We start from the raw sequence: 57,671 nt of genomic DNA, 5'->3' as shown, positions 1-57,671 counted from the left end.
CTAATCGAAACGAACCACCAAAATAACCAGAAAGTAAATCGGCATCGGTTAATGAAAAGCTTGTATTGTCATTTGCTAAATAACCATCTTGAGTAATGGTTGATGTATAGTAATTTGTTGTAGACACACTTAGTGCAGTATCTGCTGAAAATCCTATTCCCCCAGGGTTATAAAAAACACCAGCAGGACCTGTACCTATGCCTGTATAGGCTCCTCCCATTCCAGCTGGTTTTCCTCCCATAAGAAAACTCTGATTATGCCACCAATCGCCATAACTTTGGAAAGAAAATAGAGAAACAAAACTAAATAAAATTATCTTAATATTGTTATATAAGAATATTTTATTTTGTTTTTTTCTTAAATTTATTTTCATAATCCTTTTCTTTAAAAATTAATAATCTTTCTTTTATTTTCCTTTAAATAACTTTTCTAAAATATTTGTTGTTTCATCTAGGGTTTTACTTTGTTCTACTAATTTGAGCGAAGATTCTTCTGTTAATTGAACAATGCCTTTGCTATTTTGAGTTGATTTTTCAATTTCAACCATAGAATTTGAAATAAGTTTAATTCCAGTTTCTTGTTCTTTTGTTGCATCTGATATTTGTTCAATAACTGAGGTAACTGTAACAATATTTTCCGATATTGCTTTAAATACCTCATGAGCATCTAAAGTAACATTTTTGCCATCTATAACTCTGGCTTTTGTCGTGTCGATAATTGTGTTTACTTGAGTTTGACTCGATTGTAATAATAGTTGAATTTCATTTGCTGCTTTTCCACTTATTTTAGCTAAATTACCAACTTCTTCAGCAACAACGGCAAATCCTTTTCCGTGTTCTCCCGCTCGAGCGGATTCAATTGAGGCGTTTAAAGAAAGCAATTCTGTTTTTGCTACTATGTCATTGATAACCGCTGTTTTCGTATTGATTTGTGTTATAATGACTGCAATGTTTTGTAATTGAGTGCTCGACTCTTCAATTGTTTCCATTGCTTTTTCAAGGTGATTCATTATTTTTTCACCTTCTTTTGCTTTGTCTGAAGCATTTTTTGAAACAAGTAATGTGGAAGTTGCATTTTCTGCTGTTCTATTTATCATACTTGATATTTGGTCTATAGCAGCACTTGTTTTATGGACGGAGTTTGTTTGTAATTCAGTAGATTTAGAAAGATCATTTGAGCTTTGTTTTAAACTATTTCCTATTGTGCTTGTTGAATTGCTATGTGTTTTTAAATTGTCAATTTCTTTAATCATACTTTTAGTACTTTTTTTAACTAAGAGAATGATTGCCATAATTATAAATAAGGAAGAAACCATAATAAATAACATGCTTAAATTTGTTAAGTTTGTTAAATACTCTCCATTTTGGGTTGACTTAATAGACCCTTTGTAATTTAACTGGCTTATTTTCTCTAATAGATCTTGTGAATTTTGAAGAGGTTTGTCTAAATTAATTATTAAATAGTTATGAGCTTCTGCTATTCTATTAGATTTTATTAAGTCAACGAATTTTTGCCTGTTTTTTAAATAATTATTGAAGTTATCATTAAACTCATCGAATATCTTTTTTTCTTCAGCAAGTGTAATAAGTTTCTGATATTTATTTATAGACATTTGCATGCTAATTAATCTTTCATCTATAACTTGTAAGTTTTCCTCTATTTCTTTTTTAGATAATGGATACGATATAATTAATTCTCTTCTTCTTATTTGGGCTATCGTGTACTTCATATCCTGCGATGTGTCCACGCTTGGTAGCCAAAATAAAGCTGTTTCATTAGAATAATTTTGAGTTTTATTTATAACCATAATCGTATAAAATGAATTTAATAAAATAATTACCATTAATATCAAAATTGAAAAATATATTTTTTTTGCAAAACTAATATTTCTCACATTTTCACCGTAAACATAAAATTTTATATTTTGACAATAAATTTATTATTCTCTTTTATAGTTTAACAATTTATCTTTTATTTAAATGGCATATATTTTTCTATTGAATTTATATAATGACACTGTAAGCAAATATTACTTAGTATATTTAATTTTATTGAAGTATTTTAAGAAGCACCCTTAATTAGAATTTCAATTCCAGTTGCGGTAGAATCTAATTTTTCACTTTGTTCAACTAAATTTGTTGAAGATTCTTGAGTGCTTGTAACAGCAACTTGGCTTTTTTGTGTTGCTTTATCTATATTGGACATTGCAGATGATATTTGCCTAACGCCAATTTCTTGTTCACGGGTAGCATCCGATATTTGTTGGATAACACTTGCCATAGTTGAAATATCTTCAGAAATTTGATGGAAAGATTCCTGTGCTTCCGCTGTTACTTTTTTCCCTTCGTCTACACGCTCTTTTGTCAAGCCTAAAATTTTGTTAACTTGTTCTTGGCTTGAAGTAATGAGTGCTTGTATTTCTTGTGCCGATTTACCACTAATTTTGGCCAAATTTCCTACTTCTTCTGCAACCACAGCAAATCCTTTTCCGTATTCACCTGCTCTGGCCGATTCAATTGATGCATTTAAAGATAATAACTCTGTTTTTGAAACAATGTCATTAATAACTGCTGTTTTTGCATTAATTTGATTGATTATCTCAGCAATATTTTGAAGTTGATTGTTGGATTCTTGAATGGTTTCCATCGCATTTACGAGTCTTTCCATTGTCTTTTGTCCAGACTCTGTTTTTTGAGATGCTCCTGTCGCCACATTTGTCGATTCTTTTGCATTTTCTGCCGTTCTATTTACCATACTAGTAATTTCATTTATTGCGGCACTTGTTTCATGAATTGAAGCAGCTTGTTCCGTTACCGAATCCGATAAAATATGCGATCCATTTTTTAAGCTATTTGCAATTTCATTTGTAGAAACACTTTGATTTTTTAAATTATCAATAGCCGCATTAAGAGACTTTGTTGTATTCCTAATTAAATTAAAAATAAATAAGGCTATTAAAATAGAAGCGGCAATAATAGTCGTCATTGTCATTACAGTTAAACTAGTTAAACTTGCGCCTTTTTCTGTAGAAGCCACCCCGTTATTGTAATTATATGTCGCAAGTTTTTGAACAGCTTCTTCTAATTCTGCAGCTGCTTTTCTAGCTTTAGTTAATATTAATTTTATGGCTTCTTCTTTTTGTCCTTTTTTATTTATTTCAATGGCTTCACGGCTTGCATTGTCGTAGGTTTTCCATTTTTGAATGATATCATCTAACAAAACTTTTTCTTCAGGACCACTTAAAAGTTTTTTATGATTTTCAATATATTCGTCAATATTTTTCGCATATTTGTCTAATGCTTTAATGTCTTCGGCAAGGCCTTTTTTATTTTCTTCTTCATTTGTGTTAATTAGAGAAGTTGATAATAATCCTAATATACGTCTTGCGTATTTACCAACTCCTTCACTCATTTTGCTTGTGGATAAAACGCTTGGCATCCAGCTTTTTCCCGTTTCTTGTGCAAAGGATTGTGTTTTATTTATCATGTAAATTGTATAAAGACCTGAAAAAATAATTAAAGAAAGTAAAATTATTATGGATACATTTAATTTAAATGATAGGCTCTTTTTTTTCATAAACTTTCCTTAACTAAAGTAGTTGTTTATTTAGCTACTCCAGTAATTAAAATTTCTACATCTTTTGTTGTTTTGTCTAGCAAATCACTTTCTTTAACAAGTATTTTTGCAGACTCAGAAGATGTATTCACTGCTGCTTGGCTGTTTTGCGTAGCTCTGTCAATATTTGTCATTGCCGTTGCAATTTGCCTTACACCAATTTCCTGTTCCCTTGTAGCATCGGAAATTTGTAAAATAACCGAAGACATATTTGAAATATCTTCCGATATTTTTAAAAAAGACTCTTGAGCTTCGGCTGTTACCTTTTTTCCTTCATCTACTCTTTCTTTCGTGAGTCCTAGTATGGTGTTTACTTGTTCTTGGCTTGAAGTAATTAATTCTTGAATTTCATTAGCCGATTTACCGCTAATTTTAGCAAGATTTCCAACTTCCTCGGCAACGACGGCAAATCCTTTTCCATATTCACCCGCGCGCGCCGATTCAATAGAAGCATTTAAAGATAAAAGTTCTGTTTTAGAAACAATGTCATTAATAACTGCCGTTTTAGAATTAATTTGGTTAATAATAACTGCAATATTTTGAAGTTGTGAGTTGGATTCTTGAATAGTTTCCATTGCAGAAACAAGTTTTGTCATAGTAACTTGTCCTTCTTCTGCTTTTTCAGACGCTCCTTTTGCGACTTCAGTCGACTCTTTTGCATTTTCTGCTGTTCTATTCACCATACTTGTAATTTCATTTATTGCTGCTGTGGTTTCATGAACAGAAGCTGCTTGTTCTGAAACTGAATTAGATAATGTCTGGGAGTCATTTTTTAAATTAGTTGCAATTTCATGTGTAGTCACGGATTGTTCTTTTAAATTAGATACAGATTTTTTAATAGATTTGGTGGTTTTACTGATAATTTGAATTATAATAAAAGATAAAATTACAGAAAAAATAATAATAGAAATCATAACTATATTTGTTAAGCTTGTAAAATATTCTCCATTTTTAGTAGAATTAATAGCACCGAGTGAATTTAATTTACTTAATTTTATAAGACTATCATTTACTTTTAAAAAAATAAGTAATGTCTTATTTATATATTGCTCATAAGCTTCTTTTGAATTTTTAGTTTCAGCAATCTTTAAATCGGATTGAATGCTTTCATTATTTTCTTTCCAATTTTGAATAAGTTCTTCTAAAATTGCTTTTTCTTCATTATTAGCAACTAATCCTTTGTAACTTTCTAGCTTTTCATTGAAGTCTTTAATGAATTCATTTAATTTATTTCTATCTTCGCCAATTTGTTCTGTGGATTTATTTGTTGCATAATCACCTATAATTAAAACATGTCTTCTTGAAATATTACCAAAATTATCGGACATTCTTGAAATTGCTTTTACACTTGGAAGCCAATTTGTACCAGTTATTTGTGCGTATTCTTGTGATTTATTGATCATAATAATCGCATAAATTCCGGCAATTAAAATTAAAATTAATAATATGCTAGTGGAAAAGTTTAATTTTAATGCGAGACTTTTTGATTTCATAAATAAAGCCTTATTCAGTTGAACCCATAATCAATATACTAACATCATGTGCTGTTTTATCTAATTTATCACTTTGCTCTACTAAATTAGAGGAAGACTCTGCTGTAGAATTTACAGCTGCTTGACTGTTTTGTGTTGCTTTATCAATAGATGAAACAGCTGCTGAAATTTGTCTAACACCAATTTCTTGTTCCTTTGTAGCTTCAAAAATTTGTTGAATTACTCCAGACATTTTAATAATATCTTCTGAAATTTTTATGAATGAATCTTGTGCTTCTGCTGTTACTTTTTTACCACCTTCTACACGTTCTTTTGTTAGCTCAAGTATTTTGTTTACTTGTTCTTGGCTTGTGGTAATTAATTCTTGAATTTCGTTAGCAGATTTACCACTTATTTTTGCAAGATTTCCAACTTCTTCTGCAACGACAGCAAAACCTTTCCCATATTCTCCTGCCCGTGCCGATTCAATAGATGCATTTAATGACAATAATTCAGTCTTTGAAACAATATCATTAATCACAGCTGTTTTTGTGTTAATTTGATTAATAATACCAGCGATATTTTGCAACTGAACATTGGATTCTTGTATTGTTTCCATTGCTTTTACAAGCTTGTTCATTGTATTTTGACCTATTTCAGATTTTTCTGAGGCACTTTTTGCAACATCAGTAGATTCACGAGCATTTTCAGCTGTTCTGTTCACCATACTTGTAATTTCATTTATAGCAGCACTTGTTTCATGAATAGAAGATGCTTGTTCTGATACAGAACTTGCTAATAGTTTAGAACTAGCTTTTAAATTATTTGCAATTTTATTTGTTTCAACACTTTGTTTCTTTAAATTATGTATTGCTTTTTCAATTAATTTTGTTGATGAAATAATTATTTTAAAAATTAAAATTCCAATAATGATTGAAACTAAAATTGTAATAGTCATAGTAATATTTGTTAAATAAGTTAAATAGGCACCTTGTTTAGTAGATTCAAGGCCGCCATTGTAATTAAAATCGCTTAGTTCTATCAATGACTCACGTAATTTTAATACAAGTGGTAATGTTTTTTCACGATATAAAGTAAATGCAGCTAAACCACTTCCACTTTCTGCTATTGTTTGAACTTCTTTCATTTGAGCTTGAAGAATATTCCAATTTTCCAAACATTTGTCATAAAATACTTTTTCTGCAGGTCCACTCACAAGTGGGCTATAAGCTTTTAAATGTTCATCAAATGATTTAATATAGTTACTTAATGATTCAGCACTTTTTGTTTTTGTTTCTTTAGGTTGGTCATAAAACCAGTCTAATGTGTAAGTAATTAGTCTTCTTGGTGCCATAGTTAGATCTCTATTTAACTCACCAACAGAAACAATACTAGGTAACCAATTTTTTCCTGTATCTTCAGCATAAAAGTGAGTTTTATTGATCATAAACATAGAGTAAAAAGAAACACCAATGATTAAAATTAAAAGTGTTAGCGTAGATGCATTTAATTTAAAATCGAGACTTCTTGAACTCATAAAATAAGGACTCCAGTTTACAGATCTTTCTAATAAACTAGTCACCTATCGGAATTGAATAAACTTTCTTAATAAAGTCATTTTTTTAACTACTCTGTAGTTACCATAATTAAAAAATTTCCTACTCATTTTAACAAATCATTTATATAATTATCAAATTAGGAACATTATTGAAGGTATCTTGGTTTTGAACATTTTGCATTTGAAAAGTATTTAAGTTATGAACTGAAATGCTTTTCGTATTTATTTTTAGGAGACACTCTTCATGCCATATAGTATTTCAAATCCTTTAACATTATTAAAAGATGATGAATCTTTATTTTACAACTCGGTTTTAGATTTTGCTAAAAAGGAAATCGCTCCTCTTGTTTCCCAAATGGATGAATCCGAAACCCTAAATGCTTCTTTAATTTCTAAAATATTTGATATGGGACTTATGGCAATTGAAGTTCCTGAAAAATACGGGGGTTCAGGCGGTTCTTTTTTCCAAGCAATACTTGCTATAGAGGCTCTTGCACAAGTCGATCCTAGTATAAGTGTATTTGTTGACGTACAAAACACGTTAATCGCAAATGCACTAATAAAATGGGCTCCAGAAAATATCAAAGCAAAATACTTTCCTCAAATGGCTAAAAATAGAGTTAGTAGTTATTGTTTGACTGAAGCAAATAGTGGTTCCGATGCTTTTGCATTAAAAACTTCAGCTGTTGATAAAGGAACACACTATGAGTTAAATGGAAAAAAAATATTTATAACAAATGCAAAAGAAGCAAGTTTATTTTTGGTTTTTGCAAATATCAATCCCGATTTGGGCTATAAAGGAATAACTGCTTTTTTTGTAGATAAAGAATTAGGAGGTGTTTCTTTAGGCCGTAAAGAAAGTAAACTTGGGATAAGAGCAAGTAGTACTTGTGAAGTTATTTTTGAAAATGTAAAAGTACCTAAAGAAAACGTAATTGGCGAAGTTGGAAAAGGTTACAAAATTGCAATTGAAACTTTAAATGAAGGGCGTATCGGAATTGCGGCTCAAATGTTGGGTTTAGCAGAAGGAGCTCTTGCTGCTGCTGTAAATTATGCAAAACAGAGAGAACAGTTTGGAAAGCCAATTGCTCAATTTCAGGGCGTTCAATTTCAAATTGCAGATATGGCAATACGTATTGAAGCATCTAAACTTATGGTTTACAATGCAGCTCGACTTAAGGATGCAAATTTGAACTTTGTAAAAGAAGCGGCAATGGCAAAGAGATTTACCAGTGAAGTAGCTGAATTTGTAGCAAGTACGGCTCTTGAAATTTTTGGCGGATATGGTTTTGTGAAAGATTTTCCCGCAGAAAAGTTTTATCGTGATGCGAAGATTGGCAAAATTTACGAAGGGACAACAAACATGCAGTTGCAAACTATCGCAAAGATGATACTAGATTAATCGTGTTGTTCTTTAGCTTTTATTGGAGTGATTCGATCAATGAAATTAAAATCTGTATTTTCAAATATAAGTAAAATCGTTCTTTCCTCTCTTTTTGTTACACAAGTTTTTGCTCAAGCAGCTCCACAGCAAGTTCCTGCGGGAGCTGCTGCTGCGGGAGCTCCACAAGGAGCACCAGCTTGGATTAATTTTGCTTTAATGGGTGGAATTATTCTTTTTATGTGGCTATTTGTTTTTCGCCCACAATCAAAAAGAGCAAAAGAGCAAAAAGAATTTTTAAATTCTTTAACTCCAGGTGTTGAAGTAATTACGGCTGGTGGCATTATTGGGACAGTTACTGAAGTAAAAGAAAACATAGTTTCCTTAAATGTTGGCAATTCAACCATTCGTGTTGTGAAGTCTTCCATTTCGGGAAGGCTAGATACTTCCTCTTCTATTCCTGCTACAAAGTAAAATTGGTTTTGCTTCTTTTACGTAAAGATAAAACCGCCCGCTCAATTAAGGGCGGGCGGTTTTGTCTTATAGGTTTTAAAATTGATACCCATTAGGTGAATTTATGCAAGACAAAATGCCAATGCCACCCGTTTGGTGGATAAAAAGTATAATCATTCTTTGTGCTCTTATTTTTGGAGTTTTATATACTCTACCTACTTTTTTTGGAAATCCATCAGAGTGGCAAAGAGATGCGAATGGGGTTCCAGTAAAATGGCATGAACGCATTGCTGAAAATATTCTTCCTTCTTCTCGAGTGAATTTAGGTCTCGACTTAAAGGGCGGACTTTCATTAACTTTAAATGTTGAAGTTGAAAAAGCAGTTCAAGACTCCATTATTCGTGCAATTACAAGAGCAAAAGAAACTATTTTAAATGAAGGAATTAAAACAGGATCTTTTAAAGTTAATGAAGATTTATCGGCTACTGTTGAAATAGAAAATTTAGCTCAAGTACAAGCTTTTCAAAAAAGAATTAATGAGCAAACTCTGTTACTCTTATATGAAAAAACAATAGGTAACACTCTTTATTTTAGAGCAAATAAAACTTATGTTGCCGATTTTGAAAAACAATTAATGCAACAGGCAATTAATACCATTCGTAATCGTATTGATCAATTTGGCGTTTCAGAACCAAATATTTTTCAGGCAGGAAATACACGTATTGTTGTTGAATTACCTGGAATGTCAGACACGCAAAGAGCAAAACAGCTTCTCGGTAACACAGCGCAACTTGATTTTAGATTGGTTTTAAATTCCATTACTCAAGAACAGCTTCCTGTCTTATTATCTGAAGCTAGAAAATCTTTAAAAATTTCTGAGGAAGATACTTTACCTACAACTATCGAAACTTTATCTCAATGGTTGCGTGATAATAATAAACTTCCAAAAAATGCGACAATTATTTTAAAAAGAATTTATGGACAAGGCGCACAAGCAGGGAAAGTTATTTCTAATTTTCCATATTTAGTTGAATCACATGCTAAATTAACAGGTGATTTAATTGAAGATGCACAATCTGTTCAAACTGCAGAAAATTATATTCCACAATATTCTGTTTCTTTAAAGTTTAAACCACAAGGTGCAAAACTTTTTGGTGAAATTACAACTCAAGCAGCGGATTCTAAAAATGCTCCTCATGAAGTCGCTATTATTTTAGATGGAAATCTTCAAAGTGCTCCTTATGTAAAAGCACCTATTACAGGTGGAAATGCTTCTATTACAATGGGTAGTGGGATTAATATGGCTGAGCAAATGAAACAAGCTCAAGATCTCGCTTTAGTTTTACGTGCAGGTGCCTTGCCCGCTTCTGTTAAAGTTGTTGAAGAAAGACAAATAGGCCCTACAGAAGGCGCACAAAATATTCATGCTGGTGTGATTTCTACAATAGTTGCAGCAATCCTTGTTGTTGTTGTGATGTTGTTTATTTATGGTTTATCTGGCCTTGTTGCAAATGTGGCAATGGTATTTAATGTTTTATTAATTTTAGCATTTATGGCTTTATTTGGTGCTACACTAACTCTTCCTGGCATTGCTGGTATTGTTTTAACAATGGCAATTGCGGTTGATGGAAATGTTGTCATTAATGAACGTATTCGTGAAGAAATTCGATCCGGTTTTAATCAAAAGCAGGCTTTTTATAAAGGCTATACAACAAGTTTTAGAACATTAATTGATGCGCATATTACCTCTGCTGTCGCAGGCATTGTTCTTATGATTTATGGAAATCCAACGGTAAAGGGATTTGCTGTTACCTTACTCTGCGGTATCGTTTGTACTTTGTTTACTTCATACTACGTAACAGAAGTAATTGGACAATGGTTAGTTGAAAGAACAAAAATTAAAAGGTTTGGCTAAAGAGGAAAACGATTATGGCTTTTAAAATTGGAAATATTCAAGTTTTCCCGCACAATTATTATTTTGATTTTATGAAATGGAGAAAAGTAACTGTTGGAATATCTATTCTTTTAGTAGTTGCTTCACTTCTTATTATTGGCATTAAGGGATTAAATTATAGTATTGACTTCCTTGGTGGTGCGGAAATTCAGGTTAATATTTTAAATAAATCATTAACAAGAGAACAAATTAAAGAAGCAGTAAATAAAGAAGGTTTTGCGCATGCAGAAGTTACTGCATACGGAAATTTAGGTTCACGTAAAGATAATACAGAAGCTTATATCATTCGTATTCAACGTGAAAAAGGACAAGATGAAAATGCTACGACAACTCGTGCAGATACACTTGTAAATAATTTAAAGTCGCAATTTGGTGCAGAAAAAATTCAAATTGCTTCAGTAACAAATATCTCTGGTAAAGTTGGAAAAGAAGATGAGTACAAAGGATATATGGCTTTGTTACTTTCTTGTATTGGGATATTAATTTATATCGCCTTTCGTTTTGATGCTCGTTTTTCACCTGGAGCTGTACTTTGTTTAATTCATAACGTCATTATTGCGCTTGGCTTTATGACTCTATTAGGTCGTCCGTTTACAACAACATCCATTGCCGCATTTTTAACTATTGTTGGTTATTCTATTAATGATACGGTTATTGTATATGATCGAATCCGTGAAACTCGTTTGTATCAACCTAAAATGCCTATGATAGAAGTTGTGAATCGTAGTATAAGCCAAACGATGAATCGTACAATCTTGACATCAACAACTGGTATTTTAGCTCTTTTAGTTCTTTCTATTATGGGTGGAGGATCTATTGAAGATTTTGCAATTACGATGTTGGTCGGTGTTATTGTCGGTACTTATTCCTCTATTTATGTTGCGGCACCTCTTACATTAATGATGGATAGTTACTTTAATAAACTGGGCTGGAAACAAAAAGATAATGCTGAAAAAGCAGTGGTTGAAAAACCTAAAGATTTTGCTCCACCAATAAATGTCAGAAAAAAGATTCCTCAGGAAAAAAAATAAATGGAAATAGATAATATTTCCTTTCTTAATAAAGGCACAAGTAATTTTAAAAATAATTACTTGTGTTCTACAAGCCGTTACGTTTGGAAATTAAAAGAAATTATTGCTGAAAATTCAAGCCAATTAAACAATTATTTTAATAAAAAAAAGAATTATTTATTAGACGGAAAAGAGCCAACAGAAGGTTCATCACTGCTTGCATTATTACCAGAACCTTGGAATTTCAAAGACATTCGAAAAGCCGCAGAACGAATTATCTGTGCAATTCAAAAATCGGAAAAAATAACTATTTTTGGTGACTACGATGTAGATGGGACAACCTCTTGTGCTATGTTATCTAACTTTTTTGCCGAGTTAGGTTATCCTGTTGATGTTTATATTCCAGATCGTATTTTAGAAGGTTATGGTTTAAATGTAATCGGATTAAAAAAATTAGCATTAAATGGGACAAAAGTAGTTATTACTGTCGATAATGGAATATCTGCTGTCCAAGCTTGTGAAGAAGGTAACAATCTTGGATTAGATATTATTATAACAGATCATCATGATATTCCTCCTCTATTACCAAATGCATTTGCTATTTTGAATCCCAAACAAAATGATTGTTTGTTTCCTTATCGCATGCTTGCAGGTGTTGGAGTTGCTTTTTATTTAATGATAGCAATTCGTATTATAATAAGAGAACAAGGACAGATTTGCGATATTAATCTAAAAAATTATCTTGATTTTGTTGCTATTGGAACCATTGCTGATATGGCTCCTTTGACAGGTGTGAATCATATTTTATGTAAAATTGGTCTTGAAGTTTTAAGTCAAAATATCAAAGATGGAAAACGAATTGGTATTCATGAATTATTAAAATGCGCAGGATGGAAAGAAAACACTAAAATTGACTCCGTCGATATTGGTTTTAAAATTGGACCAAGATTAAATGCAGCTGGCAGGCTTGGCAATGCTTTACGAAGTGTAGAAATTTTATCAACAAATGATCCTGATGCGGCTTATTCAATGGCTCATCATTTGCACCAAGAAAATGCGGAAAGACAAACGTTAGAAAAATTATTTACCCAAGAGGCTCTTGATCAAGTCCATTCATGCAGCGAAATTCCTGATGCCTTGGTGCTTCATAAAGAAGACTGGCATCCTGGTGTTGTTGGATTGGTTGCGACTCGAGTTTTAGATAAATTTTATCGTCCTGTTCTTGTTTTTGGAACGATTGATGGAAAATTAAAAGGAAGTGGACGTTCAACCCACTCCTTCAATTTATTTTCTGTTTTAAATGAAGTTCGTGATCAATTTATTTCGTTTGGTGGACATTATCATGCTGTTGGTCTCACTATTCTTCCTGAAAAATTAGATTGGCTAAAAGAATATCTTGCAAATAAAGCTAAAGAGCTTATTTTAAGTAAAGATAAGGTGCCACCATTAAATATTGATGGCCTTTTGTCGTTAGAGTCTTTAGATTTAACATTATTATCAAAGCTTGAAGAGTTAGAACCTTATGGTATTGAAAACCCGCGTACAAAATGGCTAGTAGGTCCTGTGACGGTTGCTCATGTAAAGAGAATGGGAAAAGATATTTCTCAAAATCACGCAAAAGTGTTATTTTTAGAGCAAGGAAAAGAGTCTTGGCTAACTGCTTTTGGATTAGCCGATGTCTTTGAAGGTTTTTTAGAAACAGGAATAGAAGTTCAGCTTGTGGTAGAAGCAAAATTAAGTAGCTGGAATGGTAAATTATCGAAGGATATTCGTGTGATCGACTATGCTCCTGTAATCTTCACAACTTGACTTTGTATCTTTTTGCCTATTTGTAAGGTATACGGTACAATTGATAAGATGATTTCTGTTTTATTTAGCTTATTATTTAAAAAGTGGACGAACCTATGATCCAGTCGCACCGAAATGATTTAGAGCCTTGGTATGTTCGGAAAAAAAAATTTCAGAACACAAATACTTCAGGTAAATCTTTCAAAAAAACATCAAATGAAGAAGTTGAAAAATCAAGCCAAACGCGGCAAATGCTTTTGGTCGTTTCTCATATTTTTTTAGTTTTGTTTTTTTCAGTTCTTTCTGGTGTTCTTTTTACTCTTCTTTTTTTGGAATCATCCACTTCAAATCGTTTTACAATTTTTCTTGTACTCGCTATTTTTTCTCTTTTATTTTCAGTTTTTCTAATTTTTAATAAAATAGGATTTATTTGTTCTAAGTTATCTAAGAACAATGAAGAAATGAATAAAATATCATTAGCTTTTAAATATCTTCGTGGACAAATAGAAGTAGAAGAACCTAGAAAAGGAATTCCAGCTCCTGAAATGGCTCTTTACCAGTTTATCCAACAGGTAAGAGCTTATGCCATGGAGAAAACGTTTTTAAAACAAAAACAAGATAGACCCCAAGATGCTTTTTCAAATTTAAATGGAGCTGATCCTCATTCTTTATTAAAAAGAAGGTGGAATGATGTATTGGATAGCTTGAATGAATTTGAAATTTATTTAGCAAATGATCCAAAAGGTATTATTGAAAAACTTATTGTAAAATCCCCTCCTCAAAATATGGATGTTTCCCAAATTTTTAGGGACGTGGCAGAAACTTTTGATACCACTTGGCGTCGAAAAGGAATTAATATTGAGCATGCCATTGTAACACCTTTAAAAGCTAATACAAATGAAGCTTTGTTACGTAGATTGCTTGTTGGTCCTTGGCGGAGTTGCGTTTATTTCGCAAGAAGAGGCAATGGAGTAGTTTTTTCTGCTAAAAGTTTTGATGGTAAAATTACAACTCGTTGGGAATGTGAAGGCATGGCTTTTCCAGAAGAGTTTTTTGAATTGATAAAAAATAATCAGCTCGATGTAAATGAGCGTATTGAAAAAGGTATGGCTATGATTGCCCTCGATCCAAATAGTCCAAACACTTTATTTGCATTAATTAGTTTTGTTACTTGGATTGATTTAGCAAATGTTGCTGGTTGTGATTATGATATCAAACAAGGATCTGAAGGTTTGGTAATTGAATTAAGACTTTAATTTTTGTTAATAATTCCTAAATTTTTGAGACGCTTATTTAAATCTTCAGGAAATTTTGTCTTTGCATTTAGTTCATTAAATAATGAATCATTTATAGTTATGATTTCCAATCTAATTTGATTTTCCGTTTTAGCTAAAAAGCTTTCATAACCATTTGTGCAAGATACACATGCTGGTTTTGATGTGTAAATGGTTAGGTTACCAGGAATATATTTATTATCGTATAAAGAAATGAATTCGTTAATTAATTTAAATTCTGCATCATTATATCTACTTCTATTATTTGGTAAATAATCATTGTTATTATTATATTCTTTTATATTTTCATCAAATTTAGATATTATAAATAAATCATGCACTAAATCTTTGTCACTTATAGAACTGTCATTTATAAAATTTTTATATTCTGCAAAATCATTTGATTTTAAGATTTTATTAAATTCATTTATAGATAAGGAAGATTCATCAAAATTAATTTGTTGTGGTGGAAGATGTAAAGTTTTTTCAGAGTTACTTTTATACAATGAATTATTATTTACTAAAATAAAGTTTTCATCTTTTAAAAGTTTTAATATTTCAATTTTATCAGAAATTTCTGGATCTTTTAAATCAAGTAATTGTTTTATATAATCTTCTGTTGGCTTATTAAAGTGAAACTCTTCTCCGCTAATAGATAATAATTTTTTACTTTTGTGTCGACTATCATCGGGATGAAATTCACCATAAGAAAAAGTTTTTTTGTCTAAATACTCGTATCTCGTTTTGATATCATAAGAGGTATATTGTTTTATTTTTTCAATTACTTCAGGGGAGGCTTTTATATTTTGAGATAAATTATTTTTTTCGTACTTTTGGATACTATTTATAATTGCTTCAGTTTTTTTCTCATCAGTTAAATTTGATGATTTTTCAATCTTATCAAACATTTTTAATTTATACTTATTTGATTTTGATATTGGGTTATATAAACTAAATAATTTATTATCATTAATTAATATAGATAAATAATATTTTTTATCTATAAAAACTTTAAATCTACTATCACTTGAATCCGTAATTGTAGTTTCTAAATCGAAACCTGATACTTTTTTATATCGTTCTGGTGAACAAGTTATAGCTGCGTTTAAGCTTTGAAAATAGCATAAGGTTGCTAATGTTGAAATTTTTAAAAGATTTTTTACGAAACTAGTTTTATTATTCAATTTCATTTTATCTCCATAATATTTTAATTATCTGTTTCTGATATGTTATTTTTTAATTTCAAAAACAGATCCATCTTCAAGATCTGATGCTATTTCTATAAAACTTTTACTGTTAATATAATTATTGTTATTTACATTAATATTAGTATTGTGTTTTATTAGATTGTTATTTAAATAATAATTTTTTACAAATATATAAATTTGATTTGAATTTTTATTGTCTTCATTGAATTGAAGGATAATATCATTATCTATTCTTGATATTTTTAAAACTTCTTGACCATTAATATTGTTTAATGATTCAAAATTTATAGAATTAAATTGGTTGAATGAAGGAATTATATTAAATGAATTATTTAAAAAATTATTGCTATTATTTTTTAAATTAATTGTAAAATAATTCTTATCAATTGTTTTTTCTGTGAAATAATTTCTAATAATATCTAGTAAATTATCTTGAGAATTGTTTTCATTAACCAAATAATTTGTAATTTGATCTAAGATAGTGTTTGGAATTGTAATTTGATCGCCAACTTGGATTTGTAAATGTCTTTTATCAATCGATGAAAACCAATCCTTTATTATTACTATGTATTCTCTATTCAAAATTGATTCTACAAATCTAATTTTTAAGTGTTTATTATTATTAGCGGAATCTGTAAAACTAGAAAAATAAATATTTGAAATTCTATTTTCAAAATCATTAAAAAATAAATTATCAATTTTGTTTATATTGCTAGAGTTTTCAATTAAAGTAAAAAATACTTCATCTTTATCTTTTTTGTTATTTGTGTTTATTAAGTAATTATCGTGTCCTTCCCCACCTGTTAACTTGGAATAGAATAAATTCTCATTATTGGTGAATAAACTCTTTAATAAATCGTTTTTTATATTTATATTAAATGGTTTATCTAATATTATTGAAATAGTGTCATCTCCTTCATTTCCATTAATATTATCAAAACCTCCTTCTCCATGTAAAATATTATTATTTTTATTTCCAATAATATTTTCATTACCAGAAGTACCTATTATATTTTTAAATTTATACGCGCTTTTTTTGGGCTTTTCTTTTTGTATTGAGTCTTTCAAATTGTTATTTTTAGGTTTTGAATTTTCCTCATATTTTAAATAAACTTTATCCTTACCAGAATCCAAATTTTGTAATCCACTTAAATCAATATTCCCAAAATCCATATTTTGTAATCCACTTAAATCAATATTCCCAAAATCCAAACCACTAAAGGCTAATAAGATTTTTGGTTTTTCATTGGCATCATTAAATAATAAATTCATATCAATTGTTGAATGTTCTGATTTCATTTTTAATGTGTCAATATTTACTTCAGGTGATATGAATTTATCATTTTCAAATACTTCAAATAAATTTCCATTTTTAGAAGATAAAATATTTCCTTTTAAGTCTGAAATATATAGATGTTGGTATTTTTCATTTTTAAAATAATCTTTAACTTTAATTGCAGGATTAAATAGTGAATTTTCATAAAATCCAATTAAGAGATCTTCACCATTTTTTCTGGTTACAATATTTTCTAAATCTGTCATAATAGCATCATAATTATCCTGAGAATTTTTCTTAAATGACTCATCGTAATTATCAATAATTTTAGAGCTATCTATTAAGTTTGTTTTTTCATCGATAATAAGGTCTTTCTTTAAAATAATATAGGTATCATTTTTAGAACCTCCTATTAACTTATCTTTTCCTTTTCCTGGATAAAGAACATCATTACCATCATATCCAAATAAAGTATCATCTCCTTCGTTACCAAATAGACTATTATTTTCATTATTTCCATGTATTATATCATTATTAAATGAACCATTTACATTTTCTATGTTTTTTAGAGTCGGAAAATTTGTCGCAATATTTAAATTTTGATCAAGTGAAATGATTAAATTTTTATCTTTAATACCAACAAAACTTACTGTATCTATTCCATTTGAACCATCAATATACCCTTTATCTATTTGTTGACTTTGAATAATATCATAAAATTCAAAAATATCTTCTTTTACGCCGCCAATGATATGCAGCATAAATGTAGAGGGATGAATAGTAAATAAATTAATACTGTTTTGCTCAGCAATAATAGAGCTAATCATATTTCCATGTTTACCTTGATCAGCAAAACCCAATAAATACAAATTTGCTTTTTTTGATTCAATAATATTGTTGTGATCTATTTTAGTAATTTTTTCGATCATTGGTGAATCATTAGCAATAGAAGGGCAAGGATAGGTTTTATTTTTATAAGTAATTTTACTGTATATTCTATTTACATTTTCAGGTACATTTACTGGAATACCTGTTTGTTTTTTTTCTAAAATAGAATAATAAGTTTGTATACTTTGATTGTGTTTATTTTTTATTTGTTGAATTTCATTATTAACTAAATTTTTGTTATCAGCAAAATAATAAGAATTATTAGTTAAACATATATGCCTTTCGCCTTCTATTTCTTTTCCTAATGTAGTTGTCGTTACAGACTGTCTATGTTTACCCCCAATGGCTGAGTTCATTTTTTGAACTTCATTAGTAAATGGAATATAATAATGAATTTTCGGATGTATGATTTTCTTATAAAAGAATAATTCCGTTTTTTCTTGATTATTTAATTCGGTTAGGAAAGCGTTGTTATTGTCTTCAAGCACTTTACTTAAATAGTTATTTTCTATTCGGAAAGCTTCATTTTTTGCTATGAATTGAGGATCGTTATGTTCATCGTATTGTCCAAAAAATTTTCCAATTGAATAATTAATTACATCACTTTCTTTAAAACCTAGTCGTCTTAATTCATCGGCAGTTCTCACAGCATTGTATGTTCCTTGTGAAAACATAATTGTAAATCCTATGGCCGCACCTATTGGACCCGCTTTTGCTGAAAGTGGTAATAATAAAGCAGTTCCAACTGAAGTAACAGCGCTCGCTGTCGTCAAGCTTGCATTCACCAAATAATCTTGTTTTTTAAATGGATCGGTTTCAATTTTAGCAGCATTAAATAACTCAACCGCTTGATAAATTTCAATACCAGCAGAAGCAAAATTTATTGCTACTTGTAATTTTGTGATTCCTTTAAAAGCGTTTTGGTGTCCATTCCAATAAGCAGCCCCTTTGACAGACTTATATAAATCTAAAGATAAATCTGCATTATTTGCAATGAAGTGTGAGGTATAAAGAATACCATCCTTTATTTGTCCATTTTTAAATGAATCATATATGCCATTTATTGCATTTGGCGTAGTTATAATATTCATTATTACATTGTATTTATTGGCAACACTAGCAAATTTTTCTATCCCTTTAAAAGTATATTTTTGTATACTTGAAAAACTTGTTGTATTAAATTCTGTTTTATAATGATTATTTATTATTTTTTTATAATTACTTACATAATCAAGTTCTGAATCGGAGAGATTGTGAATTGTTACTTCATTTGTATTTGTATCAAGTAAGTTAATTGTTCTTTTATTTATATCTACGGTATCATAGATTGGTTTAAAATTTTTATTTGTTAATTTAAATTTAATTAAGTTATTTGAGTTTTTTAATTTAATTATTTCTTTAGAAATGCTTTTAAGATCTTCTTTAAAATAGTCAATTTTTTTCTTAATAAATTCATTTTTTCCATTTGTATTTTCAATGTTATTTAAAAAATCAATCATTTCTGAGACGGATTTATGTTGAAGATGAAGTTCATTAAAAGCAACTGAATTTATGTATTTTAACTTTTTAAAAAATTGATTTTGATCATTTTCACTCAAGTTTTTTTTAATTTCATTATATTCTGGTGAGTCTTGAGTGCAGGAAGAAAAATAAGAAGATATATTTTGATAGTCTTCTATATTTTTATTTTCTTCGTCTTTTTTACAACCATAAAATGATGTTGCTATAATTATAATCATTGGAAACTTTGTAACATCATGTCTAAATGCATGTTTGTTAAATTTCATTTTACTCCTTTAATATATAAAATAAATAAACTAATTTAATTTATTGATAAAAAAATCTATAATATTAAATTGAGTTTTTTATTTACTATAAATTTTACAAATTGCAACAAAAATTTAAATTTTATAGATAATTATAAATTGTTATAATTGTTAATTTCTTTTAATTAATATAAATGTGATGTCATCTTTGATAGGTTGTTCTTCGTAAAAGCTATAGGCTTCATCTATTAATTTATCTACTATTGTTAATAATTCAGTATTTTTGAAATTATTTTTTTCAAAAAATTTCTTTAAATTTTTTTCACCAAAATCTTTATCTGATTTGTCGGTATTTGAGGTGAGACCTGAACTAAATAAACAGATTAACGAGTCTTCTTTGAGTTCATACTCCATTATTTTAATTTCCTCTTCATGCTCATTATTTGAAAAGTGATTATGTTTTATTCCTAAAGTATGGCCTTTCGATTTAAATCTAGATATCTTAGTATCTCCAGCCTCTTTATAGTTAATTAAATATGGATAAGAATGTGCTGCATTAATAAATTTAACTCGATCCAAATTTTCATTAAAAATGAGAAGGGACATTGACATTTCCATGTGATTTGTTGTCCCTATTTTTTGGATAAAGTCATTTAAATGTTTAAATATTTGAAGAAAATCATGCTTTTCAATAGATTTTTCATTTGATAGCTCTTCAAAATATCTTGAAACAGCAGCTGCTATAATTGAACTTCCTGCTTCATGACCTGTTACATCACCAATGAGAACTACTTTTGTTTTATCAAATTCATAAATGCCCCACCAATCTCCACCTTTGTCAATTGCACTTTGATAATAGGATGCAAGTTTAATTTTTTCTGTATTAAATTTATCAATGAATTCTACTCTTGGCACAAGATTTCCTAATGCTCGTTGTGCAGATCTTACTTCAATATCTAAAATATGTTTTTCATTCATCAAATGATAAAGTTTATCTTCATGTTCTAAAAATTGGAGTGAGATGGATCGACTTAATGGTTTAAATAAAAATAAATGAATCAATGCTAAGAGAAAAAGGAAAGAAAATAAAATGATATAGGTAACAGCAATAATTCTTTTAGATTGCAATTCACATTCGTAAGCGTATAAATTTACTGCTTTATCAAGATCTAATAATAAACTATTTATTTTATAAATATTATATTCTTTTAAAAAGTCATTAAAATCATTTTTGTTGGTACTTATTTCGGCTAATAAAGTAAAATCATTAACCCGTTGATATAAATTTGTTTTTCCAAGATATATTCGATCAAGTTCATTATTTGTAATTTTTTCAATTTTTTCAACTCTATTTCCGTTCATTAAAGTTTCATTAGATTTTCTCATTAATTGAATAGAATTTATTAAGTCATTTTTAATTAAGTTTGAATTATCTATTGCTTTTTGACCATTTAATGTTTGAATAAGCAACATAATTCTTTGGCTTAACATTCTTTGTCTACCAGAAATATTTATGACTTTGCTAAAATTGGATTGATAATCAATAAAATCTTCAAGAACAAATTTAGATACGATTGACAAAGATAAGATTAAAAATAAAGCAATTGAAGAAAATAAGATGATTTTTTTTTTAATTTTAATCCCATCTTTTATTTTTTTCATAAAAGCTCCTAAATTATTTCTCTAAAATTAAAATATAATTCAGGATAAACGATTTTTATTTGAATTTCTGTTTTGTGAATTTATGATTTTGACAGTTTTATTTTAAACTTAGGTATTTGCTTCAGGTTTTGGAGTAAATTCACCTTCTGACTTTGCTATCATAACAGTACCAATTGTATTTCCAATTATATTTGTTACAACCCGTGCATCCGACATGAATCTGTCGATACCTAATAATAATGCAAGACCTTCAATTGGAATGATATGACCAGGCATAGCAGCTAAAATTGCTGATAAAGTTACAAAACCTGCTCCCGTAATTCCTGCAGCTCCTTTTGAAACAATTAAAATAGTAAATAAAAGTAAAAAGAATTCATGCATCGTAAAAGGAATATTATAAGCCTGTTGAATAAAAACAGCACCTGCTGTTACGTAAATAGCGGTTCCATCTAAATTAAAAGCGTATCCAGTTGGAAGGACAAAGCTCACCACTTTTTTAGAACAACCAAACGTTTCTAGTTTATTTAACAATTGAGGAAAAACAGATTCAGAGGATGAGGTACCAAAAGCAATAGACATTTCTTCTTTAATATGTCTCATTAATTTAATTGCATCGAATCCATAAAGTCTTCCAACAAAATAAAGTAAAATCCAAAAAGTAACCATGCTAATTCCTAATACTAAAATGAAATAGGCGAGCATGGTTAAAGCTCCAATTCCTTGTTGACCGACTGTGGCTGCTATCGCGCCAAATGCTGCCAACGGGGATACTCTTGAAATAATACCAATCATTTTAAAAAAGATATCATTTGTCATTTGTAGAAATTCAAGTATTTTATCGTTATTTTTTATTTGAATGATAGCTATAGAGAAAATTACGGCTAAAACAATGACTGCTAAAAGATTATCTCCAGCTAAGGTAGCAAAAACATTCTCAGGAACCATGTGTGTGATAAATTCTGTAAATCCACCTTTACTGTCACCTTTTGGTTTAAATTTAGAAATATCTACTCCTTGAAAAGAAGAAATATTAAATCCAGCTCCAGGTTGAAAAAAAAGCATAAAACCAAAAGTGATTATGACAGCAATAATAGACATAATTTCAAAATAAACAATGGTTTTAAAAGCGAGTTTTCCAACCCCTCCATGTTTACTGTGAGAACAAACTCCTAAAATAATAGAAACAAAAACGACAGGAGAAATGACCATTTTAATAAATCGTATAAAAATAGATGCAATGATGCGAAGCTCTTCACCAAATTTAGGAAAAAAAATCCCGACAAGGATACCTAAAACAACGGCAATGACAACTTGTAAAAAAAGATGAAATTTTAAAAAAGTAAGGATTTCTTTTAATTTACTATTTGAATTAGAATGATTTATTTTTTTGTTTTTAGGCATTGTTACCCCAAATTTGAAATAAAAAAATGATACAATTTTATTATAGCAAAAAACGAGATGCGAAGGGAAGTCTAGTGGGAATTATTTATGTTATTGGTAAGGTTTTGATCCTAGGTTAATTTTGCCTAAGATCAATTGAACTTTGAAAAATATGTGGCTTTTCTTGACGAAGTTCTTCTAAAAACCAATTTTCAGAAAGATGAGTTCCTGACGATGCCCCAATTTTCATTTTTCGAGAAAGTAACGCACCCATTTTTTCACCAATTGCTCGGTAAGTTGTGTATTTACCACCATAAATTGAAATTAAACCTGGTATAGTTTCATCGATAACAGTTTCTCTTGAAAGACCAGAAATACTTTTGTCTAACTTTTTTAAATAAAACGGAGAGTGATACGGATCAGACACCCAGCTATCTTCTATTTTTGTTACTTTTATTTTTTGATTTAACGGCATACAACGGACGCCACAAAATATTTCAGAAATATTTTTTTCTGCATTTACTAAATTTAACGTTTCAGATGCCGTAGCCATTAAATATTCTTTATCACTTTCAGGATAGCGAATATGGGATGGTTCATTTGATAAAATGGACTCAGTCGTTCCATATAACCATTTTCCGTACCAAGGAATAAAAAAAACAATTCTTCCATCTAATTCTTGAATTAATGTTGCAGCGGAGTTTGTGGCATCTCCATTGGGCACGGTTTCGGGATTAAAAACAATATGAGTCCCTAAATTTAATAAACAGCTAATTTTAGGCGGTATTCCCCAATGAAGTAAATTTTCATTACACCAGGCACCAGCAGCATTTACAATATATTTAGTTGTTAAAGTTTCTTTTATATTATTTTTTTCTATAGTTACTTTAAATCCATTTTGAATTTGAGTTACTTCAGTTACTTTAGCGTTTTCGTTATAGGTAGCCCCAAGTTTAACTGCTGCTTCTACTGCAATATTTGCAATAACATCGTCCAGCATTTGAGCGTCATAATATAAAAATGCACTTAACATTTCATTTTCTATTTTATTTTGATTTAAATAGGGAGCAAACTTTGCAATATCTTCTTTGCTTATGCGACTTGCCGAGGGAAGTCCACCGTCACCTGCGAGAAGATCGTAAAAAAATAGACCAAGACGAACCATCCAAGGAGGACGTTTATCGCCTTTAAAATTTGGAAGTACAAAAGGAAGTGGTTTAACAATTCCTTTTAATAATTTTAATAAAAGAGCTCTTTCATGAAGAGCCTCATGGACAAGTCCCCATTGATTTAAATGTTCAAGATAACGAAGACCACCATGAACTAATTTTGTACTTCGGCTTGAAGTGCCAGAAGCAATTTTATTTTTTTCAACCAAATGAACACCAGGAACTTTTCGCGAAGCAAGATCATGTAATAAACCCACTCCATGGATTCCCCCACCAACGATAAGCACATTCAAGTCCATTTTTAAAATCCTATAAAAGTGTTGCTGAACTGTCTCTAAGTTTTATGGCTGTTGTTGCAAGATGTCGCGCGGCTTCGCGAACTTCATCTTCTGAGTTTGTAAGGCCAAAACTGACTCTGAAACTAGATAAAGTATGTTCGAGATCGACACCCATAGCAACTAGAACATGGCTTGCTGTTGCTTGAAGTGTTTTGCAAGCGCTGCCGACACTGGCGCAAATTGTTTTGCTTTCTTCAAGAAGTTTCATGGCGTTAACGCCAGAAAAATATAAAGTAACAATGCCAGGTACTTTGTTCGATTCATTTCCATAAAAATAAGTTTTGATATGTTTTTGAATTTCATTACAAAAAACTTGTTCCATTTTTTTATAATGTTTTATTCTTTGTTGAGATTCTTGAATTTGTAAAGTGCAAGCTAAGGCAAAACCAACAATTGCTGCTGTATTTGGAGTACTTGATCGAAGATTAAACTCGTGTCCTCCACCTGTAAGTTGAGCTTCAATTCTTATTTTGGGCCTTCTTTTTTTAATAATTAAAGCAGCAGCCCCTTTAGGGCCATAAATTTTGGATGAAGATATTGTTGCGGTATCAAAATCAATATTATTTGCAATTGTAGAAGTTCTTGCAAAACCTTGAGATGCATCAACATGAAGAATTGTTTCTGCTTTTGTGCATAAATTTCTAATTTCATGCATTTTTGTTTGAAAAATTCCTGTTTCGTTATTTACATCCATGACACAAACGCAAATGGTATCATTATTAATAATACGCTCTGCTTCTTTCATTATTATTTGGCCATTTTGATCAACGGGGAGTTCTTCTATTTGGATTCCTAGAGTTTTTGAATAACTTTCAAATAAAGAAATAGCAGTAGCTACTATGCTGGAATGTTCAGTCGCGCAATATACAATTTTATTTCTTTTTCTGTGAGGATTTTCGACTAGGCCTCTTAATAATAAGTTGTTGCTTTCCGTTGCACTTGATGTGAAAATAATCTCATCAAATGTTACATTAAATAAGGAAGCGATATTCGTTCTTGCTACACCAATTGCATATTCGGTTAATTCCCCCATTGGGTGGGTTCGATTGGCAGCATTGGCAAAATAGCCAAGCATCCATGGAGACATTTCTTGAAAAACACGAATGTCTAAAGGTGTGCTTGATGCAAAGTCTATATAAATTGTTTTTTCAGGTAATGAAACACCACCAAAGGTAATGTTTGGAACATTATCTTTACTTGTATTCATTAAATTAGGAGGGAGCATGAAATTATTCATAAAGTTATTTTTAGGCATAAATAAATTCCAAAAATTCAAAATTTAACAAGATTTTGAATCTAGACCCAGTGACTCTATTTTGCAATCAACTTAATTTGCTTTTTTTATTTATTAAGAGTACTAGGGCATTTTGATATGCATTATCTTTTACCTAAGTTCAAGGTTATAAAATGAATTATTTTGAGAAAATGCAGTTTTTAAAAGAAAATACTTTCCATTCTAAAAAATCCATTTTTAATAAACGTGATATTTTAATTTGTTTGTTAAGTATAATTATTGGAATTTCAGTAGGCTATCTGGCACAAGCTTTAAAATTAATTATAAATTTTGTTACAAACTTTTTTTATTTTGGAAAATTTTCGTTTGAATTAGCCTTACCTGAAAATAATCATCTTGGATATTATGCTTTTTTTATTCCAATTATAGGCGGCTTAATTGTTGGATTGATCGCACGTTTTATTAATCCATCTGTTTATGGTCATGGTATTCCTGAAACAATGGAGAAAATATTAATAAATGAAAGTTTAATTCAAAAAAGAATGCTTTTTTTGAAACCAGCTTCGGCCGCGATTTCTGTTGGAACAGGAGGTCCTTTTGGTGAAGAAGGACCTATTATCGCAACAGGTGCGACTTTAGGTTCCGCTTTTGGACAATTGATTAAAATGTCTTCTGAAGAAAGAAAAATTCTTCTAGCATCTGGAGTTGCTGGTGCTGTTTCAGCTGCTTTTGGAAGCCCTTTTGGTGGAATTTTTTTAGCAATTGAACTTATGCTATTTGAATTTAAACCCCGTTCTTTAGTTCCCGCTGCTTTATCTGTGATTGCTGCAGAATTTATTCGAATGAAATTCGTAGGAGATAATCTTGCATTTACTATGAGCCTTGTTTCCTTACCTACGGCTTCAATGGATATTATATGTTACTTTGTTATTGGGATTTTTATAGGAGTTATTTCTGTAGGAATGACGCATTCAGTTCATTATTGTGAGTCTATATTTGAAAAATTACCAATTCATTGGATGTGGTGGCCTGCTTTAGGTGGAATCGGGGTAGGGGCAATTGGAGTTATAGAACCAAAAGTATTAGGAGCAGGCTACGAAACTATATCTTCTATTTTAAACGGAAATGTAATTGGGCATTTTGCAGCTTCTTTATTTATTTTAAAATTTTTAGCTTGGTTAATTGGCGTTAGTAGTAGAACAACAGCGGGAACTTTAGCGCCTCTATTTATGATAGGAGGATGTTTGGGTGTTACTTTATCTGGATTGATTTCTTATCTATTTCCTTTTATACAATTAGACCCAAAAATTGCTGCAATGGTGGGCATGGCTTCTTTGTTTGCAGGAGTAACAAGAGCTTTTTTAGCTTCCGTTTTTATTACTCTTGAAGCAACCCATCAGTTTTGGGCGGCAATACCTGTATTAACTGGGTGTGTAGCAGCTTATTTAATCTCATTATTTTTGATGCAACATTCTATACTTACATATAGTTTAGTTAAAAAAGGAATTATTATTCCAAATGAACAAATTAATGTAACAGTTAATGATCATCAAAAAACGGATAACAAGAAATAACAATTATTTAATTTTCAAAGGTTTCTTTTATGATATTTAATGTTATAGATTTTTCAGGGTCTTTTGCTTTTTGCATTAGTGGTGCTTCAATAGCAGCTGCAAGAAAAATGGATCTTTTTGGAATATTTGTTATGACTGTTATAGCAGGGTTTGGTGGGGGGTTTTTAAGAGATCTTATTTTAGGAAAAACACCACCTACTGTTTTTAATACCCCAGCTTATTGGGTTATTGCATTGTTCGCTACATTTTTAGTATTTGCAGTTAAGAAACAAAATCGTTACTTTGATAAAGTTGTAATTGTATTCGATGCTTTAGGCTTGGCATTTTTTACTGTTGCAGGAATAAAAGTTGCCTTGGAATCTGGATTGTTAAATTATCAATGTATCATGATGGGTGTAATAACAGCTTGTTTCGGTGGAGTTATTCGTGATGTCATTGTGAATCGAGTTCCATATCTCTTTCAAAAAGAAATTTACGGAGCTTTTGCTGTAATTGGAGGAATATTATATTTCCTGTTAAAAGATTATCTACCTACACTAGCGCTTGATCTTATTGTTATTTTATTTATTTTTATTTCTCGTATGATCTCTGTTTGGAAGAACTGGCATTTACCAAGGCCATGTGATGTCTCATTACGAAATAAAAATCTTAAATTTACAAGAAAAAAGAACCTATTGTAAACGCTTATTTTTATTACATTTATGATAATAATCAGTGTTATTTTGTAATAGTATAAAAATATCTAATAATTAATATTACTTTAGAATTAGTCTAAAAAATTCTTGCTATTTGATTTATATCTCTATACCATAATGTTCGAGGGTATTTATATGATTTTAAAGATAAACAAAGAAAAAGCACATTGCTTAACTGTTCCTGAAATTGAAGAAAGACTTAAAAAATCAGGAGTAGCTGCGACAGCACAAAGAATTGCAATTTGTAAATTTGTTCTTTGTGAAGCTGACCATCCAACAGCAGAAGATATTAAAAACTGGACCGATGCTAACTTTCCAAAATTAAGTAGAGCAACTGTGTATAATACTCTTGATGTTCTTGTTCAGGCAGGCATGTTAAAAGAACTTAAATTGCCACATACAGGCAAAGTTGTTTATGATACGAATGTAGGTGATCACTACCATTTTCTTGATAGTGCTTCTGGAAAACTCTTTGATATTTCAAACGAAGAGTGTAAAGTTATTCTAAACTTACCTAAAGATATTTATATCGAGGAGGTAGATGTATTTCTTCGTGGGAAGGTTTCTTCTGTTTAAATCCTAATATTTTAGTTCTAGATTCACACTTTCATTTAAATTACTTAAATTCTTTAAAACTTACTTTAGAAAAAGCAATTAAAAAAAATGTAGTAACAGGAATAGTTGCTGGTGTTTGGAATGAAGATACCTTAGAAAATCTTTCTTTTTCAATGGACCCTAATTTAAATTCTATTTTATGTTTTTTATCCAAAGAAATGGATATAAAAAATTCTTTTGATTTAAATAAGTTTTCTTGTTTTTTGAGTCATGGACTTCATCCTATGTATGTTCATGAAAAGTGGATATTAGAAAATGGGAAACTAAATAATGAAAAAATATCCAATGATTTATCTGAATTTAATCAAATATTATTAAATAATAAAAATAAAATATGGGCCATAGGCGAAACAGGATTTGATTTATCAAATGATATTTTAAAACATAAAAACTGTAATTCATTAACGAAACAGAATTTAATAGAAATTCAAAATATTGCTTTTGAAAATTGTATTCAAGCGGCTATAAATTATAAATTACCAGTAATCTTGCATTTGAGAGCACCTTGGAATTTGTGTATTCAAAAAATTAAATGGGCAAAAAACCAAGGTGTAAATAATATGATGATCCATTGTTATAGTGGTCCCGCAGAAGAGTTAAAAATATTATCAAAACTCTCCATTTATTGTTCCTTTGGTGCTGTTCCCACTTGGCAAAAAGCAACTAAAAATAGAGATGCTTTTTTAAAGTGTGATCCTTTATTCAGAATGTTGGAAACAGATTCTCCTGATTTGCCGCCTGAAATTCCTGGGGTAGGTAAATTAACAGAAAATGAACCTGCAAACTTAATAGAAATCAGTAAAATATTAGCTGCTCATTTAAATAAAACGGATATAGAGTTAATAAAATCATCTAATGAAAATGCATTTAGATTTTTAGGAATTTTTTGAAGATAATTCTTCCCATTTTTCATAGCTCAAATCTAATTCTTTTTGCTTTTCGGCAATTTCTTTAGTTAATTCGTTGGTATTTGATAAATTTTTTCCAGAAGCATATAATTCATCTAATTTTGCCGTTAAATTTGGAATAATTTCTTCTAGTTTTGAAATTTTTGTTTCTAAATTTTCAAGTTCTTTTTGTTCTTTAAAGCTTAATTTTACTTTTTTTGTTGCTTTATTTGATTCGTTTTCTATTTCATTCGAATTTTTAATTTGTTCCTTTTTAGGAATTTCATTTTCTTTAAATTTTTCCATCTCGTTTAATGCTTGATCGAGATCGGGTAGCATAAGCCATTGTCCAACTCTAGCGTTATTTGTTTGTTTCTCGCCAATATATGTTAATAGTCCTGTAGCAACTCTTTGAACAAAATAGCGATCATGGCTTGTAAATAGCACTCCACCCTGAAAATCAGATAAATTTCTTTCTAATACCTGCAATGTAGGAATATCTAAATCATTCGTAGGTTCATCTAATATAAGTAAGTTGCCTTGCTCTAGCATGAGTTTTGCAATTAATAAACGAGCTTGTTCTCCTCCGGAAAGTTCCGAAACTTTTCTATTTGCATCAAATTTATAAAATAGAAAGCGATCTAGATAGCTCATAATATGAATATATTTACCTCCAAAATGAACATATTCCCCTTCAGGAGCAATGCTTGTTCTAACGGTAGCATTATAATCTAATTTTTGTCTTTGTTGATCAAAATGAGAAATTTGAACTAAATCATGATATTTAATTTCACCTTTAAAGGGTTGTTCTGAGTTGGCAATCATTTTCATTAATGTTGATTTTCCACAACCGTTAGGTCCTAATAATGCAATTCTCATTTTAGGTTTCACAATTAAATTTAAATTTTCAAAAATATAATGAGATTCTTTATCTTGTGCTGCTGGGTGTTTGATTGTTACTTTTGCTAAGTGAATAAGTTCTTGTTCACCTAAATTTCGCAACACAGGCATAATGGTATCTTCGTTATTTCTTTGTTCATCAGTCATTTGTGCATTAAAACTGATTTCAGCATTTTTAATAAGTGAGGCTTTTTGCTCTTTTGCACTTAAGTTTTTATCTAGGGCGAGGGCTCTGTCAATTCTGGATTTTTGTTTAGTTGTTCTTGCTTTTGCCCCTGTTCTTAACCACGCAAGTTCTCTTCTCATTAAATTTGCCATTTTGGATCTTGTTTTTTCTTCTACTAAATTGGCTTCTAATTTTGCTTGGCTATAGGCTTCGTAGTTTCCTTCATATTGTTTTGCTTCTCCTGCTTCAATTTCTAATATTTTATTTACTAAAGTATCAAGTAAAGCACGATCGTGTGATATTATGGCAAAAGCAATTGGTTCACTAGTTTCATTTTTATTTTTAAATCCAAATAAACTAGCTCCCTGTTCAACCACTTCTAATAATAATTCTTCTAGCCAATCTACAGTCTGAACATCTAAATGATTTGTAGGCTCATCTAATAATATCAATTGAGGATTTTTTAAAAGAGCGGTAATAATTTGGACTCTTTTTTGCTGTCCACCAGATAAGTTAACAAATTTATTTTGAGAAATTTCAGATAATTTTCCAGCTTTAATTGCACTTTGAATGATGTTTTCTGTGCCAGCTCCAGAAATATGAATTAATTTATCTTGTAAAATAGAGAGTTTTTCATTCCATTTTTCATCTAAAGCAATATTCGGGTTTTTCTCTGCAAGATGCGAATGATCATGAATTTCATCTTCAAGGAGTTTTATTTGTAAATCGGTATCATATTCACTTGGTAGAGATTCTCTTAAAATTTCTTCCACTGTTTTTTCAGCATCAAATTGATACTTTTGAGTTAATATAGCGATACGAAGTCCATTGCGAATTGAGATAGAACCAGAATCCGTATTTTGAGTTCCTTCAATCAATCGAAATAAGGTAGACTTTCCTGCACCATTTGGCCCAACAATACCCCATCTTTCCCCAGGATGAATCGTAAAGGAAAGGTTTTCAAATAATTTGGTTGAACCGTAACTAGTTGAAATATTATGGGTATTTAAATAAGGGGCGCTTGACATAAAAAACTCCAAAAATAGGCATAAAATGCTTTACAAAAGATATCCTGAACAAAAAACCAAAAAGAGAGCAACTTGATATCTCTTAGTAGGGAAATTTTTATCTTATGTTGGTTTCAATGAATAGGGAAATTTTTACTGAAGAGCTTTTATATTTGTAACGATAAGCCTTATGGAGGGTATTTTAATGCCTCTTGAGCAAAAAAGTTCAAATATTTGGTTAACGGAGCATTTATCGGCTGGTGAAACGTACCAATATCTCATTTCTAAAATTATCACCCAGCAGACAAGTGATTATCAAGATATTTGTATTGTTGAGTTGGAAAATAAAAGTAAAGCTCTTATTTTAAATAATAAATTACAGCCTACTACTTTTGATGAGCATATGTATTTTGAGCCTTTTGTGCATATTCCTTTTATTCATTTTAAAGAACCTGAATCTATTTTAATTCTTGGCGCAGGTGAAGGAGCTATTGCTCGTGAAGTTTTAAAGTGGAAATCGGTTAAAAAAATTAATATTGTTGAAAGAGATAAATTAATAGTGGATTCTTGCTCAAAATATTTACCAGAAATAAATAAAGGTTCTTTTAAAAATAGTAAAGTTAAAATATTTTATAAGGATGTAAATTCATTTATTAGCCAAGATGACAATAAATACGATGTTATTTTTTATAATTTACAAGATCCATTATTAGAAGAAAAGAATAAAATTAATTTTAATAAAAAACTTTTATTAGATTGTAAATCTCTGTTAAATAAAAATGGACTAATGTGTTTACAAATGGGTGATTCCCCAATTAAGAAAAATGAACTATTTATTGAAAAAATAAAATTAATGAAATCTATTTTTCGTTCAACTAAAATCTATTCTTCTTGGATTCCTTCCATATGTAAAAATTTATCATTTGTTTTAATGAACAAAGATAAATTAATTGAGAGTATGCCATTCAATGATGTTGATATGATATTGCAAAGACAATTATTAGATGAACTTATTTTTGTAAATGCTAAAACATTTATTGGATTAATGAATCCACCAAAATACATTCAAGAGTATGATGAAGTGGGCTGATTTAAAATTATGAAGCCTTTTGATATTTAATCATTTTTGCTTGATCTGCTTCTTGTAAAGATTTTAATTTAAATACATATCTATATAATAATGAAAATTTAAAACGCATGACAAGTTTAAATAATATTTTAGAGATTTTCTTTTTAGTGAATAGATGGATATCACTTTCATTTGTATAATAATTAAAACCATATTTATGTGCAATAAATTCCATTGTTTTTCTGGAAAAAAATCCAATATGTTGCCCATGTTCAAGTGCAAAATAATGCCATTCATTTGGCTTTGGTTTATGTTCTGGTAATAATTCCGTACTTATTAATATATTATTAGATAAATTAAATAACTTTTCTAATTCTTTAATGGGATCTTCTAAATGTTCCATTACTTCAAATGCTGTAATTAGACCATAATTTTTAATGTTATTTTCTTCTGCTGAAAATGTTTTTGCAAATAAATTTTTTGCATATTTATCTTGCCAAAAGAAATTTAAACCTAAATTTCTCATTTTTCTTACAAATAAACCATAACCACCAGCGTAATCTAAAAATTGTTTTTCTTGTTTGAAAAATAGGCGAATTATTGCGTATGTAATCACTGAGAGTCTTGCGTTTCGATTTACAAGCCCTATATCGGAATCTGTAATGGCTTCGCTATATGAAATTTCTAGCCAATTGGGCTTATCTATAAATAAGTATTCACAATTATGGCATAAATAATAATGAGCTTTAAATTTTTGTGGCATAATATTTTCAGTGGTAAAAAAAGAAGCATTTTCAAAACAGATCTTACATTTCATTTAGAACTCTTTTTAATAAAATTGGATTAAAGTTTTTTTATTATGATTTTCAATATTTATGACTAATCATATTTTCTTAAATGGTAATCTTATATTTAGACTGCCATATTAATTATTTATTAATATTTCCATATTTCAGAAATATAATCAAGTTTAAAAATAGAAGGACAATTTTTGAAAATAGATGATTAAGAGCTTTTTAAATTTTGATAATATAATGTACATAAGCATTTTTTGGACGGGTTTCGCTATCACCTTCAGCTGAAGTTGATCCGCTAATAGTTTGGGCTGAAATAGATGAGCTGATACTAAAAGAATAGTTTGGAAGACTTATTGAACCACTATGTCTATGGCTTCCACTATAATGTGTCTCATTTGTACTGCTAACATCAAGACCTGTTCCTCCATCTACCATGAATCTTCCATTAGCACGAGCAGCTCCTGCATAGCTATGACTATGACTGCCATTTTCAGATGTTGTAAAATAAACTGTAGAATTTGAAGGATAGGATGTACCACTATAACTAAAGTAACTACTTGAATTTTTTAATCCACCAGAATTATGACTATGTGTTTTAAATGAATCAAGTTGTATTGATCCAACTTTATTACCTGTATTGCCACCTAATTTCATTGCTTGTCTATTTGAAGCAGAGGTATCAACCTCATTATTTTTGCTATGAGAAACACCTCTTAAAAATAAACCTCTATAGTCAGGAATATTAAATGTTGAGCTACCATCACCAATACCATGAGAAGTTTTTAATACTTCAAATAATTCTAAATATGTTTGTCGATTTACAGCACTTCCATCGCAAAGTAACCAACCTTTTGGTACTTTTTCGCCTGCAAAAGCAACAACAGTTCCTGGTGGAACTCTTGGAATGTTTTTTAAATTTTCAATTTCTTCTGAAAGTTGTCTAATATAATCCTGCATAGATAATATATTTTCAACATTTATAATATTAGGATTAGCCATTGCTTCGTGAAATGGAATTAAAGAAACAGAAGAAACGCTTATAAAATAAGCGATGAATTTGATCATACTACTCTCTCTAAAAGATAAAAATTTATATTACCTAGTCATAATTTCTAAATTGATGATTAGATAATTTTAAAGTTATAGTATTAATTAAAAATTGTAAATAAATAAATAATGTTTTTTTAATTGACAGATTTTCATAAAAACAATAAATAATTATAATTCTGCTACTTTATAATAATTAAAGTAGCAATGCTTTTCATTTAATACGAAAGAATGCCTGTGAAAAAAAAATTATATCAAGTGCTCACTTTGAGTGGTGCTTTAATAATGTGCAATTTTCTAAATGCAAACGATTTAAATCAAACCAGAAAAAAAAGAAGTGTTGTAATGCAATACTGGCAATCTTTTTCTGAATTATCAATGAATAATAGCAGCCTTTGTGTAGTAACTAGGGATGAGTCAGATCTAGAATGTTATTCATTATATGAAGATGGTTCAAGATTATTGACACGTCGCAAAAAAATAGATGGAAAATATACATCTGTTTCTTTAGGGAAAGATCATTATTGCGCAATTGGTAAAGAAGATAAATCAATTTATTGTTGGGGTGAAAATAACTATGGTCAGCTTGGCAATGGGAATCCAATTTCTAAAGTACCTGTTTTAACTCCAAATAAAGTGAAATCAAGTCAGTCTTTTCTTAAAATTGCTTCGGGTTCTAAAAATACTTATGCAATAAACGATCAAGGTTATTTATATGGTTGGGGTGATAATTCTAAAGGACAACTTGGATTATTGGTTTCGCCAGTAATAGAACCTACACAAATTTTTATTTCGGGTACAACAGCATCGCAAATCAATTCAAAATTCATTGCTGTATCTGCAGGAGATAATTACGTTTGTGCAATTTCAAATGTAGGTAATGAAAATGGAATTAAATTTGGTAATTTATATTGTGCCGGCGATAATTCATTTGGTCAAATTGGTATTGCAGATGCCTCTCCCTTTATTAATGGTCTAAGACAAGCAGGAAGCAAGCATTATATATCTATCTCAGCCGGTAAATCACATGCTTGCGCAATTACTAAGGATAAAAAAGTAGAATGTTGGGGAAATAACAATTTTGGACAAATTGGTGTTAATCCTTCTTTAAATCCCTATTTTTCTTCTCCACAATTAATAAATAGTTCAAATCCAGAATTGAAATTTAATACTAATCTTGGTTTTACCAAAGTAACTGCAATGGAATCGTCAACTTGCGTGATTGATCAATACTTGAGGATTTTTTGTTTTGGTGACAATACATTTGGACAAGTAGGAGGTGATCCTAAAGTTGGTACTTTAGAAATTTCATCTTTATTTGGCGAAAAAAGATATATTCAATTTGAACCGAAAATCCCATTTCCAAGTTGGAATTTTCAATTTAAATCGGTAGTTGGAAATGCACGAACAACTTGTGCAATTAGTAATGGGAGAGAGAATCCTTTTGAATGTTGGGGTTTTCTTGATAAAAATAGATACGAAACTATTAGCATTGGAAATTCCGCAAAATGTGGATTAAGTTTAATTGGTAATAAATTATTATGTGAAAGTAAAAATACTGAAGCTTATTCTTATCCAACTTATTGGAGCTCTCCAGTTAATACTCCTTTTGCAAGTTTTGATTCCTTTAAGCAAGTAAGTGTCGGTTTATATCGAGCGTGTGCTGTGCATGCCACTTATACTCGTAATTTATACTGTTGGTTTGATAATAGATTGTTAGAACAACATGAAGCATATAGACTTCATCCAACTGATATTCATAATATGAATTTTGAAATAAAGAAAGTAATCGTAGGAACAAAGCATATTTGTGTCATTCGTAAAAATGAAGATAGCATGTACTGCACAGGGGAAAATTCTTTTGGGCAATTAGGGAATGGCAATACGAATAATGTAGATATATTGGGTAGATTTAATTTTGTAAAAGTAGAGCTTCCAAATGTCAAATTTATAGATCTTGCATTGAGTTTTAATTCTACATGTGGTGTTACTTCAACAAATGATGTTTATTGTTTTGGCAGTAATCAATATGGGGAATTAGGAACATCAAAATTAAGAAATAATTTATTTAAGACAACTCCACAAAATATTCCAAATATAAAATTAAAAAATATTTATGCTGGCTTAAATCATTTTTGTGGATTTGATGCAAATCCAGAATTAAAAGATAATGATAATAAATTAGTTTGCTGGGGTGATAATTCTTTTGGACAAATAACTAAAACAAATCGAAATAAAAAACCAGTCACTATAAATAATTCATCATCTTATGTTTCAGTAGCTTTAGGTAATAATACAACTTGTGCTTTAAATAATTTAAATAAAACTTTTTGTTTTGGTAGTAATGAAAATAAAATTATAACGAATGATACTAATACTTTTTCTGTTTCAATTCCTACAGCTGTCCAAACAGATAAATTATTTAAATCTATTGCAGTAGGAGATAATGAAGCGTGTGGTATTTTAAAAAGTGACAGCACCTTAACTTGTTGGGGTAAAACAAAATAATCCATACAAAAATATAATTAAAGTAATACTTATAGACAAGGATGTCTTATGAAATTTAATAAAGTAAATGGATTTATTATAGCATTTTTCTTGTTACCATTAGTTTCCTGTAATAATAAATCTGATAATTCGATTTTTAATGAATATGATGTACACCGTTTTAATTTAATTAGCAATTATTCAGCAAATACTTTGTTTAATAAAGAAACTAGTTCGGAAATTAGTCCAAAAGATTATGCAGACCGTCAAAATAACTGTTCGTTTGAAAATCCAGAAATTCAAAATCAAGTTAAAGGAATAATAGAAGCATATAGTAATAAAAATTTGCTAGATCATTCAAATACAAATTCTATTCCAGCGCTTACAATATTAACAAAAACAAGAAATTTAACATCGTCAAATGCAATATATGGTTATAATTTATTTTCTTGTTATTATCCAGAGCTTTATTTAGCAAATGCTTTAATCATGAATGTATTGCAAAAAGTTCATTTTTCTCCTTTTAACCAAGAATCATTAATGGGATTAGATAATAAAGATGATCCAAGTGAAAACCACGAATGGAATACGAATGAAGCAGTTAAAAATAGTAGGTTTTCTAAACTGAATGGAATGATTCGTTCGGCATTAATTGCAGAAAAAATAGCAGTTTTAGATGAAAAGAGGGAAACAAAACAGCATCGTATGTACTCTATGTTGAATGGTAAAAAAGTATTTTTATTTGGGTTTCAAAAAGCAGATAAAAAAAATAACTATTATCGACATATCAATTCCTTCGCTAATGCTCTTGCGGCAATTGGTTACTATGAAAGGGCAATGTATCGTTGGAACGGCGTTTTTACTGCTGAAGAATTAAATATGATTTCAAATTTGCCAAATGACAGTTTGCAAGAGAGTTTTAATGAGTCTGTGGATATATTAAATGGCAAATACAATCAAAATAAAAATGAAAAAATGTTATCTGTTAAAAATATTATTGCTAATGATTTGATAATGGCATCAGAAAAAGCAAGAATATCATTAAATAATGAATATTGTAATTATTCCCACTCGAATCCTGCGCATATTCCAGCCCATGAGTTAAATCTTTGTTCTGAAATGAAAAAAATTCAGGAACGTGCATTAAGTATTGATTTAAAGAGGTTGATCTGTACGACTGGAAATAAAATAAGTGAAGAAAACTTAAAAACACCAGACGATGTGATTTCAAATGCTCATTGGGAAGCTGCATCTTGTGATCAATTGATAGCTGCAAATCCAAAATTTAAAAATTTAAATATTAATTCAAATGGAAAATCTTACTATGAAATAATTCCATCGTATTTAAATCCATTAAAATTGAACGAAAATATTATAAAAATTCAAGAAAGATTAAATGAAATAAAAGAAAAAGTAACGGCATTTTCTATATTACAAACTCAAGAGTTTCAAAATAAAAAAACTGAATTTGAAGATAATATTCTTTCTTTAGAAGAAAATTTACAGGTGTCCATAAAAGCACAGAATAAAGCGGCGGAAGAACTTGCATATTATACATTCCAGAAAGATGCATCCTATTCTATGTTTGAATCCGTTAAAATTGATATTGACGAAAATTTAATAGAACAGAAAAATCAATTTAAAATATATTTAAATAATATTGTTTCAATTGATAAATTTCAATCTTTAAAAAATATATTAATTAGATATAAATCTAATAAAGAAACTTTAATAAATCAATATAAACAAGAATTATGTGGTAATAGTAATTTAGATTCATGTGATCAGTCAGGTACATTGGGATCAATAGCGACACTTTCTCGTGAAAAGAAATTAGCTAGCATTCAAAATTGGAAAAATAGCTGTTCTCGAATGGTAAGGCAACGAAATGAAATTGCAAATACGATTGGAAGGAATGGATGCGATATTTCTAAGCTGACAAATGGCATTTCTGCTTCAAATGACGCGAAAACAAATAATGCAATTGTAATTAGAAACTTGCAAAGTAACCCTGAATATAATACTAATGTATGTCAAATTGCCGCTCTATCTGAAGTCATGGCAAACTCTGGTAATAGTCAGCTTAGTGAGCTTATTTCACTTAATGTAGTTGATTCACCGGAATCATTAAACAAGGCATTAGATAAATTAAATCAATTAAGACATGATTACACAACAACTTCTTCAAGTCATTCTGATTCAACATCCAATTCAACATCCACTACAACATCCAATTCAACATCCACTTCAACATCCAATTCAACATCCATTTCAACATCCAATTCAACGTCCACTTCAAAATCATCAGGTATGCCAAGTTTTGATTCTATTTTGAAATCAGATTATAGCTTTTTAAGTGCAATTACAGAGGCGCATACATATAAAATTTATTTAGAGCAAGAGCTTTTTGTTAATTCACAAAATGTACGATTATTATCTAATCCTGAAAATTATTGCAGCGAATTATATAAAAGTTCTCAACAAATGAATTCCTCCTCTCGTCCTAAAATTACTTCTATTCTAGATGCTCAAATTTCAAAAGATCAAAATGATTTACAAATTTTGCAAATTAAACATTCATTAAATCAAAATAGTATTGAATTTGATGAGGAAATATTAGAAAAAGAAACTTATTTAAATATTCAAATAAATTCTATAAAGCAAACGAATAAAAATCTTGAAAATGTTCTTGGTTTATCAAAATTTGTTGCAAGTAGTTTAAATAGTAATCCAAAGACTTTCGCAACAGAAATTGATTTTGATACTTTTTATGGCACGCAAATTGCAAATATAAATTATATTCCATTAAAGAATGCTCACCTCAAGAAAAATGCACAGGAAAGTCAATTTAAAGCTTCAGAAAAAAATATTTCTATTGCTCAAGAAAATTTTGAAATAGCTAAAAAACAAACTTTAAATTTACAATCTGCAATTCAAAGAGCCAAAACAAGGGCAAATATACATAATACAGAATTCTTTTTGTTTACTTCTATTTCTCCAAAGACGACAAGTTTTTCAAATGACATTTGGCAAATTGAATATGTAAGAAATTTAGCAAGACAAATTGTAAATATAGCGGCTGTTCGAATTTTAAATATGGATCCTTTACTTCGCAATATAAGTGATCAAAATAATAATTTTAGTAATATTGTGCAAAATATTTCTGATGTAAAATATTCTTGCAGTTATTTAGCATCATTTGATGATGCAAATATATGTTTAAGTAAGATTAAAAAACTTGAAAATTTAACATCACTTAAAAATGAAGCAAATACCGGAACACTTGATAAATCATTTACATTACAAATTTTTTCGTCTGATTTACGAGTTAATAAAGGAGAAAGAGTTTATTCAGAAGAACAATTGGATGATGATGCTTTACTAGCTAAATTAAATGAAACTGGGATCATGGATATCAACTTAAATGAAGAAAATTTTAAAGTAAAATATCCTCCATATACAGAAGTTTTTGATGAAAATTTTTATAAAGCCAGAATTGTTGGTATTATTACAAATATTTATACGAATGGACCAATGATAAGTAGGTTTAAAAACTCTCCTTTTGGGAAATCTGATAATGTTGCTTATTTATTGCGCGATGGACTTTATGATGAAAGTTCAAAAGGAGTTTGTCCTCAAAATTATTCTGAATACTCAGAAAAAATATATAATAATTATAAAAAGGAAGTTTATTTAAATGGAGATTTAACAAAAAATGTAATTCCTGAATATAAGCGTTATGGAAATCAATATCCGTTTATGTTTTCAAAATTTTCTGTTCAGCAATTAATGTGTGATAGAAATGACATTATTCGTTCATTATCTGTAATTTCTCCTTCTTCATCTATTAAGTATATTGATTCAGAAAATAATATAAGGCCTATTACTATATTTGCCTCTACTTCTAATGATTTTACTTTGAAAGATCGTAAAATTAGGACAATGCAATGGTTTGAAAAATTAAAAGCTGGTTATCGAAGTGCAAGACCTTCTGAGGCTGAAAACTATTGGCAGTCATTGACTGGATTTATGGGTGATAACGAATTTTATAATATAAATGTTGAAGATTTTTCAAAGGAAGTAGTTAACTGCTTAAATGTAAATGATTTGAATTCGTATAGTTGCGCCAATGCAAAAGAAGCTGTTTACCAATCATTTTCCGGACAGCCACTATTAGGTGAATATAAATTTATTTATGCAAGGCACTCTTTAGATAATCATTATAATAAAATTTTAAAGTTAGATAATCCTACTAGTCAGACTCAAAAAGTAGTTGGAGTTGAATTTAAATTCATTATTTCAAGATAATATTTCATTATAGAGGGTATTAATCAATCCCCTCTTTTTTCTATATTAAAGGTAATACTTTATGGTAAATTGGTTTATCTTAAAAAAAAATTTGTATCGATCAATACTGCTTTTTCCAGTCCTAATAACAATATTTTATGTTTCACAAATATTTGCAGGGAGTTTTTCTAGCCCAACCTTGTCAAGCCCAACAGCTCCAGGTAAGTTTGGTGCTAGAGAATTAGATTGGTCTGCTTCAGATAATGGTGATTTAAATTATAATATTCCAATCCAAACGCCTAAATTAAGACAACTTGATATTGGTTTATCTGTAAATTACTCACCAGAAAATTCATATAGTGAAGCAGGTGCGTTTTGGGGTTTCAACTTACCAAAGGTGATTCTTGATACAAAACGCGGAAATACAAAATATATTTCTAAAAATAACTGCCAAAATTCGTTAGCAAATAATCTTTATGTAAACGGATTGAGGATGATTCCAATAGGTAATGGATCTTGGGCGAGTACTCTAAACTCTTCACGTGATTTGTTACGTTGCGACGGAAATGGTTTTGTTTATCATAAATCAAACGGTGAAATATTTCATTTTGGATCAAGCCAGGACTCTCAGGTTGCTGATTCAACGGGAAATGCGCTCGAATGGTACTTAACAAAACATTCTACTTTTCAAGGCTCACAAGAAATCCTTTATCATTATGAACGTCCTGTTATAAACTCAGCATCTATAGGAATTCAATCTGTAAAATTAACTCAGAATACTCCTGATGATTTTAATTTAATATCAAAACCATTATTAAAGACAATTACGGCTGATGATATTTTAGTGCAAATTTCATATGAAAATAATGAATTTTATAACACCCATTTTAATGGTGGATTTCCTCAACTTATTGCTGGAAGAGTTAATCAAATTATTATTCAAAAGAGTAATACAAAAATCCGAAGTTATAAATTTGAATATGAACTGAATACAAATACACCATTTCCACGATTGCGTTCTGTTCAAGAGTTTGGTTCCGATGGAGTTACTGCATTTCCAAAGACAATTTTTAGCTATCGTGTAGAAAATTTTTCATTTAATAATAATATGAATAATGTTAACAAATATGTTGATTATTCTTTTTTGCCTCTTGGCTATGACAAATCCAGATTTGCAGATGTTTTCGGGACAGGAAAATCTCAAATTATAACTCAAGATTTTTCGAATTCACTATTAGTTCAATCATATGAGCCAGAATCAATTTTTCCAAAGGATGGGAGTCCTGGAAAGTTAAAGCTTCTTTCGAAAAAAAAATTAATTGGCAATCAAATGAACATCAAATTACAAAATAGTACTTTTGTTGATTTTCTTGCAACAGGAGCTATGGATATTTTTTATGTAAATGATGGAAACAATTCGGCACCGTGGATCATTTTAAATGATAGAAAAATTAATGCAGAAGGAAATATAGTGCTTGATCGGATAGTAAATATTTCTTTTAATGATCATCATTTTTCTGCATGTGCTGGTGTAAAAAGTAATTATAAGTTTGGAAATTTTTCTGGTTCAGGGCGGACTGATATTTTTTGTATTAAAAATGGGGAATTAAAGTTCTTATTTAATAAAGGAATTAAAGAACTCAATTTAGTTGGATCAAAAAAGTTTGAATTGGATGCAGAACGTTTTTCAGTAAAATTAACAGACCGTTTAATTAATGCAGATCATATAGAGGTTGTTGATTGGAATGCAGATGGACTTCCCGATATTTTACAACTATATAATGGAAGAATGCATTTATTTGTAAATAATGGCCGTCTTGCCAATGGAGAACGTACAGGAAAGTTTTTTGAAAAAATTGAACTAGGCAACTTTGGTGATCAATTATTAAGATATAAATTAAAAGATTTTGCAATTGGAGATTTTACTGGAACGGGTTTACCGAGTATTAATTATGGTTGGCAGAAATTCCTGATTAATAATGGTTTAGGAAAACCCCTTACCCAAGTATTATTTGATAGAAATTCATTATTTAAGCCTGCTTATACTGCTGTTACTCAATTAACTGGCGATGGTAAACATCAAATTGTAGCCGATTCTCCTGGCTATGGAAATACGATTATGGAATTTCCAGTTCGTTCTTTTCCAAATCATTTACATTCAATTACGACTTCTGATGGTCGCTATTTAAGTTTTAATTATACATCTTCTGTATTGGAAAATAATGAAGCAATTCAATATGACAATGACGAAGAAATTAAAGGAATTGAAAGAAATGTTCCTTTAATGCCAGTTGTGATTCCATTATTAAAACAAGTTGGCTTATCCGATGGATTTAATCCAACGAGAATGTGGCGTTATTCTTACCGGGTACCAAATTTTGATAGAACCTATAAAAAGTTTCTTGGCTTTTCTTTAGTAAGGAAGCAAACAGTTGGTGACAATACGCAGTCTGGTACTTTAACAGAAAAAAGGTTTTTATCTGGATATCGAATTTCTGAATCAGAAAAAATGGGAAGAATAGAAGATATTCGTCTATCGACAGAAAAATCTATTTTTTCTCAAGGAGAAACTTCGCAATGTTTAAATCCTGCCGTTACGGCAATTGCAAATCAGTGGTGTAACGATCTTTCTGGTTATAACTATTATAGTCGTTCTGGTGCGGCTCTAAATAATATTTCATTTGCAACGGGAAGTTTAAACACACAAGAAAATTATACTTCTATTCAGAGTTCCTTGTCGCTTAAATTTTTAAATTTAAATAATCTTCCTGGAAATGGAGTTCTTGACACAAATAAATTTGAAATTGCCCAAATACTTGAAAATAGAAAATCTATAACGACAAGTGGTGACAAGTTTCTAAATTATTCAAATATTTCTAAGACAGAATCTTACCATTATGACGAACAAGGTCGGCTCATTACAAAAATTCAAAATAACTCCCCAGTTTTAAATGGGGATAATTTAGTTACTTCTTATACTTATTTTTGTCCCTTAAGTCATCAAGTTAATCAAAAAATATATTGTGATAATATAGAAATGGTTCAAACTTCTTCGTCTCTTGGTAGTGTGAAGACAACCATACAAAAATTTATTTATAACAACTTAACAGGACTTCCTATTGAGGAATGGTCATCAAATCAAAATGGAGAACTCGTATTACAAGCGTCAGCAAGTTATGATGCTTACGGTAGAATTAAAAGTTTAATTAATGCTACTGGAATAAAATCGTCATTTGAGTGGGAAGAAACTAATGTAAATTTAAAATCCATAGTTGATCAAGATAATATTAAAACCTTAGCAAGTTATAATGAATTTGGGCAAATTTCACAAATCGAAAATACTAGGGGTAGTATCTCTCAATTTACCTATGATGTTTTTGGTAGAGTTTTAATGATAGCTAAGAATCTTGGTGGAAATGCGCCTCTTGATATTTCAAATGTTCCAAAAAGTACTTGGGAAATATTTATTAACTGGTTGAAAAGCGTTTTTGATCTTTCAAAATCAAATTCTGAAAATTCAGATAATTTTAACACAAGTTTTAAAAATATAACAAATAATAATATTATTCCTTTCGAAAAATATGAGTATTTTTTTCCTAAAATTGAATTAGCAAACGGGAAAACCTTAGACGAAGAAATTAATGTTTGGAATAAATTTGATGCAACATTAGTATTAAATCCTCGCCCTGAAATATATAATGAAACTAGTATTGGTAAAATTCAAAATGTAAAAATGATTCCGGGAAGCGTTACTGTATTTAAAAGAAACCAAGAAAAAGAAAACTTGACTTTAGTTTCTAAAATTTGGCTTTCGGGTTCAGATGAAGTTTTATTTAGTGCAAGCCGTATCGATAACAATCGTTTTACAATTTCAAATAAATCGACGATTAATTCTTTAGGAAAATCATATAAAGAATATTTAAATTCAGAAATGAGTTTAGATGATGTCGTTAAAAATAATCTACCCGATTCTTCTTCATTTAAAATAAAAAGCGTGAGTTCATTTTATGCTGATGGGTCTATTGCTTCGCATGAATTTGATACGAATGTTATTCAACGCTTTTTAAAGGGAGTTGACTTTGAAGAAAGTATTTCACCTGAAGGTAGAAGAACTAAAAATATTTATAATCAAATTGGACAAATTTCTACTAAATATATTGGCCTCGATTCAAATGGCAATTCTTCACAAGATACTCTACAAACAAATTTAGAATATGATGCTTTAGGGAGATTAATCAAAGTAACTAATAATGATAACTTAATTGCATGGCAAAGTTATGCATCAAATAATTTAGTTGAAAAACAAAGCAATAATGCATTGGGGAATTCCAGGTTTTATTATGATAATTTTGGACGCCTGATTCAAACTGCTTTGTGTCCATTAGGCAGTGATATTGAAAATTGCAATATGTTAGATTCTTCTATTTTATATAAGTCTTATGCCTATAATGCAAAAGGGAAATTAGAAAAAGAAGAGCATATTCGTTTTAATCGTGAAAATAAAACCCACGCAAAAGAAACAATCTTTTTTACTTATGGAAGTTTGGAAAAAAATAATAGATTTCAAGATATTGCTTTGCCAATTAACGTTTCGGTTTCTTCCTTAAATGACTTAGGCTCAAGTCAAAGCATTCGCAAATATGCTTATAATAAAGAAGGTCTTGCTGCATCAGAAGATCTTGAATTATTTTTAAATAAAAAGAGTCTAGGTGTTTATCAATTAGAACGTATTACGGATCTTTCTGGAAATTTAGTACAATTGCGTTCTCGTGGCGGTTTTCAAAGAGAGGTTTTAAATAAACTAAAAGATAATTATTTTACAGGTTATTCTGCAAAATATGAAGATGGAACATCATTAATCAATAGTGTTAGTTTTTTGCATAATGGTATTGCTCAATCTGTGCCGTTACAAAAAGTAAATTATGATGCGCAAGGTTATACTAAAAAAATTGATTTAGAAAATAATTTACAACTTCAATCCTGTTGGCATAAGCGCAAAGAAGTTCCATTGGCATTTTGGGCAGGGAATAAAAATCTAGCGCCATCAGAATTATGTGAAGAATCTGAAAATAATGTAAATAGTTTAGCTCACACACGTTGGACTTATGATAATGACTTATTTCCCATTTCAACTCGTGATTTAAGCGGAAATAAAGTTTTAGATGTCTCTTTATCTGTGAACTCTCTGTTTACTTATGATAGCCAAGGTCGTCTTTCTTCAACCCGTGGAATGGGAGATGAAAATCAATCTTGGGGAAATATATTTTATCATTATTCAGTTGGCGGAAAAATAAATAAAGTTGTTCGTTCTGGTAATTTTATAAAAGACCGAATATCTAAAAATGCAAATTCATTAATTGATTCTTATTCTTATTCAACAACAGGTCAAATAGGGGTTTTACAAAAAGTAAACTCTACAGATGGAAATGAATTTGCAGATTTAACTTTTGCAAATGATGAAATTGGTTTTAGAAAATTTGGAGTTGCTCCCACTCTCGCGGTTTTTCATTCTGAAAATTCAAAAAGAAATACTCAAGACAATTCATACCGTATTCATTCTGCATCTTCATGGAAAGATCAAAGTGAAATTCCAATGCAAAAATATGTTTGGAATGGGCGTGGGCAACTTGCAGGGGTATTTGCTGGTGTATTAAATAATAAAAATGAATTAGAAACAAACGAGCTTTTAAATTTTAGAATGTCCGATGAAAATGGGGGGCAGCTTGCTGAATTTGATGGTGTTACTTATCAAAAATTATTAAATGATGGCAGACAACCACAACATAATTCAGAAAAGAAAAATGATTTAACAATACAAAAACTTCCTCGCTCAGTAGCTTTTGCTCAAGGCATTACATTTGAACGAGATGAAATTCATTTTAATATTGGAATAGGCTCTTTTGCAAATTTAAGATTAATTACACGTTATCCAACTTTAAATGCAAAAGATGCTGTTTCATTATCTTCTGCTCAAATGCAATCGCGAAAAGAACTTGTGATAAAAGATCATGTGGGCTCCGTTTCACAAGTTATAGACATTGATTCTCATAAAATAGTAGAACGAAATGCGAGTGAACCTTTTGGATTATCGCGCGGAATTCCATTATTATCAAACTCAATTTTAGCAAGTTACAAAGAAGTTGGAAATCGCCAAGATGTTTCTTTATACACTAATCCTCAAAGTAACATGCGTGATAACTGGGAAGGAAAATCATTTGAAATTCTAGGAAGCTCAAACTCAAATGAACTTCAAGGTATGCGTGGTACGGAAGTTTTTGCAAAAGGAAAGTTTTCAGCATCTATTGGTTTAAGTAACATGGGAGTAAGAACACTCGATTCAGCCCGTGGTGTATGGCTTTCTCCTGATTTATATATGGGAAGAAATTTAGAAGGAATTGTTGATAATCCTTTAGAAGCAAACTTATTTCAATATGCAAATAATAATCCTATTACAAACAATGATCCTACTGGTATGGCAAGCTGGAATGATACGAAAAGTAAAATTAATGATGCTTGTAATGGTAAAGTGAGTGGTGGTAATAGCGGTCACGATATGACGAAAAGCCCAGGTAATGGGGGGAAGAATGATCATAGCAATAATTCACGACCTGATATAGCAGGTGGTGGTGGTAGAAGTCCTTCTGGAGGAAATGGAGGTAGTTCTGCTGGAAGTGCAACGGTTGGTATTACTGCGTCTTTTAATTCATTTGATATGTTACGATGCGGCATTCCACTTGCATTAGGTGCTGGATTAATCGCTGCTAGCGTAGCTTCTCAAACTGCTGCATTAGCAGCCACTGTCCCCTCAGGCGGCACATCTATAATTGCTACCTCATCAGTATCAAGTAAAATGGCTTTCGATGGCGGTATCATGGCCCTCGTTGGTTTGAAATGTATTTCGGATATTTTGATGAATGCGAGTTCGGGGAGTGGGGGTAGTGCTCCAAATAATTCTAATCCATTAGTTGAGGCAGCAAATCAACCTGATCGCAACGGTTTGACAAAAGCAGGGAGAGCGTTGCAAAAGCATTCTAGCAGAAATCCGTCAGCTTTTGATGCCCCTAAAGGAAAACTTACACCAGAAGCATATAATGCAGAGGGAAGCAAAATCGTATCTGATATTGTAAATAATCCTAAAACTATCAATCATACGTCTCAAAATAATACTGGCAGATATGGATCAGCCGTTCGTGATTTTATTGCCCCAGATGGAAGAGGTGCAAGATACAATTCTCAAGGAGGATTTGTAGGATTTTTGGAACCATAAAATAGGAATAAATTATAAATGGATATTAATAATATTTGGGATAGTTTAAAAGATGAATTTGTTTTTGACGGTTCTTTAAAAGATTTATTTATTTTTCAGACCGATATAAATGATTGGAAAAAAATAATTGATTTTATAAATTTAAAATTTAAAACTATTTATAATTTTGATAAGAAAAAATGTGATAGTTTTATTTTATCCAAAGATATTTTTTCATGCTCAAGATATAATCTTAATTTTTATTTAAATGATAATATACTAATGTCTTGTAATTTTTACGACGAAAGTGAGTTTCAAGTTACAATAGATCCCCGTGAAATAAATTCTGAAAATGATTTTTTAGAAATAATTAAATTCATGAAAGAAATTTCTTACCTAACCAATAAAAATAGTATATTATCTGAAGAAAATACCATTAATTATAGGATAATAGAATATAAATACAAAGATAAAGTATTTATAACAAGAAATGGAGATTTTTTATCCTAAAAAAACATTGCCGGTAATAGCGGTCACGACATGACGAAAAGCCCAGGTAATGGGGGAAATAATGATAAGAACTCAAATAATTCGAGTAATGGAAATGATAAAGGATCACAAAATTCGAATGGTTTTAAAGACTTTTTAAATAATGCTGCAAATACAGTAAAAAATTATGGAACAGAAATTTCAAATAAACTTTCTGAAATGGGAGCAAGAATAAACTCAGCTATTTCAAAACCAGAAATGGCTGCATGTGGATTTATAGCAGGAACAGGTTTAGTTTCATTATCGTTAGGAATAGGAAATACTGCGGCAGCAACGGGAGGAGCTCCTTTTACAGCTGGACTTTCATTAGGGATAATGCCTGCAACAACTTCTAAAATTAGTAGCGGTTTCTTAATGGCTTCAAGCGGCCTTGGATGTATGTCAGGTCTATTATTTAATGCGGCAATGGGTGGTGATGGTTCTGGTGAGAATGGAGGATATGGTAGAGGTGGTCAAAAGTTAAAATCTAGCGAAGCGGCCAAAGGTGCTGACCAAACTTCTTTTAAAACGGATCAAAATGGTAAAGTAACAAACTATGAAACATATACAAAACAAACCAATCCAAGAAATCCGAATCCTTATGAGGTAAAACGCTTTGATGGTACACACTCCCATAATGGAATGCAACCTCATGTCCATGATTTTAAAACTCCAAACAAAGTAAGAACACCTGAGTTGAATGAGCTACCAAAAGGCTATTAATCTAATAAAAAGGGAATTTAAAAATGCAACAAAATTTTCATGACGCTGAATTATTAGGAATAGAAAAAAATGATAAAAATGATTTGATTCTAAAGTTATTATTACAAAATAATATAAAAAATATTATTACTTTTAAAAATGCAGTTTGGTGGAAATTATCTTCATTTGAAAATGAAAATATTCTTGAAGATAAAATTTTAGAATATAAAAAGAGTGACATTCCAAATGATATTATTAAATTTTTAGAAAAAAATATTAATAAAGATTTCATTGAATTTATAATTAAAGGAGATTTTAATGTATATTGCATAAATGCTTTAAAAGGTTGTGATGGAATTATTATTGCATCTGAAATCATATATGAAGAATGTGATTAAATATTTAAAAAAGGCAGAACTGTAAAAATTAATTTTATTGTAATAATAATTACTAAAACAAATAATTTAAAAAGAATGTATTAGCAGCTTCTGTCCCCTCAGGCGGCATATCTATTATTGCTACCTCATCAGTATCAAGTAAAATGGCTTTCGATGGCGGTATCATGGCCCTCGTTGGTTTGAAATGTATTTCGGATATTTTGATGAATGAGAGTTCGGGTGGTGACTCTAGTTCTTCAAATACATCCAATAAGAAATCTCGAAATGCTCCACCTGCACCCGCACCAGAAGCCAAAGGAGCACCTCATTCTATAATTGAAAAACCTGGAAGAGAAGGACAATATACTACTCACTTTGGAGATGGATCTTGGAAACAATACAGAGGAACTGGTAGGCCTCATGGCGCCATTGATAGACCAAATATTAAAGAAACTGTTGTAAATGAGAACAAAATTACAGGTAAAAAATACATTGGTGATACAGTTAGACCACCTAGAGTATCTGAAATACCTAAATAAGGAATAAATATGAGCAAGATAATATTTAATGATTTTATTAATTGGACTAATACCAACAATGAATTTACATATATTAATTATATAAATACTCATATAGATCAAAATAAAATTCATCCAGATTTTTTAGTAATATTTTGTAAATTATTTTTCCCTGAATTTGTATTAAAAAATGGCATGGTTTTTATTAAAGAAAATTTCAGAGAAAATTTATTTAATCAACTTGTTACTGATCATAATCCAAATGATAAAATTGAATATTGGATGAATTTAATAAGAGTATCTTCGTTTTTTCCAGATGATTGTTCATATGATAAACACGCTGAATTTTTATGTGAAACTATTAATAATTCAATTTCTAAGAAATTAGAAATTGAATTTAAAAATAATATTTTTAAATTAATTACAGGATATGATGATGATGACGGTTATTTTTTCACATTTCATCAAGAGTAATTTATTTTTTGCCTTAGTGTCATTTTCGGTTCTGCCGCAAAAAGATTCCACATGAGAATGGATTTTAAATGGAAACACTTTAAATCAGAAATCATTTCAATAACAATACGTTGTTGTGTTGCTTACCCATTAAGTTACAGACAGGTGGAAGAAATATTGAAAGAACGGGGTTTAGAAGTAGATCACTCTTCTATTCAGAGATGGATTGAGGAGTATTCCCCTCAATTAGGAAAGAAGTTTGCAAGTTATAAGAAGGCTGTGCAAGAGCTGGAGAATGGATGAAACTTTCATCAAGGTAAAAGGGGTTTGGCACTATCTGTATAGGGCGATGGATAAGGTTGGACAAAGGATCGACTTTTACCTTTCAAAGCAAAGAGATGCGGCTTCTGCTAAACTTTTTTTCCAAATGGCAATTCGCTCTTCTGGTAAACCAGAAAAAATCAACATAGATAAAAGTGTTTCAAATACATCCTCGTTAAATAACATAAATCGAGACTATAAACAAAATCTTCAGATCAAAATAAGACAAAATGAATATCTAAACAACATGAAAGAACAAGACCATCGATTTATAAAAAAGATGTGTAAGGCCATGTTGTGGTTTTATTCACTTAAATCTACAAGAGCTACTTTGTGCGGAATTGAACTCCATCACATGCTTTGAAAAGGTCAGCATAAAACACTTCACAATAAATCTATTTGGGAGCAATTTAGATTCCTCGTTGGATAATTGCGTCTATAAGACAACGATTGATCTGATTTATATGAATAAGTTTTACTTAATTTATTTCTGCGACAGAACCTACTTGTTGACATAAACGAAAAGAAGTTCCTTTAGAGTTTTGGGCAGTAAACAAGCAGCTTGCACCAATCGAAATAGGTGATGAAAAATTCTGCTCAAAACACAGGGATATTTCATTCAAAATGGAATTATGATAATGACTTATTCCCTATTTCAACAAAAGATTTTATTGCACATAAAGGAAAAGATCCGACTCTTTCTTCAAATTCCTTATTTAAATACGACACCCAAGATCGTCTTATTTCTGCAAAAGGTATTGGTGATGACACTTCTTCATAGGTCATATTCGTTACGATTATTCTATAGGGGGAAGAATAAATAAGGTAACTAGATCGGGTAATATGATTAAAAATAGAGTGTCAAAACATTCGAATTCTTAAATTGATACTTATTCCTATTCAACCACTGGTCAATTCGGTGTTTTACAAGGTGTTACTTTTAGTGATGGCTTTTCATCCGCATTTCAAACTTTTTTTAGTGATAGTTTAGGTTATAGAGAATTTGGTGTCGCTCCTACTTTAGCGGTAATTACTCCAAACAATTTAACGGAAAATAATAACAATAGTTTTACCAATACAAATTTAAGTACATTTTCAAACTGGCAAAATAAAAATGAAATTCCAATACAAAAATATGTTTGGAATAGTCTTGGTTAGCTTGCTGAATTTGATGGTGTTACTTATCAAAAATTATTAAATGATGGCAGACAACCACAACATAATTCAGAAAGGAAAAATGATTTAACAATACAAAAACTTCCTCGCTCAGTAGCTTTTGCTCAAGGCATTACATTTGAACGAGATGAAATTCATTTTAATATTGACCTTGGATCTTTCGCAACGTTACGTTTAATTACCCGTTATCCAACATTAAATGCAAAAGATGCTGTTTCATTATCTTCTGCTCAAATGCAATCGCGAAAAGAACTTGTGATAAAAGATCATGTGGGCTCCGTTTCACAAGTTATAGACATTGATTCTCATAAAATAGTAGAACGAAATGCGAGTGAACCTTTTGGCTTAGCACGCGGAATTCCATTATTATCAAACTCAATTTTAGCAAGTTACAAAGAAGTTGGAAATCGCCAAGATGTTTCTTTATACACTAATCCTCAAAGTAACATGCGTGATAACTGGGAAGGAAAATCATTTGAAATTCTTGGAAGCTCAAACTCAAATGAACTTCAAGGTATGCGTGGCACAGAAGTTTTTGCTAAAGGAAAATTCTCAGCATCTATTGGTTTAAGTAACATGGGAGTAAGAACTCTCGATTCAGCCCGTGGTGTATGGCTTTCTCCTGATTTATATATGGGAAGAAATTTAGAAGGAATTGTTGATAATCCTTTAGAAGCAAACTTATTTCAATATGCAAATAATAATCCTATTACAAACAATGATCCTACTGGTATGGCTAGCTGGAATGATACGAAAAGCAAAATTAATGATGCTTGTAATGGTAAAGTGAGTGGTGGTAATAGCGGTCACGACATGACGAAAAGCCCAGGTAATGGGGGGAAAAATGATCAGATCTCAAGTAATGGAAATGATAAAGGATCACAAAATTCGAATGGCTTTAAAGACTTTTTAAATAATGCTGCAAATACAGTAAAAAATTATGGAACAGAAATTTCTAATAACCTTTCTGAAATGGGAGCAAGAATAAATTCAGCTATTTCAAAACCAGAGATGGCTGCATGTGGATTTATAGCAGGAACAGGTTTAGTTTCATTATCGTTAGGAATAGGAAATACTGCGGCAGCAACGGGTGGAGCTCCTTTTTCAGCTGGACTTTCATTAGGGATAATACCTGCAACAACTTCGCAAATTAGCAGCGGATTCTTAATGGCTTCTAGCGGCCTTGGATGTATGTCAGGTCTGTTATTTAATGCGGCAATGGGTGGAGCTCCTAATCCAAAAGAAGAACAAAGTAGGGAGCCTAAATCACTACAAGATCAAATGACTCTAGAAGCAGCTAAGAGAGGTGATGAGGTTGGTAAACATCTTGATAAGATAAAAATGAATGATCCAAGATATAAAGATATGCAAAAAATGGCTGTCCATATTGAATCAAAGGCAGGTAAAAAAACAGAACTTCATTTTGTTAAAGATCCAAAAACTGGGAATTTAATGGACTTTAAGTTTAAAACACATTCGGAGAATTAAATAAGGTTTTAAAATATGAGAGTAAAGTGTATAATAAATAAAATATCTGAAATTAATGATATAAAAGTAAAAAGAGAAATTAATTTAATCTATGGACAAGATCAAAATAGATTACTTCCATTTCAACTTAATAAAGAATATAATATTTATGGGTTATCTTTAAAGGATAATATTTTAAGATTTTATATTTGTTATGATGATTCCGATAATTTTCCTCAACTTGAATTTTCAGCTTTTTTTGAAATAATAGATTACAGATTATCAAAATATTGGGAATTATTTATCGATAAAGATAACTCTCATGATATGATTATTAAAGAATGGAAAGATAATATTTATTTTTATAATAATTTATTAGATGGAGCTTCCTATGAAGCTAGAGTTTTTAATAGATATAAAAAATTAATAGATGAAGAATTTCCAAATTTAAGAGTAAAAATTTTAAATTTTGAAGAAAAATCTAATAATCTATATTTTGAAAATCAATTTGGGAGTTCCTATGGAATATGTAAAAATTTTAATAACAGAGATTTTGGTTGGTTTGATATTTCTATAAGATTTTTAAATAATCTTGAATTTGAAGTAAATACTTTTAAATCATATGAATCTAATTATAAAATGAGTTTTGACAATAAAAGATCTATATTTAATTTCTCTGTTCATGAAATTCAAGAAACGATGAATGGAAATAATTATGAAACTTATCTAATTGCCCTTTTTGGTTCCAATAAAATAAAAATACCATTTGAGCCTATTGTAACAGATATTAAAGTTGGAGACTTTATTACAATAAAAGTGCCTATAGAAGATGTTTTAATTGAAATAATTGAAGATAAAATTTAGAAATATTAATATTTAAATAAGGCTTTTATGCAAGAAATGTAAGATAAATAATGTTCTTCCGTTTCATACAACAAAGCTAAACAAAGATTGGACAAGATCTTATTGGTCTGAAGATAATGAAGTTCCAGATTTACAAGGATCTTTATTAGAAATAAGATCTTTTAATTCCTCTTATTATGAAAAATATTCAAATGATCTTAAAATAATGCAATTTATTTTAAAAAAAATTTAAATATGAAATTGAGTATTTATAATTTCAATTTAAAGTTATAAAATAAATTTTTCCAATACAAAATTAATTATAGCTTCAAACTAGCAAAATACAAATGAAATTCCAATAAAAAAATATGTTTGGAATAGTCTTAGTTAGCTTGCTGAATTTGATGGTGTTACTTATCAAAAATTATTAAATGATGGCAGACAACCACAACATAATTCAGAAAAGAAAAATGATTTAACAATACAAAAACTTCCTCGCTCAGTAGCTTTTGCTCAAGGCATTACATTTGAACGAGATGAAATTCATTTTAATATTGACCTTGGATCTTTCGCAACGTTACGTTTAATTACCCGTTATCCAACATTAAATGCAAAAGATGCTGTTTCATTATCTTCTGCTCAAATGCAATCGCGAAAAGAACTTGTGATAAAAGATCATGTGGGCGCCGTTTCACAAGTTATAGACATTGATTCTCATAAAATAGTAGAACGAAATGCGAGTGAACCTTTTGGATTATCGCGCGGAATTCCATTATTATCAAAATCAATTTTAGCAAGTTACAAAGAAGTCGGAAATCGTCAAGATGTTTCTTTATACACTAATCCTCAAAGTAACATGCGTGATAACTGGGAAGGAAAATCATTTGAAATTCTAGGAAGCTCAAACTCAAATGAACTTCAAGGCATGCGTGGTACGGAAGTTTTTGCAAAAGGAAAGTTTTCAGCATCCACAGGCTTAAGTAACATGGGAGTAAGAACACTCGATTCAGCCCGTGGTGTATGGCTTTCTCCTGATTTATATATGGGAAGAAATTTAGAAGGAATTGTTGATAATCCTTTAGAAGCAAACTTATTTCAATATGCAAATAATAATCCTATTACAAACAATGATCCTACTGGTATGGCAAGCTGGAATGATACGAAAAGTAAAATTAATGATGCTTGTAATGGTAAAGTGAGTAGTGGTAATAGCGGTCACGACATGACGAAAAGCCCAGGTAATGGGGGGAAGAATGATCATAGCAATAATTCACGACCTGATATAGCAGGTGGTGGTGGTAGAAGTCCTTCTGGAGGAAATGGAGGTAGTTCTGCTGGAAGTGCAAGGGTTGGTATTACTGCGTCTTTTAATTCATTTGATATGTTACGATGCGGCATTCCAATTGCATTTGGTGCTGGTTTAATCGCTGCTAGTGTAGCTTCTCAAACTGCTGCATTAGCTGCCACTGTCCCCTCAGGCGGCATATCTATTATTGCTACCTCACCAGTATCAAGTAAAATGGCTTTCGATGGCGGTATCATGGCCCTCGTTGGTTTGAAGTGTATTTCAGATATTTTGATGAATGCGAGTTCGGGGAGTGGGGGAGGTGGAGATTATTCTAATTTGAAAGATTCTAAATCTGCCGGGCCAGGTAAAAATTTTACTTCGTCTCAAAAACAAAAAATTATTGAAGCTAATAAAGCAAAAAATAATGGCGTTGTAAAATCTGATAAGTCATACATTGATCTTGTGAAACCACAAAAGTCTGAGAAAGGGGTTACTCCTAATAGAAATGAATGGCAAATTGATCACATAACTCCTAAAGATAAAGGAGGTACGAATAGTTTTTCAAATGCACAAGTATTATCAAGACAAGAGAATAGAATAAAGTGGAATAAATAAAAGATTTATATGAAAGAAATTAATAATGAAAGATAAATTTTGGCCATTTAATGATGAACCTAATGTAATGGTAATAACTTCAAAAAATATACTTGAAAGAAAAACTGAAATTTTAACTATTTCTCACGATGAAGATGATGGGATGTGGCAGTTTTTAGATAATTCAGATTTGAATGAAGATGATGCTAGAATATTAAGTTTAAAAGAAATTTGTGAAATAGATGAAACTGTTAAAGAATTAGCGAATCTACCTTTAGGTTGGCATGCTTGGAGGGAAAGAAGAGGTTCTACTTGGTATAAAAAAATAAATAGATAAGTAAGCGCGTATGTCATTTTCCAAAGAGGATGTCATGTAGGCAGGAATCAAATCAATAAGTTATCCAAAGAGGATGTCAAAAGTTTTTTCCATAGATCCTGTCCTAATATGCTAAAATTTCCATACTCCCTGTCATAAAATTATATCCATTTAAATATAGAATGTTACATTCAAAAGAAATAAAAATATAGGACATACTCTATGGAAATTTATAAGCAAATAACTCCAAATTCAATCGGTTTAAAATTTGTAATAACAATACCTTAAATTAAAAATTTTCTTTAAAAAAATCAAAATATTTTAGAAGAAACTTTCATGTAGGCATTGGATTTTTACTAAATTATCAAATACAAAAAACACTGATATTATTTTAGTTTTTAACAATGATATCCTCTTTGGAAATTTGGACATCCACTATGAAAAATGACATGATAGTTTAGGTTTTAGAGAGTTTGGCGTCGCTCCTACTTTAGCAGTACTCACTCCAACCAATTTAACGGAAAATAATAATAATAATAATAATTTTGCCAATACAAATTTAAGTACATCTTCAAACTGGCAAAATACAAATGAAATTCCAATGCAAAAATATGTTTGGAATGGGCGTGGGCAACTTGCAGGGGTATTTGCTGGTGTATTAAATAATAAAAATGAATTGGAAACAAACGAGCTTTTAAATTTTAGAATGTCCGATGAAAATGGGGGGCAGCTTGCTGAATTTGATGGTGTTACTTATCAAAAATTATTAAATGATGGCAGACAACCACAACATAATTCAGAAAAGAAAAATGATTTAACAATACAAAAACTTCCTCGCTCAGTAGCTTTTGCTCAAGGCATTACATTTGAACGAGATGAAATTCA

40 protein-coding genes (1 of these 40 running past the window's edge) are annotated in these 57,671 nt (G+C 30.1%); 26 read left to right on the top strand and 14 right to left on the bottom strand.

Features of this window, described 5'->3' with window-relative positions:
- The 5 genes from GCL60_RS04530 to GCL60_RS04510 form a co-directional block, all read right to left on the bottom strand.
- On the bottom strand, positions 1–373 hold the beginning of the coding sequence (locus GCL60_RS04530; RefSeq protein ID WP_153418697.1) for a hypothetical protein. 995 nt of this gene lie to the left of the window's left edge; 373 of the gene's 1,368 nt are visible here — the first part of the coding sequence; the start codon lies at positions 371–373; its stop codon lies off the left edge, out of view.
- A 33-nt stretch (positions 374–406) separates the two neighbouring features.
- Positions 407–1,894 (bottom strand): methyl-accepting chemotaxis protein, encoded by a 1,488-nt coding sequence (locus GCL60_RS04525; protein ID WP_153418696.1) that lies wholly within the window; start codon positions 1,892–1,894, stop codon positions 407–409.
- 167 nt (positions 1,895–2,061) lie between these two features.
- Positions 2,062–3,576 carry a HAMP domain-containing methyl-accepting chemotaxis protein gene (locus GCL60_RS04520; RefSeq protein WP_153418695.1) on the bottom strand — a complete coding sequence of 505 codons (1,515 nt, stop codon included), beginning with the start codon at positions 3,574–3,576 and terminating at the stop codon, positions 2,062–2,064.
- 26 nt (positions 3,577–3,602) lie between these two features.
- Entirely contained in the window at positions 3,603–5,108 is a 1,506-nt protein-coding gene (locus GCL60_RS04515; protein WP_153418694.1) for a HAMP domain-containing methyl-accepting chemotaxis protein, read from the bottom strand.
- A 10-nt stretch (positions 5,109–5,118) separates the two neighbouring features.
- A complete protein-coding gene (locus GCL60_RS04510) occupies positions 5,119–6,624 on the bottom strand; it encodes a HAMP domain-containing methyl-accepting chemotaxis protein (RefSeq protein WP_153418693.1) in 1,506 nt (501 codons plus the stop codon).
- Positions 6,625–6,889: 265 nt separating this feature from the next.
- Here GCL60_RS04510 and GCL60_RS04505 point away from each other — a divergent pair, with 265 nt between their 5' ends.
- The 6 genes from GCL60_RS04505 (at position 6,890) to GCL60_RS04480 (ending at position 14,487) form a co-directional block, all read left to right on the top strand.
- Entirely contained in the window at positions 6,890–8,047 is a 1,158-nt protein-coding gene (locus GCL60_RS04505; protein ID WP_153418692.1) for an acyl-CoA dehydrogenase family protein, read from the top strand.
- A 39-nt stretch (positions 8,048–8,086) separates the two neighbouring features.
- Positions 8,087–8,500 carry a preprotein translocase subunit YajC gene (yajC, locus tag GCL60_RS04500; RefSeq protein ID WP_153418691.1) on the top strand — a complete coding sequence of 138 codons (414 nt, stop codon included), beginning with the start codon at positions 8,087–8,089 and terminating at the stop codon, positions 8,498–8,500.
- Between the two features lie 103 nt (positions 8,501–8,603).
- Positions 8,604–10,394 (top strand): protein translocase subunit SecD, encoded by a 1,791-nt coding sequence (secD, locus tag GCL60_RS04495; protein WP_153418690.1) that lies wholly within the window; start codon positions 8,604–8,606, stop codon positions 10,392–10,394.
- A gap of 14 nt (positions 10,395–10,408) precedes the next feature.
- A complete protein-coding gene (gene secF, locus GCL60_RS04490) occupies positions 10,409–11,464 on the top strand; it encodes a protein translocase subunit SecF (protein ID WP_153418689.1) in 1,056 nt (351 codons plus the stop codon).
- Entirely contained in the window at positions 11,465–13,252 is a 1,788-nt protein-coding gene (gene recJ, locus GCL60_RS04485; protein ID WP_153418688.1) for a single-stranded-DNA-specific exonuclease RecJ, read from the top strand. It abuts the gene before it with no gap.
- Between the two features lie 95 nt (positions 13,253–13,347).
- The gene (locus GCL60_RS04480) at positions 13,348–14,487 is read left to right on the top strand and encodes a hypothetical protein (protein WP_153418687.1); all 1,140 of its coding nucleotides are present in this window, start codon (positions 13,348–13,350) and stop codon (positions 14,485–14,487) included.
- Here the strand turns inward: GCL60_RS04480 and GCL60_RS04475 are convergent.
- The 6 genes from GCL60_RS04475 to GCL60_RS04450 all read right to left on the bottom strand — a co-directional run bounded on the left by GCL60_RS04475 (position 14,484) and on the right by GCL60_RS04450 (position 25,447).
- Entirely contained in the window at positions 14,484–15,695 is a 1,212-nt protein-coding gene (locus tag GCL60_RS04475) for a hypothetical protein (protein ID WP_153418686.1), read from the bottom strand. The two genes, GCL60_RS04480 and GCL60_RS04475, sit on opposite strands and share 4 nt — an antisense overlap.
- A 39-nt stretch (positions 15,696–15,734) precedes the next feature.
- Complete coding sequence (locus GCL60_RS04470; RefSeq protein WP_153418685.1) at positions 15,735–19,664, bottom strand: calcium-binding protein; 3,930 nt, start codon at positions 19,662–19,664, stop codon at positions 15,735–15,737.
- Positions 19,665–19,814: 150 nt separating this feature from the next.
- Positions 19,815–21,305 carry a SpoIIE family protein phosphatase gene (locus tag GCL60_RS04465; protein ID WP_153418684.1) on the bottom strand — a complete coding sequence of 497 codons (1,491 nt, stop codon included), beginning with the start codon at positions 21,303–21,305 and terminating at the stop codon, positions 19,815–19,817.
- A 108-nt stretch (positions 21,306–21,413) separates the two neighbouring features.
- The gene (locus tag GCL60_RS04460; protein ID WP_153418683.1) at positions 21,414–22,706 is read right to left on the bottom strand and encodes a cation:dicarboxylate symporter family transporter; all 1,293 of its coding nucleotides are present in this window, start codon (positions 22,704–22,706) and stop codon (positions 21,414–21,416) included.
- 115 nt (positions 22,707–22,821) lie between these two features.
- A complete protein-coding gene (locus tag GCL60_RS04455; protein WP_153418682.1) occupies positions 22,822–24,153 on the bottom strand; it encodes a glycerol-3-phosphate dehydrogenase/oxidase in 1,332 nt (443 codons plus the stop codon).
- Between the two features lie 10 nt (positions 24,154–24,163).
- A complete protein-coding gene (locus GCL60_RS04450) occupies positions 24,164–25,447 on the bottom strand; it encodes a cysteine desulfurase family protein (RefSeq protein WP_153418681.1) in 1,284 nt (427 codons plus the stop codon).
- 152 nt (positions 25,448–25,599) lie between these two features.
- Between GCL60_RS04450 and GCL60_RS04445 the strand changes: the two genes are divergently transcribed.
- From GCL60_RS04445 to GCL60_RS04430, 4 genes are all read left to right on the top strand, one after another.
- Positions 25,600–27,000: a chloride channel protein gene (locus GCL60_RS04445; protein WP_153418680.1), complete on the top strand. Its 1,401-nt coding sequence runs from the start codon at positions 25,600–25,602 to the stop codon at positions 26,998–27,000.
- A gap of 29 nt (positions 27,001–27,029) precedes the next feature.
- Positions 27,030–27,680 (top strand): trimeric intracellular cation channel family protein, encoded by a 651-nt coding sequence (locus tag GCL60_RS04440; RefSeq protein WP_153418679.1) that lies wholly within the window; start codon positions 27,030–27,032, stop codon positions 27,678–27,680.
- A gap of 150 nt (positions 27,681–27,830) precedes the next feature.
- Positions 27,831–28,271: a Fur family transcriptional regulator gene (locus GCL60_RS04435; protein WP_153418678.1), complete on the top strand. Its 441-nt coding sequence runs from the start codon at positions 27,831–27,833 to the stop codon at positions 28,269–28,271.
- Positions 28,241–29,200 (top strand): TatD family hydrolase, encoded by a 960-nt coding sequence (locus GCL60_RS04430; protein WP_153418677.1) that lies wholly within the window; start codon positions 28,241–28,243, stop codon positions 29,198–29,200. Before GCL60_RS04435 ends, GCL60_RS04430 begins: the two co-directional genes overlap by 31 nt.
- On the opposite strand, the gene GCL60_RS04425 is transcribed toward GCL60_RS04430, so the two are convergent.
- Positions 29,186–31,291 (bottom strand): ABC-F family ATP-binding cassette domain-containing protein, encoded by a 2,106-nt coding sequence (locus GCL60_RS04425; RefSeq protein WP_153418676.1) that lies wholly within the window; start codon positions 31,289–31,291, stop codon positions 29,186–29,188. The two genes, GCL60_RS04430 and GCL60_RS04425, sit on opposite strands and share 15 nt — an antisense overlap.
- Positions 31,292–31,475: 184 nt before the next feature.
- Between GCL60_RS04425 and GCL60_RS04420 the strand changes: the two genes are divergently transcribed.
- Complete coding sequence (locus GCL60_RS04420; RefSeq protein ID WP_161998080.1) at positions 31,476–32,360, top strand: spermine/spermidine synthase domain-containing protein; 885 nt, start codon at positions 31,476–31,478, stop codon at positions 32,358–32,360.
- 7 nt (positions 32,361–32,367) lie between these two features.
- On the opposite strand, the gene GCL60_RS04415 is transcribed toward GCL60_RS04420, so the two are convergent.
- Both GCL60_RS04415 and GCL60_RS04410 read right to left on the bottom strand, forming a co-directional pair.
- Positions 32,368–33,156, bottom strand: a complete 789-nt coding sequence (locus GCL60_RS04415) for a class I SAM-dependent methyltransferase (protein ID WP_153418674.1) — start codon at positions 33,154–33,156, stop codon at positions 32,368–32,370.
- 199 nt (positions 33,157–33,355) lie between these two features.
- Entirely contained in the window at positions 33,356–34,201 is an 846-nt protein-coding gene (locus GCL60_RS04410) for a phage tail protein (RefSeq protein ID WP_153418673.1), read from the bottom strand.
- Between the two features lie 267 nt (positions 34,202–34,468).
- On the opposite strand from GCL60_RS04410, the gene GCL60_RS04405 reads away from it, so the two are divergent.
- The 15 genes from GCL60_RS04405 to GCL60_RS04335 all read left to right on the top strand — a co-directional run.
- Positions 34,469–36,691, top strand: coding sequence for an RCC1 domain-containing protein (locus GCL60_RS04405; RefSeq protein ID WP_161998079.1), 2,223 nt, complete (start codon positions 34,469–34,471; stop codon positions 36,689–36,691).
- A 48-nt stretch (positions 36,692–36,739) separates the two neighbouring features.
- On the top strand, positions 36,740–40,978 hold the full coding sequence (locus GCL60_RS04400) for a hypothetical protein (protein ID WP_153418671.1): 4,239 nt from the start codon (positions 36,740–36,742) through the stop codon (positions 40,976–40,978).
- Positions 40,979–41,039: 61 nt separating this feature from the next.
- Entirely contained in the window at positions 41,040–48,224 is a 7,185-nt protein-coding gene (locus GCL60_RS04395; protein ID WP_153418670.1) for a hypothetical protein, read from the top strand.
- Between the two features lie 18 nt (positions 48,225–48,242).
- Positions 48,243–48,713, top strand: a complete 471-nt coding sequence (locus GCL60_RS04390) for a hypothetical protein (protein WP_153418669.1) — start codon at positions 48,243–48,245, stop codon at positions 48,711–48,713.
- A gap of 30 nt (positions 48,714–48,743) precedes the next feature.
- Complete coding sequence (locus GCL60_RS04385; protein ID WP_153418668.1) at positions 48,744–49,454, top strand: hypothetical protein; 711 nt, start codon at positions 48,744–48,746, stop codon at positions 49,452–49,454.
- A gap of 23 nt (positions 49,455–49,477) precedes the next feature.
- Positions 49,478–49,831 carry a hypothetical protein gene (locus GCL60_RS04380; RefSeq protein ID WP_153418667.1) on the top strand — a complete coding sequence of 118 codons (354 nt, stop codon included), beginning with the start codon at positions 49,478–49,480 and terminating at the stop codon, positions 49,829–49,831.
- A gap of 164 nt (positions 49,832–49,995) precedes the next feature.
- Entirely contained in the window at positions 49,996–50,349 is a 354-nt protein-coding gene (locus GCL60_RS04375) for a polymorphic toxin type 24 domain-containing protein (protein ID WP_202613996.1), read from the top strand.
- 9 nt (positions 50,350–50,358) lie between these two features.
- Entirely contained in the window at positions 50,359–50,802 is a 444-nt protein-coding gene (locus GCL60_RS04370; RefSeq protein ID WP_153418665.1) for a hypothetical protein, read from the top strand.
- A 274-nt stretch (positions 50,803–51,076) separates the two neighbouring features.
- Complete coding sequence (locus GCL60_RS04365) at positions 51,077–51,466, top strand: IS6 family transposase (protein WP_153418664.1); 390 nt, start codon at positions 51,077–51,079, stop codon at positions 51,464–51,466.
- 219 nt (positions 51,467–51,685) lie between these two features.
- Positions 51,686–51,883 carry a hypothetical protein gene (locus tag GCL60_RS04360; protein WP_153418663.1) on the top strand — a complete coding sequence of 66 codons (198 nt, stop codon included), beginning with the start codon at positions 51,686–51,688 and terminating at the stop codon, positions 51,881–51,883.
- 650 nt (positions 51,884–52,533) lie between these two features.
- The gene (locus GCL60_RS04355; RefSeq protein WP_161998078.1) at positions 52,534–53,766 is read left to right on the top strand and encodes an RHS repeat domain-containing protein; all 1,233 of its coding nucleotides are present in this window, start codon (positions 52,534–52,536) and stop codon (positions 53,764–53,766) included.
- 15 nt (positions 53,767–53,781) lie between these two features.
- On the top strand, positions 53,782–54,609 hold the full coding sequence (locus tag GCL60_RS04350) for a hypothetical protein (RefSeq protein ID WP_153418661.1): 828 nt from the start codon (positions 53,782–53,784) through the stop codon (positions 54,607–54,609).
- Positions 54,610–55,252: 643 nt separating this feature from the next.
- Entirely contained in the window at positions 55,253–56,491 is a 1,239-nt protein-coding gene (locus GCL60_RS04345) for an RHS repeat-associated core domain-containing protein (protein ID WP_161998077.1), read from the top strand.
- Positions 56,492–56,516: 25 nt separating this feature from the next.
- The gene (locus GCL60_RS04340; RefSeq protein WP_153418659.1) at positions 56,517–56,807 is read left to right on the top strand and encodes a hypothetical protein; all 291 of its coding nucleotides are present in this window, start codon (positions 56,517–56,519) and stop codon (positions 56,805–56,807) included.
- Between the two features lie 580 nt (positions 56,808–57,387).
- A partial coding sequence (locus GCL60_RS04335; RefSeq protein ID WP_153418658.1) for a hypothetical protein occupies positions 57,388–57,671 on the top strand: 284 nt, incomplete at its 3' end.

The organism is Silvanigrella paludirubra (assembly GCF_009208775.1).
Classification (GTDB): domain Bacteria; phylum Bdellovibrionota_B; class Oligoflexia; order Silvanigrellales; family Silvanigrellaceae; genus Silvanigrella; species Silvanigrella paludirubra.
Note: the sequence above shows the minus strand (reverse complement) of the source record. Positions and strands in the feature narration are given on the sequence as shown.

Bases quoted from the DNA above. Each gene is read 5' to 3' on its own strand.
- GCL60_RS04520 (WP_153418695.1), bottom strand. From the start codon at position 3,576: ATGAAAAAAAAGAGCCTATCATTTAAATTAAATGTATCCATAATAATT.
- GCL60_RS04515 (WP_153418694.1), bottom strand. From the start codon at position 5,108: ATGAAATCAAAAAGTCTCGCATTAAAATTAAACTTTTCCACTAGCATA.
- GCL60_RS04510 (WP_153418693.1), bottom strand. From the start codon at position 6,624: ATGAGTTCAAGAAGTCTCGATTTTAAATTAAATGCATCTACGCTAACA.
- GCL60_RS04505 (WP_153418692.1), top strand. From the start codon at position 6,890: ATGCCATATAGTATTTCAAATCCTTTAACATTATTAAAAGATGATGAA.
- yajC (WP_153418691.1), top strand. From the start codon at position 8,087: ATGAAATTAAAATCTGTATTTTCAAATATAAGTAAAATCGTTCTTTCC.
- secD (WP_153418690.1), top strand. From the start codon at position 8,604: ATGCAAGACAAAATGCCAATGCCACCCGTTTGGTGGATAAAAAGTATA.
- secF (WP_153418689.1), top strand. From the start codon at position 10,409: ATGGCTTTTAAAATTGGAAATATTCAAGTTTTCCCGCACAATTATTAT.
- recJ (WP_153418688.1), top strand. From the start codon at position 11,465: ATGGAAATAGATAATATTTCCTTTCTTAATAAAGGCACAAGTAATTTT.
- GCL60_RS04480 (WP_153418687.1), top strand. From the start codon at position 13,348: ATGATCCAGTCGCACCGAAATGATTTAGAGCCTTGGTATGTTCGGAAA.
- GCL60_RS04475 (WP_153418686.1), bottom strand. From the start codon at position 15,695: ATGAAATTGAATAATAAAACTAGTTTCGTAAAAAATCTTTTAAAAATT.
- GCL60_RS04470 (WP_153418685.1), bottom strand. From the start codon at position 19,664: ATGAAATTTAACAAACATGCATTTAGACATGATGTTACAAAGTTTCCA.
- GCL60_RS04465 (WP_153418684.1), bottom strand. From the start codon at position 21,305: ATGAAAAAAATAAAAGATGGGATTAAAATTAAAAAAAAAATCATCTTA.
- GCL60_RS04460 (WP_153418683.1), bottom strand. From the start codon at position 22,706: ATGCCTAAAAACAAAAAAATAAATCATTCTAATTCAAATAGTAAATTA.
- GCL60_RS04455 (WP_153418682.1), bottom strand. From the start codon at position 24,153: ATGGACTTGAATGTGCTTATCGTTGGTGGGGGAATCCATGGAGTGGGT.
- GCL60_RS04450 (WP_153418681.1), bottom strand. From the start codon at position 25,447: ATGCCTAAAAATAACTTTATGAATAATTTCATGCTCCCTCCTAATTTA.
- GCL60_RS04445 (WP_153418680.1), top strand. From the start codon at position 25,600: ATGAATTATTTTGAGAAAATGCAGTTTTTAAAAGAAAATACTTTCCAT.
- GCL60_RS04440 (WP_153418679.1), top strand. From the start codon at position 27,030: ATGATATTTAATGTTATAGATTTTTCAGGGTCTTTTGCTTTTTGCATT.
- GCL60_RS04435 (WP_153418678.1), top strand. From the start codon at position 27,831: ATGATTTTAAAGATAAACAAAGAAAAAGCACATTGCTTAACTGTTCCT.
- GCL60_RS04425 (WP_153418676.1), bottom strand. From the start codon at position 31,291: ATGTCAAGCGCCCCTTATTTAAATACCCATAATATTTCAACTAGTTAC.
- GCL60_RS04420 (WP_161998080.1), top strand. From the start codon at position 31,476: ATGCCTCTTGAGCAAAAAAGTTCAAATATTTGGTTAACGGAGCATTTA.
- GCL60_RS04415 (WP_153418674.1), bottom strand. From the start codon at position 33,156: ATGAAATGTAAGATCTGTTTTGAAAATGCTTCTTTTTTTACCACTGAA.
- GCL60_RS04410 (WP_153418673.1), bottom strand. From the start codon at position 34,201: ATGATCAAATTCATCGCTTATTTTATAAGCGTTTCTTCTGTTTCTTTA.
- GCL60_RS04405 (WP_161998079.1), top strand. From the start codon at position 34,469: ATGTGCAATTTTCTAAATGCAAACGATTTAAATCAAACCAGAAAAAAA.
- GCL60_RS04400 (WP_153418671.1), top strand. From the start codon at position 36,740: ATGAAATTTAATAAAGTAAATGGATTTATTATAGCATTTTTCTTGTTA.
- GCL60_RS04395 (WP_153418670.1), top strand. From the start codon at position 41,040: ATGGTAAATTGGTTTATCTTAAAAAAAAATTTGTATCGATCAATACTG.
- GCL60_RS04390 (WP_153418669.1), top strand. From the start codon at position 48,243: ATGGATATTAATAATATTTGGGATAGTTTAAAAGATGAATTTGTTTTT.
- GCL60_RS04385 (WP_153418668.1), top strand. From the start codon at position 48,744: ATGACGAAAAGCCCAGGTAATGGGGGAAATAATGATAAGAACTCAAAT.
- GCL60_RS04380 (WP_153418667.1), top strand. From the start codon at position 49,478: ATGCAACAAAATTTTCATGACGCTGAATTATTAGGAATAGAAAAAAAT.
- GCL60_RS04375 (WP_202613996.1), top strand. From the start codon at position 49,996: ATGGCCCTCGTTGGTTTGAAATGTATTTCGGATATTTTGATGAATGAG.
- GCL60_RS04370 (WP_153418665.1), top strand. From the start codon at position 50,359: ATGAGCAAGATAATATTTAATGATTTTATTAATTGGACTAATACCAAC.
- GCL60_RS04365 (WP_153418664.1), top strand. From the start codon at position 51,077: ATGGATGAAACTTTCATCAAGGTAAAAGGGGTTTGGCACTATCTGTAT.
- GCL60_RS04360 (WP_153418663.1), top strand. From the start codon at position 51,686: ATGAAAAATTCTGCTCAAAACACAGGGATATTTCATTCAAAATGGAAT.
- GCL60_RS04350 (WP_153418661.1), top strand. From the start codon at position 53,782: ATGAGAGTAAAGTGTATAATAAATAAAATATCTGAAATTAATGATATA.
- GCL60_RS04340 (WP_153418659.1), top strand. From the start codon at position 56,517: ATGAAAGATAAATTTTGGCCATTTAATGATGAACCTAATGTAATGGTA.